Genomic DNA, 55,161 nt, shown 5'->3' with positions numbered 1-55,161 from the left:
TGGGGCAAGAGCCCTTTGGTTACTTTGGGGCTCTTTTCCAAAGTGACCCGCCGTAAGGGCGGAACCAATCCCAGCCATCACCCAAATAACGGATATACCCACAAAACCCCGCCTCAACCCGCCGCAGTAGAAGGCTCCAACTGCCGCTGAGCCAACCAGATCTCCTCCTGCAACCACCGCCCAAACACCTGCAACTGCGGCGAATCCGTCTGCTCCGGCCGGGTCACCAGCCAGTACGACTGATGCCCCTCCACATGCACATTCAACACCTGCGTCAACTGCCCACTCGCCAGTTCCGCCGCAACCATATGCCAATCCGCAATGCTAATCCCCAACCCATCCGTCGCCGCCCGAATCGCCAGATCCAGCAGGTCAAACTCATACCCGCCCTGAGTATCGACGCCATGAATCCGCGCCGCGTCCAGCCAGTGCTTCCACGTCAAATACCGCTGATCCTCACTGGCCAACACATGCAACAACGTCATGCGATTCAGGTCCACCCCGTCACTGCACTCACGGGCATACAACGACGGCGCACACACCGCAATGTGCCGCTCCTGAATCAACAGCGAACTGTCCAGCCCATCCCACTCCCCATTGCCGAACCGAATCGCGCAGTCCAGCGTACTGGTCTGCGCCAGGCTGTCCTGCAAACAGGTGGTGATGCTCAACTCCAGCTCCGGATGGGCTTCGCGCAAGCGCCCCAAACGCGGCATCAACCAGCGGCTGGTAAAGGTCGGCGGCGCATTCACGTGCAACCGGTTGGAATGGGTCTTCTGCTGAATGCTGCGCACCGTCAGCTCGATCTTGTCGAAAGACTGATGCAACGCCCGCAGCAACACACGCCCGGCACTGGTCAGTTCAAGGTGATGGTGGCGCCGCTCCAGCAGGTTCTCCCCCAGCTGCTCTTCCAACTGCCGCACCTGGCGACTGACCGCGCTTTGGGTCACGTTCAACAGCTCCGCAGCCCGGGTAAAGCTGCCGGTACTGCCGGCGACTTCGAAGGCTTTGAGAGCATTGAGACCGGGCATTTTGCGTTTCATGGGGGACACTCGACAGCGGTTGGCAGGGACGCGGCATCCCACAACAAAGCAGGATATTTCACACACAACATACCTTTTTGTATCGCGCCAGCGGTAGCGTCCTCTGCGAAGGGATAAAAACACCGCGCTGAATCGAAAGTGTCGTTTTCCATCAAATGACGTCGCTCACGAACAAATAGCACGCGTATTACGCATGCACACTAAGACAATTAAGCATTGGTCGATAAAACCTCACAAAAGTTAGTCTCCTCACCAACTAACCCACCCAAGTCATTCGGAACGTCGCCATGTCGAACACAGCTGTTTCATCGCGGCGAAGTATTGGTGTGCTCGCACTTGTATTTACCGCGTGTAATGCAACCACCCACGGTTTCAGTGTTTTTCTGTATTCCGCTTTACTACCGCAGATTCGTGAGGCATTTGGGCTGAGCTATAGCCAAGCGGCACTGATTGCGGCGCTGTTGCAGCTGTTCTATATGGGTGCCTCGATTGCCAGCGGCGTCGCGGCGGCGTGGGTCAGCCCGCGTAACATGGTGCGTCTGACGATGGTGTTGAGCCCGGTTTTGCTGGCGCTTGCCGTCGCCACGCCGTGGGCGCTGCCGTTTGCACTGTGCCTGGCGCTGGTGTCAGCCTGTGCGGTATCGAACTGGAACGCCATTGCGGCGTTGGCGCGAGACGTCATCCCGGCCACTCACCGCAGCCGGGTGTTGGGGCTTGCGTCTTCCGGGGCGGCCTTTGCGATTTGCCTGAATGGACTGCTGATTGCGCTATTGCAGGGTCTGTCGTTGCGCCAGTTCTGGCTGATCTGCGCAGGGCTGACGCTGCTGGTCACGGTGTTGACCCTGTGGGCACTCGCCCCGAAAACCGAGCAGGCGCCCCGCTCCTCCCAGCCACCTGCGCTCAATCAGGTCGTGAGGCAGTGGCTGCGCCTGTGCGTGGAGCAACCCGTGGCGCTGCAGATCGTGCTGCTCAGCGGTTTTATCGGCGCAATCAGCGGGCCGTTTCTGAATTTTCTGTCGGCCTTTGTCAGCGACCGCCTGCACGCCAGCGCGACGGTAACCGGCTCAATGTGGACGCTGATCGGCATTGGCGGCGCCATCGGCGGCCTGCTGTTGGGCACGTTGGCGGATCGCTGGGGCGCGCTGCGGGTCTTGGCGTTAAGCATCGGCGCGTTCGGTCTCGCCATGCTGGGGTTGCTCGGGCATCCCAGCCTGTTGCTGAGTTGGTGGGCTGCCGGGCTGTTCGCGCTGTTCTATTTTCCGTCGTGGGGCTTGATGGCGGCCTACCTGAGCGCGCGCCTGAACCCGGTGCAAAGCCTGCAAGTGGTGAGCTTGAGCATGGTCAGTTATGGCTTGGCCAGCGCCACCGCCAATGGCCTGTGCGGCTGGCTGCTGCAAGCGAGCGGCGAGTTTGCCGTGGTCCACGCCTGGATCGCCATCTGGGTGTTCGCCTGCCTGTTACTGCTCAAACGCATGGCTCAGCGGACGACTGACGCGGCGCTGCCCGTGCAGATACCCTGAAGGCCCCAGCTGACGCTGCAAAATTTCCACTAACGCCTCCACCTCCGGCACTTGGCACCCGGCTGAGCGCCAGAACATCAGGCGTGCCGGGGCAATCGGAGGAAAACCCTGGCGCTCATCCAGCACTTGCCAGCCTTCAGGCACCAGACGACGCGCCATCACCCCCACCGACAAGCCTTGCTCAATGGCAATCGCAATACCCCGCGGGCTCTGGCTGGTGTACACCACCTGCCACGAGCGCCCAGCCTGGGCGAGCGCCTGCACGGCATTTGCGCGAAAGGCACAGCCCTCGGCGTACACCGCCAGCGGTACGGATTGGCGCCCCACACAGCTCCAGCTCGGCGCCGCGACCCACACCAGAGGCTCCTCGCAAAGAAACTCTCCCGCCTGCAAACCGGCATGCTCGACGCCCAAGACCAAATCCAGCTCGCCACGGTTCAAACGGCCTACGAGCGCAGTGGACATTTCGCAACAGACATCCGGCCGAACCTGAGCGAACTGCGCCTGGAAGTCCTTGAGCATGCCGCCCAACAGGTACTCGGCGTAGTCCTCAGGCATGCCCAGGTGAATGCACACCTGATCATTGGGCAATTGCGCCGAACTGACCGCCTCATGGTGCAATTTGAGGATCTGCCGGGCGTAGATCAGAAAGGTTTCGCCGCTGGCGGTCAGCCCGACGGAACGGCTGGTACGGTGAATCAACGGCGTGCCGACTATCTCTTCCAGGCGCTGCAAACTCTGGCTGACCGTGGACTGGGTTTTGTGCAAGCGCTCGGCCGCCGCCGAAAAACCCTGACACTCGATAATCGCCACAAACACTTTAAGTAAGCCGCCATCCAGTTCGCCTGACATAACTATCGCCTCTGCCGATGGATTCGATCACAACGTGTAATTTCCACTTTAAAGCGCTTTACGCAACTATCGACTCAACACAACAACTGACTTCAGGAGCCGTGTATGAGTCTCAAACTTGCCGATGCCGAAACCGGTGATATCAGCGATATCATTAATACCGAGTTGTACCCCATACATGATTCGGGCCATGTTCAATTACGCGCACTGATCGAACATGCCCGTGCGGAACTGGCCGAAGACGGTTGCTGCCTGCTGAAGAACTTCCTGCGCCCCGCCGCGCTGGAACAGGCACGCCTGGAAGGTTTGGCGCTGTCGGGCAAGACGTTTTTCTCGGTGCGCAAGGTCAACGCCTACTTCACCGAAGACGACACCTCCCTGCCCCAGGATGACCCGCGCCGCACATTCATGGAGCGTACCAGCGGCTTTGTGACCCGCGACATGATCGCCCCCGACGCGATCATTCACCGCCTGTACGTCTCGCCCATGATGAAACGCTTTATCGGCGCCTGCCTCGACGAACCGGAGATTTTCGAATACGCCGACCCCTTCGCCGGGCTGGTGATCAACGTGATGCCCGAGGGCACCGAGCAGCCCTGGCACTTCGATACCAACGAATTCATCGTCAGCATGATGACCCAGAAGCCCGAGGCTGGCGGCCTGTTCGAATACGCGCCGATGATCCGCTCACGCAGCCAGGAAAACCTCGGCGCCGTCGGCAAAGTGGTGCGCGGTGAAGACCGCTCGCGGGTGCAGGAACTGGAACTCAACCCCGGCGACCTGCAGATCTTCAAGGGCCGTTTCTCGGTGCACCGCGTCACCCGTGTAGAGGGTGCTACCGAGCGCAACACGGCGATCTTCGCCTACTCGGAAAAGCCCGGAATCATTGGCCGCGCCCAACGCACCAAGCAGCTTTACGGACGCCTTTCCGAAGCCCATCTGCAAGCCGAACGCAACCTGGTGCGCAGCGACCAGTTGCTCGACTGACTCTCCCCCTAAAAAACCAAAAAACCGTTTATGCCCTGTGAGGAACATCCCATGAGCCTGTCCGGCCCGAACCGCAACCCCGCCGACTGTGAACCTACCCATGACGAGATCCAGCAAATCCAGCTGGACCGCCTGCAACGGGTGCGCAACGAACTGAAAAAACGTGACTACGCCGCCTGCGTGCTGTTCGACCCCACCCATATGCGCTACGCCACCGGCTCGCGCAACATGCAGGTGTACTCGGCGCGCAACCCGGCGCGGTATGCCTTTATTCCGGCGGAAGGCCCGGTGGTGATCTTCGAATTCGGCGGCTGCCTGCACCTGGCTGAAACCCTGAACACCGTGGACGAAGTGCGCCCGGCCAAGGCCATCTCTTATTACTTCTGTGAAAGTTTCCTCGGCAACGTGACCGCCGACTGGGCTGCGGAAATCGACGAACTGGTGCGCAAATGCGGCGGTGGCAAACGCATCGCGATCGAGAGCGCCACCTCGGCGGCCGCTTTCGAACTGCAACGCCTCGGCTACCAGGTGTTTGACGCCCAGGAACCGCTGGAGCGCGCGCGTTGCATCAAGGTGCCCAACGAACTGAAGATGATCCGCGCCAGCCTGCGTGCCACCGAAGCCGGGGTGCGTCTGATGGAAAGCAAGCTCACCCCGGGCATCACCGAAAACCAACTGTGGTCACACCTGCACCAGCATGTGATCGCCACCGACGGCGACTACGTGGAAACCCGCCTGCTCTCCTCCGGCCCGCGCACCAACCCGTGGTTTCAGGAATGCAGCACACGCCCCATCGAAGCCGGTGACCTGGTGGCGCTCGACACTGACGTGGTCGGCCGTTTCGGCTACTACGCGGACTTCTCGCGCACCTTTTTGTGTGGCGATCAGGCCGCCACCGCCAAGCAGCAGGAACTCTACAAACTGGCCTACGAACAAGTGCAAACCAACGTCGAAATGCTCAAGGCCGGGCGCAGTTTCAAGGAATACGCGGAGATGGCCTGGAAAATTCCCGAGCATTACAAAAACAACCGCTACTTCGCCCTGGTGCACGGGGTTGGCATGACCGGTGAATACCCTTACGTGGTGCACCGCGAAGACATCGACGCGCTGGGCTACGACGGGGTTTTCGAAGCGGGCATGACCATCTGCGTGGAGAGCTACATCGGCCACGACGACGGCGGCGAAGGGGTCAAGCTCGAAGAACAGATCTATATCCACGAACACGGCATTGAGTTGCTGTCCGACTACCCGTTCGATCCGCGCCTGTTGCCGCGCTGAACCCGTCTAGCACCACAGGCGGCCCTGGGACGGACAGGTAACATGCATTTATAGAAGGTTACTGTGCAGAATTTGTCGTTTGTCCATCGTTGCGCAAATGACAAAACTGCGGGCATCTCTAATAAAAACAACATGAGAGCTGCCCTATGTCCTATCCCATTGCCCGCCTCCTGACTTCGTTTTGCCTTGTTCTTCTGCCGGTTTCACAGCGGTCTCGGCGGCGCGCGCATCGCGCCAGCCACTGACCCTTGCGGTTCAACAAAAACGCATATTCGCAAGTACCGGAGAGGCTTATGAAAGACTTGACGACCCTGGACGGCAGCCTGCCACATCCAGCCGTAAACGACCTGTGTGCCCAAGTGCAACGTGGCGAGATCAACCGCCGCCAATTCCTGCGTACCGCCGCCCTGCTGGGCATCACCGTGGCCAGCGCCTCCACCTTTATCGGCTCGGCCCTGCTCGGCAACGACGCTCAGGCCGCCGATGGCACACCGGCCCGCCAGGGTGGCAGCCTGCGCTTTGCCTGTGCAATCCAGGAAATCCAGGACCCGATGCTGATCACCTGGATCGAAGCGTCGAACCTGTTGCGCAACTCCCTGGAATACCTGACCTGGGTCGACGCCGACAACATCACCCACCCCTACCTCGCCGAAAGCTGGAGCCCGTCCGAAGACCTCACCACCTGGACCTTCAACCTGCGCCAGGACGTGAAGTGGAGCAACGGCGACAGCTTCAACGTCGACGACGTGCAACACAACATCGAACGCTGGATTGCCGCCGACTCCAAGTCGGTCAACCGCACTGCGTTCCAGGACATCAAGGCCTTCGAAAAAGTCAGCGACTACCAGTTCCGCCTGCAACTCAAGCGTCCGATCCTGGCAATCCCCGAAATGCTCAACGCCTTCACCTGTGCCCTCGTGCACCGCAGCTTCAAGGCCGGTGATGACTGGGCGAAAAACCCGTTGGCCACCGGGCCGTTCAAGCTGGTGTCGTTTGCGGTCAACAAGCAGGCGACGTTCGCCAAGCGCGCCGATTACTGGGGCAAACCCGCCAACCTGGATGAGCTGCGCTACATCGACATGGGCACCGACGTGTCCACCCACCTGGCCGCGCTGCAAGCCGGGCAAGTCGACGTGCTGTACCGCGTCACCGTGGCCGAACTGGACCTGGCCAAGCGTCTGCCCGGAGCGCAGTTGCTGAGCTGCAAATCCGCGCAGACCGTGGTGATGCGCATGGCCTGCGATCAAAAACCCTTTACCGACCTGCGCATCCGCAAAGCCGTGGTGCTCTGCGCCGACAATGCGCAGATGCTCAAGGTCGCCTATCGCGGCATGGGCACCCTCGGCGAAGACCATCACGTGGCGCCGTCCCACCCTGAATATTTCCCGCTGCCCAAGCGCGAACGCGACGTGGCGGCGGCAAAAAAACTCCTGGTTGAAGCCGGCTTCCCCAAAGGTCTGGACATCGACCTGATCGTCGGCAACACCCAGGGCCGCTATGAGCAGGACTGCGCGCAAATCCTGCAACAGAACTGCCTGGAAGCCGGCATCCGCATCAACCTCAAAGTGGTGCCCGCCGCGCAGTACTGGCCAATCTGGGACAAGGCCGCGTTCAGCCTGACCTATTGGGCCCATCGCCCGCTCGGTGTGATGTCTCTGGAGCTGGCGTATCGCGGCGGCGGCGCCTGGAATGAAAGCCACTACAACGACCCGGCTTTCGACGCCGCGCTGGACAAGGCCATGGGCATCATCGATCCCAAGCAGCGCGCCGTGGCCATGCAAAGCGTCGAGCAAATCCTGCAGGACGCTTGCGTGATCGTGCAGCCGTTCTGGGGCGACAAATTCACCGCCGTGAGCAAAAAGGTCCAGGGCTTTCAGGTGCACCCGTCCGACTTCTACCCCATGGGTAGCGTCTGGCTGAGTGCCTGAGTCACGCCTGCCCGCGTGCGGGCAGGCCTCCCGAAACCTGTCGGAGCATGGTCCTGATGGCTCATTTTCTACTGCGCAAATTGCTGATGCTGCTGGCGACCCTGCTGTCGGTATCGCTGATTGTGTTCCTGGCGCTGGAACTCAATATCGAAGACGTGGCAATCAACGTCCTCGGCCCCTATTCCGCCGCCGACCAGCGCGCGGCGTGGCTGCTGGAACACGGCTACAACCAGCCATTCGTGTGGCGCTACCTGGTGTGGCTCAAGGACTTCGTGACCGGCGACTGGGGCACCTCGGTGTACTTTCGCGAGCCGGTGCTCAAGTTATTGCTGCCCAACCTGTGGCAAACCCTGACCCTGGCCGGGCTGGCCTTGCTGGTGATGGTGCCGGTGGCGCTGACCCTGGGCATCCTCGCCGGGGTACGCCAGGGCTCTTTGATCGACCGGCTGGTGTCGTTCCTGTCGATCGTCACCACCTCGATTCCAGACTTCGCCAGCGCAGTATTCGTCTCGGCGATCTTCGTGTTCTGGCTCAACTGGCTGCCGGGCGTGAGCAGCATGAGCGAGGGTTTCAGCCCGGTGGAGCTGGTACTGCCGCTGATGGTGCTGTGCCTGTTCGGCATCGGTTACCTGGCGCGGATTACCCGAGCGTCGATGGTCGAAGTGATGCAGGCGCCGTACATCCGCACCGCGCGGCTCAAGGGCGCCTCGACCACCCGCATTGTGTTGCGTCATGCCCTGCGCAACGTGCTCATCGCGCCGGTCACGGTGATCATGCTGTACATCCCGTGGCTGCTGTCGAACGTGATCGTGGTGGAGGTGTTTTTCGCCTACAAGGGCTTCGGCTCGATGCTCTACACCGCGTCCCTGAACCATGACGTCTACCTGATCGAAGCCTGCGCGATGATCAGTGGCGTGGTGGTGGGCATCAGCAAGATTTTCTCGGACCTGGCCTACACCTGGCTCAACCCGCGCATCACCCTGCGCAGTCTCGGCGGAGGCAGCCAATGAACCTGCTTAAAGCGTTCAAACATCCCCTGGCATTGCTCGGTTTACTGCTGGTGGGCGGCTGGGTGTTCGTCGCCCTGTTCGCACCGTGGCTGGCGCCGCACAACCCACTGGAAAGCTTCACGCCGCTGCTCTCGCCCATGACCGCCGGTGATGACGGTGCGAGCTTCCTGCTGGGCACCGACATGATTGGCCGCGACATTCTTTCGCGGCTGATCTGGGGCACGCGCACCGTGTTGTTCTGGTCGATTCTGGCCACCCTCACTGCGTTTGCCGTGGGCATCGCCATGGGTTTGTGCGCCGGCTACTTCAATGGCTGGGTGGATGCGGTGCTGTCTTACGTGGCCGACACCGTGCTGTCGTTCCCGGTGCTGGTGCTGTACATCGTGATCATCATCGCCCTCGGCGCCTCGGCGCTGAATATCCTGATTGCAGTGACCTTCACCAGCGCCCCGGCAATCTTCCGGATCATGCGTGCACTGACCATCGACATTCGCTCGCGCGACTACGTGCTCAGCGCCATCACCCAGGGCGAAGGTTCGCTGCGCATCATGCTGGTGGAGATCCTGCCCAACTGCGGCGGTCCGCTGATCGTCGATTTCTGCCTGCGCATCGGCTACACCGCGATCATGATCGGCGCCCTCGGGTTTCTCGGCCTCGGCCTGCCGCCGCCTACCCCGGACTGGGGCGGCATGATCAACGACGGCCGCGCCATGGCCATTACCTTCCCGCACCTGGTGATCTTCCCCTGCATCGCCATCTCCACCCTGATGCTCGGCCTGAGCTTGCTCGCCGACGGGCTGGATGAACACGCGCAGCAAGGCGCAAGGAGTTGAGCATGAACAGCCAGCAAACCGTATTGCGGGTCGACAACCTCAGCGTCGAACTGCCCAAGGGCGCCGACCGCAGCCACGCCGTACAAGGCATCAGCCTGGACGTGCGCAAGGGTGAAATTCTGTGTGTGATCGGCGAGTCAGGCTCGGGCAAATCCGTGCTGTCAGCAGCGATCATGGGCGATTACGCCAAGGGCTTGCGGCATGCCGGTGGGGTGATCGACTTTCTCGGTGACGACATCTGCACCCTGGACGAACCCCGCCTGCGTGCCCTGCGCGGCAACCGTATCGCGATGATCTTCCAGGAGCCGATGGCGGCGCTGAACCCGGCGATCCGGATTGGCAAACAGGTCGAGGAAATCTTCGATATTCATGCGCCACAGATGCCTGCGGTGGAGCGCCGTGAACGCATGCTCGCGCTGCTGGAATCCACTCAACTGCCGGACCCGCCGCGCATCGCCAACAGCTTTCCCCATCAGCTCTCCGGCGGTCAGTGCCAGCGGGTGGTGATTGCGATGGCGCTGGCGATGAACCCGGATCTGTTGATCGCCGACGAGCCTACCACCGCGCTGGATGTCACCACGCAGGCCCAGGTCTTGAAACTGGTGCGTGACCTGCGCGGGCGCGGGCAGCACGGCATTCTGTTCATCACCCACGACTTTGGCGTGGTGGCGCAGATTGCCGACCGCATTGCGGTGATGGAAGGTGGCCGACTGGTGGAAATCGGCGAGCGTGATCAGGTGCTCAACGCACCGGCCCATGCCTACACGCGCAAGCTGATTGCAGCCGTGCCTGCCCTGCATCCAGAACTGCATGTGCCGAGTGCCGACGGCGAAATGGCCCTGCGCATCGAGCATCTGACCAAGACCTACACCGTCGGCGGCAGTTCGGTAGCAGCGCTGCGGAACGTGTCGCTGAATTTGCCACGGGGCAAGACGCTGGCGATTGTCGGCGAGTCGGGCTCGGGCAAAAGCACGCTGGTGAAGGCGGCGATTCGTTTGGTGGACAGCGACAGCGGGCACGTGTGGGTCGGCGACACCGACTTTCTGGCCCTGCACGGCTCGGCGTTGGCCGCCAACCGCCGGCGCATCCAGATGATTTTCCAGGACCCCTACGGCTCGCTCAATCCACGCCACCGCGTCGGCGACATCCTCGCCCGCGCCGCGCAATTGCGCGGGTTGTCGGCCAAGGACGCCTGGGCCGAGGCCGGCGATTTGCTCGAACAGGTCGGCCTCAAGCGCGACGCCTTGCAACGCAAGCCCCGGCAGTTCTCCGGCGGCCAGCGCCAGCGCATCGGCATTGCTCGCGCGCTGGCCATGCGTCCGGAGGTGCTGATTGCCGATGAAAGCGTGTCGGCGCTGGATGTGTCGGTGCAAAAGCAGGTGCTGGAATTGCTCGCGGACCTTCAGAAGAAACTCAACCTGAGCATCCTGTTCATCACCCACGACCTGCGCGTGGCGGCGCAGATCAGCGACCACATCGCGGTAATGCGCCAAGGCGAAGTCGTCGAATACGGCACCGCCGAGCAGGTGCTGCTCAGGCCGCAGAACAGCTACACCCAGGCGCTGCTCGCGGCCGCGCCGGGGGCCACGCAATTACCGGCTGCCGGGCCGCCGCTGAGGCTGATCCGCCCCGCTGCTTCTTAAGTTCGACCCTTTTCCCCGCGTCGCAGCGTTCGCTGCGGCAACGGGCTGCTGTTGCCAAAAAATAACCAATAACGAGAGTAAAACCATGCGACCAACCTTACGCTACATCGCCCTGGTCCCCGTGCTCGGCGCCCTCGCGGCACCGGCCATGGCCTACCAGGTCACCGACAACCTCGACCTCGGCGGCGCCGTGCGGGCGCGCTGGGACTACGACCCGGACCGCGACATCCAAAAGTTCGGCCTCGACACCGCCTTTCTTAGCGCCAAGTACAACTCCGATACCTGGACCGGCGAGGCGCAATACCGCTTCTACGGGCGCTCCTACCCCTACCAGTACACCAAGAATTACGGTGATATTCAGTTCGCCAAGTTCGCGTGGGTCGGCTACAAATTCAACCCCGACCAGCAGATCCAGGTGGGCTTGAACACCGTGCCGTTCGGCCTGCAGCCGTACTTCGGCAGCACCTTCTACGAAACCCTCGGCAACGTGATCGGCCTGGAGGACGTGCAGCAAATCGGTACCAAGTACATCCAGCAAAGCGGCGACTGGAACATCCAGGCCGGTTACTACCTGCGCCCGGCGTGGCAAGGCCGCGGCACCAGCAAGGGCGTGACCTATTCCAGTGTGATCTCCGAGGCCGACAGCTACGTGGCCGACGGCAGCAACAACCAGGAGCGCAACACCGTGGTGGTGCGCGTGGCCAAGGCCATGCAGCTGGGCGACTGGAAATCCGAAGTCGGCCTCTCCGGCCTGACCTCGACCCTGGAAAACAAGGACACCGGCGACGACGGCCGCCGCAACGCCGTGGCCATTCACTACCTGGGCAAAAACGGCCCGTGGGGCGTGCAATTGCAGGCCGCGCGCCAACAAATGTCGCCGCGTAACGAAGGCACCGACGGTGTGGTGACGCTGGGCGGGTATGACGGCACATTCAACGTCGCCAGCCGTGGCAACCTGTATGTGGCCGACTTGAGCTACGACGTGGGTGGCAAGTACCTGTTCGACCAGATCAGCGGCGTGAAGCTGTATGCCAACTACAGTGCGTTCGACAAGTCCGATAATGAGTTCAAGACCTCGCAGCGGGTGATCCTCGGTACGTCGTTTTCGTTCAGCAAATTGTGGATTGCCACGGAGTGGTTGATCGGCAAGAACGATCCGTATATCGGTGGCAGCAGCTATACCCAAAGCCTGGGGGCTGGGGGGAGTAACCAGTGGGAGAATCAGCTGTACATGAACATCGGGTATTACTTCTGATAGGCCTTTGACGCCATCGCAGGCAAGCCAGCTCCCACATTTTTGACCGCGCCGCCAATCAAATGTGGGAGCTGGCTTGCCTGCGATAGCGTCAATTGCAACACCATGGAAGTGGCGAATCTTGTAAATGCAGGCCTCGAGTTGAAGATGTGCGGGAACCGATGGGCTCAGCTTCCCACCCACTCAGACACCCATCACTCGAGTTACGGAGTCGCCCATGTCGCTGCAAGGACTCAACAGCACCGCCAGCACTATTTTATCCAAGCTTTACGACCCGGCTCCCGACCCGTCTGCAGGCCCCGACGCCAACTCCGCTGGCTCGGCGCCTGGCTTTGGCGCAGGCGGCCAAGGGGTTTCGAAGTTTTACGATCCCTCGGTAACCAACGCCACGCCGGGTGGGCCGATCAATTACGGCGGCCCTGCCCAGGCCCCGGCCGGCGATCCATCCTCAGCCAACGCTCAAGCTGACGGACAAGGCTCGGACGGCACCGATATGGGCACGATGCTCAAGAAAATACTGCTTGAGATGATGCAACTGATTAGCCAGTTATTGCAGAGCCAGAACAGTGGATCATCCTCAGATGACGCCTCAGATGCCAGCGCACCGGTCTCGGGCGGCAGCGGTGGCGTCCCCACAGGCACGGCCACAGGGCAACCCGGTGCTTCGGACCCACTGGCCGGTGGCACCGTCGTCCCTCCAACTGACGTCAGCAAGGCGACCGGCCCAGCCGACTCGAAAGCAACCGACCCAGCGGCCGCTGCACAGTCCCCTGGCGGCGTCTCCAGCACAGCAGCGCCAACCGCCGCAGCGTCTGCGGTCGGCGACGGGCCAACGGCCGGCAGCGGCCCGCGCATGTTCAACGTGACCAACACCCAGGACAAGCCGATCAACATCGGGCAGTTCGACAAAGACAATAATCTGGTCGCGCAAATGACCCTGCAACCCGGCCAGACCGGCCATATGAAGTTCGAAAACGACACCACCGGCCTGCTCAAGCAAGCCGACGCAGACGGTAAATACCAGCCCAACGCCAGCCGCCTGGAGTTCTACAACGGTTTTATCAACACCAGCGACATCGACGGGCGCAATGCATCGATTGCGGCCACCGACCACAATGGCTTCAACATCGGCGACTCCCGCAGCATCGCCGGTAATGCCCCTTCAGACATCACCACCCAAGACTCCGCCGGCAATAAAACCATCGCCGGGTTCTACGATGGCTCCACCGCTACGATGAACAAAGGCGCCAACTACATGATCGACCAGCTCAGCCAAGGCGGCCAATCGGCGACTGGCCAGACCTACTTCCACCCCAACGACGACACCCTGGGCCAAGGCAACAACCCAATGCGCCACACCGACTCCATGAACGTCGACGTGACCTTCGGCAACGCCTGATACACCCGCCACTGAGAGGATCAGTGGCGGTTTCTCCCAAGCTCGAAAGACGTCGCCTGGCTCCAGGCAAGTGGGCATTGATCGTTCCCACGCTCTGCGTGGGAATGCCGCCCTGGACGCTCCGCGTCCCGAAGTCGGCGCGAGGTTAAGGTCTTGCGCCAGGTGACGCAGAGCGTCACAGGATGCATTCCCACGCAGAGCGTGGGAACGATCGGCATACCTATGGCTATCGCAGGCAAGCCAGCTCACACATTCTGATCGGTGGTTGTCTGTGAGGGCTCGGTCACTGGCAAACGCCGATCTACCCGGCAACACAGATCAACTGTGGGAGCTGTCGAGCTTTAGCGAGGCTGCGAAAGCGGTGGGTCAGGCGACATCTCTCTCGGCAATGCCACCGCCTTCGCAGGCAAGCCAGCTCCCACAGGGGCCGCACTGACCACGACCCTCAGCCGGCCACGCCTTGAATCGCCGCCCAATCCAGGCTGAACGCACCCGTGGCGGTCGTCAGGTACACCTGATCCCAGTCCAGCCCGTTGTCGGCTTGCACCGTCCACAATGCTTCACACGGCTGGCCGCGCAGCCAATCGGTGACCCTCTGCACTTGCTCGGGATGGCAATTGAGCTGCCCGTTGACCGGGCGCTGCTGGCTGCGCAGCAGGTGATCGAGCAGTACCGCCACGCGCCGAGGCTCGGGCACCTCGCCCAGCAACTGGACCAAGGCCTGCTGCAATACCTGATCCACTTGATCGGCCAGTGCCTGCAAGTCTTGCTCACGTTCCGTCTGCCAGGTTTGCAGAAACCCCTCGGCGCGCTGCCAGAACTCTGCCTGCGCCTGCTGCACATACTGCTCGGCTTGATGCTCGGCAGCGGCCAGGATGGCGTCCGCGCGGGCCTGGATTTCTTCCAGCCCTTGCACGCCACGGATGATTCCGCTCCGCACCTCGCGCCGCAGGATCGGCTCGTGAAGGACGGGTTGGGAGGTCTGCAGATCGATACGACGCGCTACAAACATCAGTGGGCCTCGCTGTCAGGCTGGGGGATGGAATGCACGCGCCACAACACCGCCTGCCAGAGCGTATCCAGCTTGCGGCGGGGCCACGGGCCCGGAATAAGGTTGAGGGCTTCGATCTCGGCGTGTGGCCAACTCAGCGCCAGGCGTGGCCAGCATGGCGGCGCGACCCAGGCCGCCAGCAGCACCCGTGCATCCGGTACCGCGCCGGGCGGTATCCAGACGCCAGGACGCAGCGCCTTGGCCAGGCTGCGGCTCCAGTCTTCATGCTCGCCCGCCACCGCTGCAATGTGCATGGGAAAGCTGATCCGCCCGACCAGGCGCAAGGCTTCTTGCTGTTGCGATGGCGCCAGCGCCAGCCATTGCAGGAGTGCCGGGCACGGTGTTATCGGCTGGCTGGCGTCGATGCCCAGCAACGTCAACCAGTGCTGATGCCGGGTGACCGCCAGCGACTCGGCGAGCACTTCGGACAAGCCCGCGTCGGCCCAGGCGTGCAGGCGTGACCGGTGGGCCCAGCGCCAGGTAAAACACCACCAGGTGAGGAACGTCTCGTTCACGCTTTCTTGCCCGGTACCAGCTCCGTTGAGGTGGACCGCCCCAGAAAGCCTGGCAGATAACGACGCAGGTCAGGCCGCAGCAAAAAGGTCAGGCCAATCATCAGCAACAGCACTGCACCCACGGCCAGCACCGACATCGCCTGCCAATACCCCACCGCCGCCGCGTCCAGCAGGAACGGGCCGAAACTCACCAGGCTTTGGTGGTCTTCGAACGGTGCCGCCGGCACGAACACGATGGCGAGCTTTTTCGAGTCTGCCGGCTCGTTGGCCATGCCGGGAATACTGCTGGCGACCATCTGCTGGATGCGCGCGCGTACGCTGTCGGTGTCCAGCGCCGGGGTGTACTTGATAAATACCGCCGCCGAGGCCGGCTCGACCGGTTCCCCTGGCGCGATACGTTCGGGCAGCACCACATGCACACGGGCTACCACCACCCCATCGATCTGAGCCAGCGTCGACTCCAGTTCCTGGGACAACGCATACACATAGCGGGCGCGCTCTTCGAGCGGCGTGGAAATGACCCCGTCCTTCTTGAAAATCTCGCCCAGGCTCGAACGCGTGCGCTTGGGCAGGCCGGCGGCGTCGAGCACGCGCACGGCGCGGTTGATTTGACCGCCGTCAGCCAACACCGCGACCCCTTCTTTGTCCTGACGCTTACCCGCCGAAATGTTGCGGTCGGCCAGGGCTGCAATCACTTCATTGGCGTCCTGTTCGGTCAAGCCGTGCAGCAACTCGACGCGATCGCCGCAGCCATTGAGGACCAGGCACGTCAGGGCGACGGCCACGGCCCGGCGCCATTGCGCAGAGGTCTTCATGCTGATCACTGCATGTTGGTCAATTTGTCGAGGGCCTGCCCGCCCTTGCTGACCACCTTGGCGGTCAGGGCACTCTGCAGGTAATAGGCCGACAGTGAGCGGTTCATCTGCAGCATATCCATCGGGTTGAGCGAACCCGCGGCAGACTTCACCGCGCGGTTGGCCTTTTCGGAAAGATCGTTGATCTTCTCCAGTTGATGCACCAGCGGCCCCGCTACGGCGTCAGCCAAGCGGGCGGGTGGCGTACCGGCATGCTGACGCATCGCCGCATTGAATAGGTCGACGTCCGCCTGCTCGGGCTCACTGGTCAGCCCGCGCGACGCGTCACCCAGGTGGGCGGCACGGGCGTGATCGACTGCATTGATACTCATGATAGAACCTCCGCAAGCGGGTCGAATGGCTGTTGGGATCAGCCGAACAGGTTGTTCAGGATTTTGCTCGACGTGTCCTGCGCGCTGGCTTGCAGCGGGGACGAATGGTGCGAGCCGTGGGTAGAGTTGCCACCCTGATTCAACAGGCTCATCAGTTGGTCGAACGAGCTGGTTCCGCCACTGTTGGAGCTGCCCTGACTCGCACCGGCCCCCTGCGCAGCCTGCTCGAATTGCTCGAACGCCTGCTCCATTTGCTGCATGGCCTGCATTTCCTGCATTTGTTGCCCCAGCGCGCTCTGACTGCCCTGGCTGCCCTGACTGGCCTGATTGCCCTGATTGCCCTGATTGCCAAAGACAGGGAAGTAGGACGCGCCCCCTTCCTGTCCGCCAGCGGAACTCGACGATACATTGCCGGTGGGCAAAGAATTCTGCCCCGATGATGATGCTTCAGGTGAGGCCAGGCCCTGCTGCATGATCTGACCCAACATGCCGAGCGCCTTGGTCACGGCGGCGTTTTCGTCGTGGTTCAGGAAATTATCACCGGCTACGTTGGCATTCAGTTCGCCGGTCCAACCGCCCACCTGCCCTTCGCTCGCGCCTTGGTCAGGCGGCGCAAACTCGTCGGGGTTATCGTCCATGAACTTTCCGACCTGGGCGAGTATCTGTGGATCAACGCCCGACGTGGAAAAGTTGCTGCCATCACGGCCCGGGTTCGGCGTCAGCAGGCTATCGAGCTTGGATTTGCCCAGCGCCCCCAGGATCAGCGACTTGAGGTCACCCTGGCCACTGTCACTGGAATTGGAGTTGGAACCCCCGCCGAGCACATCCTGAATCATGCTGGTCAGCGCTTGTGATACACCCTTTTTGGTCATGCTCTGAGCGGGGTCGCCCTGGCTGGCCAAGCCGTCCGGCAGGTTGTTCTTGACGAAATCGTCGAGCATTTTTCCCAGCGGCGTGCCGGTGTCGAGCTTTCCATCGGGCCCGGTAATGTCGCCCGTCAGCTCACCGACCAACTGGCTCAATTCATTGTCGCTGGTGCTGGACGTTTCACTCGAGTTCGTAGCGACAGTACCCATTGTGAGTTGCAAACCATTGGCGGCAGAACTTCCCGCAGTCGCACCCGAAACGCTCATAGCCTTAACCTCCGCTCAATGTGAGGCCCCTACCCGTGAAGGGGCCCTGGGCCTATTAGTACTGAATCGCCTTACCGGCAGTAATCTCAGCGTTCTGAGCCTTGGTAGCCGTGTCCATCACGCCGGCGTTCTCCGCGTTCTTGGTGTCAGTGCCCATTTTCTGGATCTCGAAGGCGCTTTGTTCCTGAGTGTATTGTGCCGACGCGTTAGCCAACGCTTGGGTCGAGTCGTTTGTGCCATCCAAACCATTGGTGGAAGACTGGGGAACGCCGCCGTTGGACACGTTGCCCAACGTGGAAAGCAAATTGGAGCCCCCACTGACCAAGCCGCCCAGATTGCTGGCGGTCTGAGTGGCACTGTTGAGCAAACCGCTACCGCTAGGGAGTTTAAAAGTCATCTGCGTCACCTCTGATAATTGGGCCTGCACCATGCAAGCCATCAGTGAGTGGGAAGCTCTGCCATCAGGTTCCCGTTATTTTTAACGAAAGATGGATCGCCCCATCGCCAGGCGCGCTAGAGATCCAGCAGCTTCATGCGGTGGTAAAGCGTGCGGCGCGGAATTTCCAACTCCTGGCTCACCGCCTCGACACTCTGGTTATGTCGCTTGAGTGACTGCTGAATCAGGGTCTTTTCGATCACCAGCAATTGCGTCTTCAGCCCGCTCGAGGCGCCGTTGGCCCGGGCTGTCAGTTGATCGGCAAATATCGGCACACCGAGCACGAAACGCTTGGCGGCGGACTTCAACTCGCGCAGGTTGCCCGGCCATGAGTGGCTCAACAATAAGCGCAGCAAGTGGCTATCAAGGTGCGGTACCGGGCGCTGAAACTGCTCGGCGGCGGCCCTGGCGAACTCGTCGAACATCGGCACGATCTGTTCGCGCCGATCGCGTAAGGCGGGAAGTTGGACAGTGAGCACATTCAGGCGGAAATACAGGTCACGGCGAAACAGGCCCTGCTCGACCAGATCGTCGAGGTTTTTCTGCGCCGAGGCGATCACACGAAAGTTCACTGGAATGAACTGCGTGGACCCCAGCCGTTCAACCCCCCGCGTTTCCAGCAAACGCAGAAACTTGGCCTGCAGGGTCAACGGCATGCTGCAGATTTCATCCAGGTACAGGGTGCCGCCCTGCGCGGCTTCGATGTAGCCCATGCGCGAGCGACTGGCGCCGGTGTACGCACCATTGACCACGCCAAACAGCTCGCTTTCAGCCAGCGCCTCAGGAATTGCCGCACAGTTGGTACCGATAAAGGCGCCGGTGCGCCGGGACAAGTCGTGGATTTTGCTCGCCAACGTGTCCTTGCCGGTGCCTGTCTCACCACACAGCAGCAAGTCGATATTCAGCTGGGCGGTACTGAACGCGATGTGATCGACATCCAGTGCATTACCCAACGATGACATACAGCCCAAGTGCTCAGCTGACTCTTCCAAAGACGTTTACCCTAGAATGCGATCCGCAAAATAAACAGCGCTCCGGCGGCCATGGAAAGAAGACTTCCAAGTGACCACCTGCGAATGCAATCCCATATATTAAGACACGATGTATATTCAACGCGCACAAACGCTATAAACCAGGCGCGAAGTCGCCCGACGCCATAATTCAACGGCGCATAGTTATATAACCAATCCAAGTCTTATCGCTGATATAAGCCAGCGTTATGTCATCTGCGTCAGCGCCCCCAAGCATGTGCACTGAAGACTACACACACTCTCCAGCCCCCTGTGCTTGTGCACTTTGGTCAGAGGGCCATGATGTCAAGGCAATGCCAGTTCACACCGTTTAGTACAACGGCGTCAACCCGTAAGGCGCCCGTAGAAGCGACCTCTGGTAGACATCAGACATGTGACATCTAGATATTTGCACATTAAAAAACTGGATTTAATCATCAAAGTGCACGCCCCACGGGCCTGTCACTGATACGCCATGTAGTGTAACTAACTTTCAGGGGCAACATGAATATTAAGTCAGGATTATTGAACATGAATTTTTATTTAATATTCGCATCGTGCCTTTCATCGGCGCGAACCAATTACACACTTTTTCAAATCGGCGCTCTCATTTGACCACATGCTCTAATATAGAGTTTTCATACTAATCAAGTAGCACTTACAACACTAAGTGCATAGTTTGGGCCTCCCATAGCAATTAGACGCCGCGACGACTAAGCATCCGTCGTCGCGGCGGGCCCGACCCTTAAATAATCGGCGGCCCTGCACGGTTCGGATCGGTGCCGGTGGACGGGCCATCCGGTACAAAACCGCTGGTGCCCGGCTGCTCGACGCCTTCCTGGTGCCGGCCGGTCCTTGCGGCGCCAGGTCGACTGGTGGTCACCACGCGGCCACTCTCGCGCGCCATCAGGTCACGGCTGAGTTGGCTGCTGCCCGACTGCAACAAGCGCCCGCCTGTGCCGACCGCAATCGGGCGGCTCTCATCCTTCTTGCTGTACTCGAACGTGAAGGAGCTGAGCACCGGCCCGTCGGCAATACTGGCCGAGCTGCTCCAGGACAGGCCCACCGATGGGGTGGCAATCCCGGCGGTATGGTTGGCCGGCCGGAAGGTGGTCAGGCGCTTGATGCGCAGGTTGTCGGAATTACTCAGGGCCTTTTTCAGTTCGGCACTGAAGTCCATTTCATCGGTTTTCTTCGCGGTGCCGGCAGCGCCCGACGGACTCGCGCTGTCCGCCAGCGACTGACGCCAGCGCTGTTCGAGCTCCTCACGGACCGAGTCTTTGAGTTCGACGATGATCTGTACGTTGGTGGGTAACTCGCCTTCGGTCCGCCGTGCCAGGTCGCGCAGCTGCGGTTCAGTCTTGAACAGCCGGGCGATCTGCTCGGCATTCGCCGCGCTGGTGGTCTCGCGCCACGGTGCATCTTCAGCGGTCAAACCGTCCTTACGCTTGCCCAGCCCCGGCAGGCTGTGGCTGCGTTCGGCACTGGCGAACTGGCGCTCGCCATCCTTGGAAGCCTTGTCAGCGTTGACCAACGCGGTCATGCCGCGCCGCACGGCGACTTGCTGCTCGGTTTCCGGCGAACTGCTCCAGCCTTGCGCCAGGGTTGGCGCCGGCAGCTTGCGTTCGACCCATTCCTGCAGCGCGTTCAAGTGCGCACTGGGCTCCTTGAGGCCGCCGTCGGACTGGTCCGCACGGATGGCTTTGTTGAGCAGCTCCTGCATTTGCATCACATCGGGTGCTTGCTGTTTGAGTTCGGCCAGCAATTCACGAGCCTGCGGGCGGGAAAATTGTGCGAGGGCAATTTCCAGGGTAGCCACATTGGCATCGTCGGCGCGCAGGCGCTGCATCGGGCTCAGGATCTGCTGACGTGCACTGTAGATCTCGGCCTTCTGCGGTAATTGGCCGAACCACTGTTGCAGGTCTCGGGTGAGCGCCGCCGGTATGGGGGTGGCCTTGTCGACTTGTGTGAATAGCGCTTGCTGCTCAGGGAATGCGCGTTTGAGCGGCACCAGCAAGTCGCGCAGGCGCCCGGTGTCGAGCGTCCTTGCGGCGTCCGGGCCATTGTCGGTCGAGGCCATGAACAATAATTGCGCGAGCTTGTTGCGCTCTGTCTGCTGATCGCGGAACGCGAGGAGCTGCGGCAACTCGTCCCGCACCATATCGCTCAGTTGGCTGGCGAAATGGGCTTTGATGTTGCCTTCCAGGGTCTGCAGGTCTTTGGCCGTGACCACCGCACCCGGTTTGAAACTGAGGTTGAAGCGATTGGTTTTGGTACGGTCCAGCGACAGGCCGACGGCCACTTCAAACATATTGATCTGCGCCGGCGTGACGTCATTGTTCACCCCTTGCGCATTGGGCTGCGGGTCGGAAAACACGTTGCCGTTGACCGCATGCCCGAAAGGCCGCAGGTAGGCACCGACGCTGGCCGTGGAAAAGCCCTTGAGGTTATTGACCCGCACGTTTTTCGAGTCGCCATCGGTGGCGTAACTGTCGGTGCTCTTGGTCGCGGCGTGCAGCACGTTGACGTTGCCACGCAAGCCGGCGGTGATACGGAAAAACTCGTTGACCGCCGAGCGCGGCACGCCGGACCTCGGGTTGTGCGAACCGCCCACACCGAGCCGCAGAATATCGACCGTACCCGACAAGTCCACATCACCGGCCCATTCGGTGGAGACCTCCTGCGTCGCCGATTTGCCCAGACGGTACAGATCGGTCAGCGAAGCGTTGTAATCGTGCAGGTTTTGAAGGTAGGCCGCCATGTCGTGGCGGTCGATTTCAAGCAGGTTGCTGCTGGCCTTGGAGCGCGAAATCTGCAGCTGGGCATCCACCGAATACAGTTGCCCCACCGTGCCGTGGGTGAACTGCTTGATCACCTCGGAAGGCGCGTGGTAATAGCCGAAGCTCAGCGCGCCACTCTGGGTCTCGCTCTTGCCCAGGCCCATCCACGTACCGGTCTTGCCGCCGGCACCGGTGACGCCTATCTGCTGCTTGCTGGTGGCGCTCAACTGGCCCGACAAGCCACCGCCGTCCGGCGCAATACCGATAAACACCAAGGGCGAGCTAAACGTCGTCGCAGTGCTGCGCGAAATCGACATCTGGTCACGCTCTTCCATGCTGCCAAAGTGGCTGGTCAGCGCGGCGACCCGTTGGTCCTCGCTGCCAAAGGTCTGATTCAAATGCATCGCCAAGGCGTTCTTGCCGGTGGCTTGCTGGGCGAACGCGCGGCGCGTCTCTTCGGCGTTTTCAACGCTTTTGTGGTTGATGAAATTGCGGTCGCTCATCAGTTTGACCGGGCTGGCGTCCAGGGTCAGGCGCAGGCCGTGCAACTCTTTGCGGATGCCTTCGAGGGTGCGTGGGTTGTTGAACCGGTCGACCGGGTCGAGCAGCGCGTGCATGTCTTGCAGGACTTGGGCGTTGAGCAATAGCCGATCGACCACCAGGCCGCTGACCGACGAATCGCGGCCCTGGTCGCCCCGTGAGCGTTTGTCGCGCGGGTTGAGCTTGAGGCCCATTTGCGCCAGATCGTGCAGTTTCTCTTCGGCCTTGCTGCCAGGGTTGGGGGCGGTCCGCCCGGCGCGCATCGTCGCCGCCAACTTGGCCATATCGGTCTTGGTGTCATAGGCCGGGTTGAGGGTCTTGCCGGCGGCGTTGCGCCCGTGCTCGTCGAAATAGCCCTCCATCAACCCCAGTCGATGGGCAAACAGTTCACTGCTGCTCTCCAATTCCTTGCGCAGTTGGTTGAATTCCTCGTGCAAGGCCTTGGTTTGCGGCGTGGTCTGATCGATGCGGCGGTCGATGCGTGACTGCAAGTCACCGCCGGTCTGGGTGCGCCCCGCGGGGACCAGTGCCAGTTTGTCGAGGCTGGCATACAAGCGGCCCGACTCTTGATACAGCGGCCGCAGCCCTTCGCGCGCGCGCGACTCTCGGGTCAGCAGCGAGTCCAGCACGGCCTGCGCGCTGAGTTTGATATGGCTGCCGGCGCCGGCATGCGCGGTCGCCTGCTCGACCGCGCCCTTGGCCTCGGCGACCATTTTTTGCGGGCCGCGCAACGGGTGGAAGTGGTGGGTCAGGGTTTCCTTCAGTTGCTTGAAGGCGCTGGCCTTGACCTTGGCGTCGTCACCGCTGACGCCAAAGAAGTTGGTAGCGGTCACGGCATTGAAGCGGCCCAAGGCCTGGTTTTTGGTCTTGTGATTATCCCGCTCCGAGCGTTCGAACTGATTGTTCTGGTCGACCGGGCCGTCTTCGTCGGTGGCTTTGAACAGCATTTTATTAGTGCGGCTCTCCCGGTTCAGTTCCAGGTGATGCACACGCTCGTCATCCTGGCCACCGTGGGTTGAAAGCAGCAGCACGGGCCGGTTGTTCCGACCCTGGGTCAAGCCCCTGAGATCAACCGTGGCGCCCGCCGTGGTCTCCTGCAGCGCGCTCAGCAGCTTGTCTTGCAGCGCATCGACCTGCCTGGGCGGCCCGCCGGCGCTGTCTTCATGGAACTCAAGACCTGCCGCGCGCCACTCCAGGCGCGAGCCGGAAGGTTCGGTCCACTGGCTCTCGGGGACCATTTGCAGGTTATTCCCGCTGATCAGGTAGAGGTTGCGGTTGTGGTCCAGGGCCAGCCGAGGGGCATCCGCACCGGCAGCGTCGCCCGTCGCGGCCATCCCGGGCGGCAACGCCAGCGTGACGGGTTTGCCATCCAGATGGGCTGTCAGGGTCGTGCGGCCAGCCGGGGTGACTTGCAGCGTCACAAACTTTTTTTCGTCGAGTACCGCGAAGGCTTTAACGTGCTCTGCTGCAGTCAATGGCGCGCCGAGACTGACAGTGGTGCAACGGCCGAAATCCACGGCTTTCTGGCTGTCGAGGTCCAGCTTCTGATGTTCGTATTGCGCGTCCACGGGCTTGAGCCGGCCCTTTTGTAGCACGTAGGCCTTGTTGTCCAGGCCATGGCTCAGGTGCTCGACATTGCGCGTCCTCAATGGGCGCCAGTCCTGGTACATTTCCTGCCAGCCGCACAGCTCGCCGCGGTCTTTGTTCAGGGCCAGCGCGGCACCGCCGTGCAGCGTGACCTTTGGGTCGGCAGCGCTGACCGCCGAAGGCAGGCCGGTGCGCGTGCCCGCTTGCCACTGGCCGCTCAGGATCCAGCCAGGTTGCAAGCGCTGATTGTCCATCGGCAAGCCGTGGTAACGGCCATGCCGGTCCTCGACGATCGCCTTCAGGCCATGCTCGTGATAGAAGCCGTGAATGCGGCTGCCGGTGCCACTGTCGCCCAACGCGTGTTGACGATCATCAGCCGGCACCGGGGTCATGGTCAGTGTGGTCAGGTTCATCCCGGGCGCCGGAAGCCGGCTGGACTTGAACAGTTGGCCGTGTTCATCCGTGGCTACCACCCGCGGCGGGCTGCCCGGGCCGTCTTCCAGCAAGGCGATCTGGTCAGCCTTGAACGCCACGCCGGCGGCGGTTTGCATATGCAGCGGCTGATGATGGCCTTCGCTGAAGCGATCGACCGTGACTTCGGTGCCGCTGTGGGACAGGGTCGCGCTGTAATCAGCGGTGTAGAACTTGTCCCTGCCGGTGCTGCTGGCGCGCAATGGGTAAATCTCGCCGTGCTGATCGAGCATCAGGCGCTTGATATCGGCCTTCTCGGGTTGGTGCGCCAGCCAGCGGTTACGCGTGGCGTCGAAGCGGAACAGCTTCTGCCCGCGCACGCAGAATTGCGCACCGTGGCGGTCCGTGAACACGCCGGTGGTTTCGCCCAGGGTCGCACTGCCGGCGCGGCGTACATCCGTGGTGACATCGCCGCCCTGCTGTTGCGCCAGGGACGACTTGAGGACGCAGACCATGGCCGGGGTCTGCATGACCTGCCGGTAGTTGGCGTCCTTGTCTTTCATGGTGAAGCTCAGGTGCTCAGCCGTCTCGCCCTCGGGCGCCGCGAGGTCGGTGTGCATCGCGATATCGGTGTAGGTGCTTTCCTGGTTGAGGCGTTCGGCCAAGGCGTGGCCGGTGGTGGTGTTGTTCATGCGCAGCTTGCCGTCGGCGTCACGGCGCATCAGCGGTTGCTGCCAATCCTGGGGCGTTTTGTCATCGTGGGGGCGGCCCACCAGCTTGCCCCAGTCGATCCGGGTTTTGGTCTCGCCGGGACGCTGATAGACCGGCGGCTGGATCACGCTTTTCGCCGCCGAACCCAGCCGCGCCAGGCCGGACGGCATACGGAAAGCGGATTTTTTTGGCGTTTTTGATTGTTTGAGCTGCAGGGCCTGTTCATGGGCGAGCGGGCCACTTTCCTGGGGTGCTGGAGCGGGTGTCGCGCGTGGTGTTTTGAATGAATTAAAGATGCCTGACATGGGACGCTCTCCTTGAGACCATTAGCGTAAGTGGGAGCGGGCGCCATGTGGTTCCATGCGAGGTGGCCTTTTTTCCACCGCTGCGGTGCCCGCGTACCGGCCACTTAATCCATTTGCGCGCTACAGCGTGCTGACGACCGACCGTTTGAGGTGGTCGCGCGCACGGGACAAGCGCGACCGCACCGTGCCCACCGGCACGCCCAAACTCATGGCCGTCGCCAGGTAGTTGCCATCCAGTTCCAAATTGATGGTCATGATTTCGCGCATGCTGCAAGGCAAGTCATCAATCGCGCTGATCGCGCGCACCAGTTGACGGTGCTGATCGACATGTCGGTCGATCTCGACCTGCCCCCCCACGCTTTGGTGCTCGAAATCCTCAAGCGAACCTTGAAACGGCAGTTTGCCCAGGCTGCGAAAATGGCTGCGTACCAGGTTCAGTGCGATCCCGCATAACCAGGTTTGCGGCAGCGACTGTTGGTTGAATTTTTGCTCGCTGCGCAAGGCTTCGAGCAGGGTGCCCTGGAGCAGGTCCTCAGCATCTTCCTGATCGGAGACGCGCTTGCGGATGAACCCGCGAAGTTTCTGGATGTGAACGGCATCAAGGTCGCGAACACGCCAGGCGCGAGGCATAGAGGTGGGAGTAGCGGTTTGGCTGTACATGGTGAACCCCTCATCAAGCTGGAATTACGCTCGATACCTATAGCGAGGGGCGTGCCAGCTACCAAAGGCGAAAAATTCTCTTATAAATCAACAACCTGTAATTTTGTGTTTCAAGATATGTGCAAGTTGTTGCAAAACATGTCAGTCGGTGACGACTTAATTTTGCACTTTTCAGCGTGTTATCGACTGGCGCGCTTTTAAAGCGGAACCCTCGCGTGTTTTTCACCACTCACACCCCTTCACTGGCACGCGAACCGACAGATGCTCTTATGAAAATCGACATGCCGCCGCTCACCCCCATGCACCACCTGATGCCCACGCAGAAGCCCCAGGCCGTTGCCGAGACCGGCGCGCACCCGGCTGCCCAGCAGGTCGGCACCTCGTCCAGAGATGCGGCGCGATTCGGCGCGGCAATGGCCGAAGCCAGCAAAAGCCTGAATGCGCGTGAAGTGTTGGTCGGGGAAGTGACACAGTTCGCCAAGAGCATGAAGGCCCAGGAACTCTACGGCCTGCTGATGGGCCCGCAGAACGCCGGGATGAATGCAGCGGTCATGCGCATGCGCAAGCAACTGCGCCTGCAAGACGGCGTTGCAACGCTTGAGAGTGCCGGCGCCGAGACCGAAGAGCGCGGCATGGAAACCGTCATGCAGGTCGCCGGCGGCGACCCGGCCGTGGCACATGTGCTGTTGCACACCGCGCTGCACGACATCTCCAAGCACAAAAAAACTGCCGACGTCGGCGACCCGGAGACCTCCGAAGAAGCCACGGAAAAAGCCCGTCTCGAAGGTTACCTGCGCATCCTGGAAGTGCGACATGGCAAACAGGCCTTCGCCGGGATCAACACCGCCAAGGTGTTCTCGCGGGTTACAAAAGACCCCAAGGGCCGCAAAACCCTGCGCGACCATTACTACGCCACGGTGATCGGCGACCAGACCCTGGTGCGGATGATCACCGCCCTGCTCGAGCATGCCGACCCCCAGGGCAACCTTGACCGCGAGTCGTTCCTCGGCGCCCTCAATTACCTCAAGTCCGCCATCGCCGATGACCTCGCCGCCCTGCGTCCGTCGATCAAAAGCAGTCACTTGAAAACCCTGATGAAAGGCCTGGCCACCGCCGCCAAGCTGGGCGCGTTGTTCGAGCATTGCGCCACGTTGCTGCAACGCCTGCGCAAACTGAACCCGGCCTTGAGCGTCACCGCACCAGCGCTGCTGCGCGACCTGTTGGGTATCGGTGAACAACGCGCGCACGCCGTCGCTGCGCTGGTCACGCGCATGGGCGGCAATTCGCTCAAACACCAACTGGTGTTCCTCAACGGCCTGAGCCCGCTGATGAAGGAGCTGGAGTCGTGGTGGAAGGTCGATAAAAACAGCAAAAACCCGTTTGCCAGCCTGTTACTGCTCAGGAACCAACTGACGATCCAGGAGAAAAACCTCGTCAGCAGCGCCCCGCCCCCGGCCATCGGCGGCCCTGCCAAAACGCCAAGCCTGCAGGCCGCGTTGCCTGGCCCCGGCACTGAACGCGCGATAGGGGTGGGCTCATGAACAAGCTGATCAACCTGCTCAATGCGATCGCCATCAGCGCCATGAAACGCTCCGAGGTGGTCGGCGCGTTCGTGGTGATCGCCATCGTGTTCATGATGATCACCCCCATGCCGACACCGCTGGTGGACGTGCTGATCGCGATCAACATCTGCATTTCCTGCCTGCTGATCATGCTCGCCATGCACTTGCCCAGGCCGCTGGCGTTCTCGACGTTCCCAGCAGTGCTGCTGCTGACCACCATGTTCCGGCTGGCGCTGTCGATCTCGACCACGCGCCTGATTCTGCTGGAACAGGATGCCGGGCATATCGTTCAGGCCTTCGGCCAGTTTGTGGTGGGTGGCAACCTGGCGGTGGGCCTGGTGATCTTTTTGATCCTCACCGTGGTCAACTTTATGGTGATCACCAAGGGCTCGGAGCGCGTGGCCGAAGTCGGTGCGCGCTTCACCCTTGACGCCATGCCCGGCAAACAGATGTCGATCGACAGTGACTTGCGCTCCAACCTGATCAACGTCAATGAAGCGCGGCGTCGCCGTTCGGAACTGGGTCAGGAAAGCCAGTTGTTCGGCGCGATGGATGGCGCGATGAAGTTCGTCAACGGCGACGCTATCGCCAGTTTGATCATCGTGGCGATCAACCTGATCGGCGGCATTTCGATTGGCGTGATCCAGCACGGCATGTCGGCCGGTGATGCGATGCAGGTCTATTCGGTACTGACCATCGGTGACGGCCTGATCGCGCAGATTCCCGCGCTGCTGATTTCCGTCACCAGCGGCATGATCATCACCCGCGTCACCAACGACAACGTGGTCGCCGGCGCGAATATCGGCCGCGAGATCGCCGAACAACTGACCAGCCAACCCAAGGCCTGGATCATGGCGTCCCTGGCCATGTTGGGGTTTGCCGCCCTGCCCGGTATGCCGACCACCGTGTTTATCGTGATCGCGCTGATCACCGGGGTCTCGGGGGCGATGCAGTTGCGGCGTCAGCGTCCGGGGCCCAAAGCCGCGCCGGTCGCCGAATTGGCGCCCGAGCAGAACGGCCACGAAGACATCCGCAAGTTTTTCCCGTGCCGCGCCTTCCTGCTGCAATTTCACCCCGCTCAAGACCAGGCCCTCGCCCAGCAGGTGATCGTTGAGATCCGCCAGCAACGTAACCGCTTGGTCAGCCAATACGGCATCACCCTGCCCTCCTTCGATATCGAGTTGAGCAACCTGGTGGACCCGGATGAGTTCCGTTTCTCGGTGTATGAAGTGCCCAAGCTGCGGGCGACCTTGACCCGCAACCAGGTGGCGCTGGCCCAGGATGACGCGTTGCAAGCTGGCGTGGAGGTGGGCGTTGCCGGCAGCGCGGCCCGGGACGAAACCCAGTGGTTGTGGATACCCGCCCAGCACAACGTCGACCCGCAGTGGGAAACCGTCACGTCATCGACCCTGGTGGTCGAACGCATGGCCCGCGTGATGCAGGCCTGTGGTCCGCAATTTATCGGCCTGCAAGAGAGCAAGGCGATTCTCGGTTGGCTGGAAAGCGAGCAACCGGAACTGGCCCAGGAACTCCAGCGGGTCATCCCCTTGGCGCGCTTTGCCGGCGTCCTGCAACGCCTGGCCGCCGAATGCGTGCCGCTGCGGGCGATCCGCCTGATCGTCGAGACCCTGATCGAGCACGGCACCCACGAACGCGAAGTAAGCGCCCTGGCTGATTACGTGCGCATCTCGCTCAAATCCCTGATCTATCACCAGTACTGCGGTGAAGAAGGGTTGCTGGTGTGGCTGTTGACGCCGGAAAGCGAAAACCTGCTGCGTGACTGCCTGCGCCAGACCCAGGCCGAAACCTTCTTCGCCCTCACCAATGACGCCAGCCGCCAGTTGGTCGAGCAGTTACGCCAGGCTTTCCCGCAGCGCTCGAAGAAAACCCCGGTGCTGCTGGTGGCGCAAGACCTGCGCAGCCCGTTGCGCGGGCTGTTGCAAGATGAATTCCATCACATTCCCGTGTTGTCGTTCGCCGAGCTCAACGGCTCGGCCCAGGTCAAGGTGCTCGGGCGCCTGGACCTTGAAGATGACCTTCAACTGTTGGCCGGGGAGCATGCAGCATGAATCGTGAAAACCAGGCACAAGGCGCGGCCACCGACGCAGGTTCAATGGTGGAACTGCGCGTATTGAACGGCCTTCACCAGGGCGCGGCGTTACCTTTGATCGGCGGCCAATGGACCCTCGGCGCCAGTGACAGCCACGACCTGGCCTTGCACGACCCCGCGTTTGCGGGGGGCCAGTTTGCGCTCGAACGTAGCGACGAGGGCTGGCAACTGCAGGGCACTGACGGCCTGATCACCGACGCCGAAGGTCATCAAACCGCCACCGCCCAATTGCAGGTCAACCAGCCGTTTGCGTTGGGCCAGGTGTGGCTGTGCCTCACGCCCGTGGACAGCGGCTGGCAGTTGGCGCCGATCCCGCAAGCCAGCGTGCCGGTCGAGTCGCACGCGCCGCAGCCAGCAGCTGAAGCGGCGCCGCTGGAGACCCGCTCGCGCCCCTCCTACGGCAAGCGCCTGGCGGTCGCCGGCCTGATAGTGACCATCGCCAGCAGCGCCTGGGCATTCACCCGCCCCGCCAACGACGTCACCCAGCCCTTGGGCAAAAACCCGGCGCTGGCGGTGGACGCCGCCAGCGCCAGAGCCGCCGTGCGCAAGCGCCTGCAGCACATGCTCAGTGATCGCCTGCTCGACGCCGACGTCACCCTCAGCGACGACGGCAATAACCTGGTGTTCAACGGCACACTCAAAGGCGAGGCGTTCGCGCTTTACCAGCGCATGCTCGCCGGCGCCCGTGCGCAACTGCCCGAAGGGCTGACCCTGGCCGATAAGGTCAACGTGTTCCAGACGCACCTGCCGTTTGTGATTGTGCAGGTGCTCAAAGGTCCGCAGGCGCATATCGTCACCGCGGACGGCCGGCGCATGTTTGTCGGGGATGAGCGTGACGGCATCAAGTTGGTCAGCATCGACGACAAGACCATCGAGTTCGACGGCGCCCAACACTACCAGGTGGCCTGGTGAGCCAGTTCGCTCGCCAGGCCGCGCTGCACGCCTGGGGCGAGGCGCGTCGGCGGGCACTGGCGGACTTCTCGCCGGTGCAGGTCAGCGGCCGGGTCAGCACCGTGAAAGGCATCCTGCTTGAATGCCATATGCCCGGCGCCACCATCGGCGAGCTCTGCGAAGTGTTCAAGGCCGACGGCGAGCCGATGCTTGCGGAAATTGTCGGGTTTTCCGGCGATGAAACCCTGCTCAGCGCCTTGGGCACGCCCGACGGTATTCAGGTCGGGGCGCGCATCAAACCGCTGGGCTGCTCCCACCGCATCCAGGTCGGCACGCATTTGCTCGGTTCGGTGCTCGACGGTTTTGGCCGCGCGTTGACCCCGGGCAGCGCCGATGCACTGTGCATCGACCCGACGGCGCCGGGCAGCATGCCGGTGATCGCGCAAGCCCTGCCTGCCACCGAACGCCCGCGCATTGTCAGCCCGTTGCCGACCGGGGTACGCGCGATCGACGCAGCGATCCTGCTCGGCGAGGGCCAGCGCGTCGGTTTGTTTGCCGGGGCCGGCTGCGGCAAGACCACGCTGATGGCGGAACTGGCGCGCAACATGGACTGCGACGTCATCGTCTTCGGTTTGATCGGCGAACGCGGCCGTGAACTGCGCGAGTTTCTCGATCATGAACTCGATGACACCCTGCGCCAGCGCTCGGTGCTGATCTGCGCCACGTCCGACCGTTCCAGCATGGAGCGTGCGCGCGCCGCCTTCACGGCCACTGCGATTGCCGAAGCCTTTCGCGCCCGGGGCCTCAAAGTGCTGCTGTTGATTGACTCCCTGACCCGTTTCGCACGGGCCCAGCGCGAGATCGGCATTGCTTCGGGCGAACCCCTCGGCCGTGGCGGCCTGCCGCCGTCGGTCTACACCCTGTTGCCGCGCCTGGTCGAACGCGCCGGCATGAGCGAGCAAGGCTCGATCACCGCGATCTACACCGTACTGATCGAGCAGGACTCGATGAACGACCCGGTGGCGGACGAGGCCCGCTCGTTGCTCGACGGGCACATCGTGCTCTCACGCAAACTTGCCGAGCGCGGGCACTACCCGGCCATCGACGTGCAGGCCAGCATCAGTCGTGTGCTCTCCAACGTCACCCACCGCGAACACCTGCAGGCCAACAACCGCCTGCGCCGCTCGATGGCGGCCTACCAACAAGTAGAAATGCTGCTGCGCCTGGGCGAATACCAGCCCGGCGGCGACCCCGTGACCGACTGCGCCGTGTCGCTCAACGGGGCGATCAATCAGTTCCTGCGCCAGGACCTACGCGTGCCCGTCGCGCTCGAGCAAACGCTCGAAGACCTGGTCGCCTTGACCTCACAAATGCCGGAGTAGCCCATGGACGATGACGTTCAACCCGACAACGAGAGCGCGGACCTGAGCGAGGTGGTGAGCATCCTCACGCCCCTGCGCCAACACCGCCAGGCCAGCGCCGAGCGCCGTCAGCGCGACTTGCAGGCTCTGGTCGAGCGCACCGCCGACCAGTTGGAGGCCGGCCAGCGCGAATTGCAACGCGAGCGCGAACTCCAGGGGCAACAACGCGCAGCACTGACGCAGACCAACAGCCTGCGCACCGTGGACCTGACCACCATTGACGTGTGGCACGCCGAAGAGCGACGGCTGCTGCACCACCTGGACGATATGGAGGGGCGCGTGGCGCTGATGCGCGACAACCTGACTCAACTCAAGACGGCGCTGGATCAGGCGCGGCTGCACACCAAAAGCTGCCAACGCGCGGTTGAGAAACTCGGCTGCCTGATTGAACTGCTGGAGCACGCGTCATGAGCGAACCACTGAAACCAATGAGTCGCCACACCGCACCCGTGACGCAGCCCAACCCGGTGGCGCCGACGCGACGTGACACAGTGCCCGGCGCCACTGCCCGTGCGGCGCCCAACAGCAGTGCGGCTGCCAGGCGTACCCATGCGTCGCAGGCGAATCTGACGCAGGCCGCCAGCGATGGCCAAGCGAATGCCAGCGACGGTTTTTTCTTCGAGAACCTGATGGTGTTGGGCGTGGGTGAGCGCCAGTCGGACGATCAAACGCCTCATGACGGCAGCCCCGGCGCGGGCTTGTCGGCGCCGGCCATGGCGCAGTTGGTGGAAGAACTCAGTACCCATTGGCTGGCCCAGGCCGGCGAGCACATCAGCGTCACGTTGTTCATGCCCAAGTTGGGCAAAATCCTGCTCAAGGCGCAACAGCGCCCGGGCTATCTGGAACTGGAACTCGGGTTCGCCGAACCCGACGCCTTGCAGCGCGTGCAGAACACCCATGCCGATTGCGAGGACGCCATGAGCCAGGCCTGCGGGATTCCCGTCGAGCTGGTGTTGCGCAGCCTATGACGAGCGCCCGCCCGCTGTGCCTGCGCCGCCTGAGTGCGGTCGACGCCGGCGCCGCGCGCCTCTTGGGCCGTGGCCTGGAACTGAGCTATCGAGTCGGCGAACAGGCCGGGCATCTGCAACTCACGCCCCTGCGCCCCGACGCCGCGCCGGTCGATGGCACAGCGCTGCAGACCCGCAGTGGCTGGCTCTGGCTGACTGATGCCAGCGCCGCCTTGAGCCTGTTCGGCAGTGTTCCGGCGATGCTCGGCGGCGAGTTCCAGGCCTGGTATTGGCAGCATTTCAACCAAGGCCTGGCGCCTGAACTGCAGGCGGTGCTGGGCCACGTCGAACCGCTGGTGCAACCCGTGCTCGCCCCGCCCGGCGCAGTGGCCTGCGCGCTGCACATCACCCTGGGTGAACAGGCGCTCACGGTGCACCTGTACGCCAGCGCCGCGACGTGGCTGGGGTTGCTCGAAGGTGGCGACTGGCAACCCCTGTTGGCGCCGTTTCCCGAGCAACTGCGCCTGTGCGCGCCCATCGTGCTCGGCCGTTCGGGCTTGACCCTGAGCGCGCTGCGCAGTGTGCGCCCGGCCGACGTAGTGCTGATCGAGCAAGCGTTTTTTGATACCGACGGCCACGGCCAGGTCCGCCTCGGGCCGTGGCGCTTTTATGGACAGCTACAGGGCCAAGGCCTTGAGCTGTCTTTTACCCTGCATCAGCTGGAGCACGTGTTTGTGGAAGACGACGATTATTACAGCGACCCGGCAGCGGCCGACGACACGGAGGCAGCCTATGGCGATGAACCGCACGAGGCCTATGCCGCCCAAAGCTATGCCCAGCATGTCGAGGCGGACCCGCTGGATGACACCTCCCCAGGCGAGGAGCACGCGCCTTTCGATGGCTTGACCCTGAACCTCACTCTGCGCTGCGGCCACCTGATGCAGACGGTGCAGCAACTGCGCCAACTGGGCCCCGGCAGCGTATTACCGGTACCGGGCATGCGGCCGGGCCGTGCCAGCCTGTACTACGGCGAGCGCGCGGTGGCGCACGGCGAACTGGTGGACATCGATGGTCAACTGGGCCTGCAGATCACCCGTATGGAGCCCTTGTAATGGGCCTCGACGGCACCAACCCGATCACGCTGGCGTTGTTTCTGGGCGCCCTGTCACTGATCCCGCTGATGTTGATGGTGTGCACCGCGTTCCTGAAAATTTCCACGGTGCTGCTGATCACCCGCAACGCCATCGGCGTGCAGCAGGTGCCGCCGAACATGGCGCTGTACGGCATCGCCCTGGCGGCGACGCTGTTTGTGATGGCGCCGGTGGTTTACCAGATCAACCAACGCTTACAGACGCATCCGGTGGAGCTCTCGAGCACCTCTGCCATGCGCGCCAATATCGGCTATGCGTTCGAGCCGCTGCAGGCGTTCATGAGCCGCAATACCGCCCCCGATATCCAGACGCACCTGCTGGAAAACACCCAGCGCATGTGGCCCAGGGAAATGGCTGACGCCGCCACCAAACAAGACTTTTTGATCGCTGTGCCGGCCTTTGTGTTGTCGGAGCTGCAAAAGGGGTTCGAGATCGGTTTTTTGATCTACATCCCCTTTATCGTCATCGACCTGATCATTTCCAACCTGCTGCTGGCGCTGGGCATGCAAATGGTGTCGCCCATGACTATTTCGCTGCCGTTGAAGATGCTGCTGTTTGTGTTGGTCGAGGGTTGGAGCCGCTTGCTCGACAGCCTTTTCTACTCGTATTTGTGAGGTTGCCGTGGAAGCGTTGGCGTTGTTCAACCAGGGCATGTACCTGGTGGTAATCCTCACCGCCCCGGCGTTGGGCGTGGCGGTATTGGTCGGCGTCGTGACTTCGTTGCTGCAGGCCCTGATGCAGATCCAGGACCAGACCCTGCCCTTCGGGGTCAAGCTGGTCGCCGTCGGCCTGACCCTGGCCATGACCGGGCGCTGGATCGGCGTGGAAATGATTCAGCTAACCAACGCTGCGTTCACGCTGATCGCGAACTCGGGACAACATTGAACATGCCGTTTGATATCACTGGCGCTTACACCTTCATCCTGGGTATGGCGTTGGCGGCCGCGCGGCTGACGCCCGTCATGATTCTGGTGCCGGTGTTCTGCTTCCAGTACCTCAAGGGGCCGCTGCGCTTTGGGGTGGTCTGCGCCTTGGCGCTGATCCCGGGCCCGGCGATCGGCCAGGCGCTCGTGGCGCAAGGCGACCATTGGGCGAGCATCCTCGGGCTGGCCCTCAAGGAGTCGATGCTCGGCACTTTGCTCGGGCTGTTGATGTACGCGCCGTTCTGGATGTTCGCCTCCGTCGGCGCCTTGTTCGACAGCCAGCGCGGCGCCCTCAGTGGCGGCCAACTGAACCCGGCCCTGGGCCCGGACGTGACGGCCCTCGGGGCGTTGTTCCAGGAGGCGTTGATCATGCTGGTGGTGTTGGGCGGCGGGTTCTCGATCGTGACCCAAGTGATCTGGGACAGTTACGCGGTCTGGCCGCCCACGGCCTGGTTTCCCGTACTCGACGCCGAGGGTCTCGCGGTTCTGCTCGAACAACTGAACCAGACCCTGCAGCACGTGATGCTGTACTCAGCGCCCTTTATCGGCCTGTTGCTGCTGATCGAAGCAGCCTTGGCGATCATCGGCCTGTATGCCCAACAGTTGCAGGTCTCCAGCCTGGCCATGCCGGCCAAATGCATGGTCGGCATGGCGTTCTTCCTGATCTATTGGCCAACCCTCAAAGACCTGGGCAGCGGGCAGGTCCAGGGCCTGCTGGACCTCAAGCACCTGTTGGGGCTGCTGGCCAAGACCCCTGTCGTCCACCCTTGAGCGAGGCGCGGCCGTGAGCGAAAAAACCGAGAAAGCCACGCCCAAACAGGAGCGCGACAGTCGCGAGAAAGGCGACGTCGCGCAAAGCCCCGACCTGGTGAAATTGGCCATTCTGGAGGTGGTCAGCGAAACCGTGCTGGGCCTCTCGGACCAGAGCATGGAAAGCCTCAAGCGCCTGATGGGGTTGTCGCTGCAACGCATGAATCAACCCTTCATGCATACCGCCGCCGAGACCGCCAGCGACGCGTTGGCGCTGCTGGTGAGTTTCTCGATCATGTCCGTTGGCGTGGCCATGCTGATGCGCCTGGCGGGCAGCTGGGTGCAGTTTGGCTTTCTGTTCGCGCCCAAGGCGCTCAAGCCGAAACTGGACAAGCTCAACCCGATCAATCAGATCAAGCAGATGTTCTCCGGGCAAAACCTCAGCAACCTGCTGATGAGCGTGTTGAAAGCCGCGTTCATTTGCGTGGTGCTGTACCTGGTGGTCAAGCCGGCACTTGGCACCCTGATCCTGCTGGCCAATACCGACCTCGCGACTTACTGGCATGCACTGGTGGCGCTGTTCCGGCGCATCCTCAGAATCACCGCCGGGCTGCTGCTGATACTGGCGATCACCGACCTGGCGATACAGAAGTACTTCCACGCCAAGAAATTGCGCATGAGCAAGGACGACATCAAAAAGGAATACAAGGAATCGGAGGGCGACCCCCACATCAAAGGGCATCGCCGCCAACTCGCCCACGAACTGGCCCACTCCGCCCCCAGCGCCCCGGCAAAACCCGTTGAAGAAGCCGACATGGTCATCGTCAACCCAACCCACTTCGCCGTCGCCCTCTACTACCGGGCGGGCATAACGCCGCTGCCGCTGATCCACTGCAAAGGCCTCGACGATGAAGCCCTGGAACTGATCCAGCGCGCAAAAAAAGCCAAAGTCCCGGTGGTGCAATGCGTATGGCTCGCCCGCAACCTGGCCAAAACCCGCACCGGCCGCCACATCCCGCGAACGACACTGCAAGCGGTGGCGAAGATTTATCAGGTAATCAAACAGCTGGATGAAGTGACGGATGAGGTGATTCAGGTCAGGGATCTGGAGTTGTAGCGCGCTTGATGTGGCGAGCGGGCTTTTGTGGCGAGCGGGCTTGCCCGCGTTGGAGTGCGCAGCGCTCCCTTTTTTTTTGGGGCTGCTGCGCAACCCAACGCGAGCAAGCTCGCTCGCCACAACAGCTTTATCTCCCGTCGTTTAAGCGCTAGCCAGGGCTAGCGCATTACAGCAATCCTCTTCAACCATTAACGAATGGAGGCCAATACCCGGCGGGTATCGCCCACCTGCTGAATAAACCCCAACACCCAATTCACAAAACTCAAAGGCACCAGACCGGCCAGCGGCAGTTGCGTACACAGCCGCACGTCCCCCTGCCCATCCCGCGCCAGCCAGCAGCCATGCAACGCATCAATATCAAAATTCAACCGCAGCATCTGCTCCGCCAAGCCAGACCCGCTGGACACCGGGATCTGACAATGCAGCACCACCATATCCCCGGCCGGCGGGATTTCTATAATCGCCGACTCACGCTCGCCCGAGTACAACGCGCACACACCGTCATTCAACGCCAGCGTAGTGCCCAGACGTTGCCCCAAGTGTTCTATCAGTACTTCAGCGCTGTTCATGTGCAAACTCCTTTTTGGTGATCAATATTCGTCTGGTCAAGCCAGATCGGTCAGGTGTTCCAGCCCCACCAACGCCAATTGTTGCTGGCGAATCACATCCAGCGTGCGGCCATCATTGGCGAGTGATGGCGGTACCGCGTGCCAGACCACGAAATCACGCGAGGGGTCGAGGAACAGGTAGTACTCATCAAAGTCATGGGGCCGTTCGAAGCGCCGCACCAGGGATTTATCCAACTGCCCTGGACGCAATGCGCGGCGATCGATCTGCAGCGCAATCCCCCAGGTGCGGTACTCGCAACGACTGACAAACGTCACACCGGGGTTGACCTGCCAGTGCGCCGCCTGGCTGGCCGCCACGCTCGCATAAAAAGTCGATTTTCCTTTCACGTCATGCATCACAGTCAGTCCTTTATCGGGGTAACGGTAAAATCCACCTCATGATTGGCATCGTCCAGGCCCTGGCGCATATCCGGCGGCCACCAGATCACCAATTGTGCGGGGCCCGAGTCCGGGCGTTTACATGCCTCGGCGCGGCAACCCTTGTCGGCAAAGCTCGAGCAGCCTGTCAGTAACGCCAGCGTCGTCAGCGCAATCAGCAGCTTGGTTGTCATGGCTTGGGTCCTTTACCCAGGGGCTTGTTTGCGGGCGCGGCCAAGGGCTGGCTGGCTTGCGCATCGAGCAGCGAGTTGCGCAGTTGATTATTCGGATAAGCGCCGGCCGGCTGGCGCAAGGCGATGAACACTTCGGCCTTTTCGCCAGGGTTGAGCCAGGCATGGGGCCAGGCGCCAACACCGAGTACCCAGCGGCCACCGCAGAGGCTCTCGTCGAGACGCACGCGCTGGGGCGAGGTGTTGCGCGCAACGACCACGGCGATGCCCCAATCCTTGCGGCCGTACCATTGCGACCGCGTGGTATCCAGGGTCACACCGTCGGCGCGCGCATCGCACAGGGTGCCGGGCTCGAACGGCAAGCCGGCGGTCCCGTCGCCAAACCCCGACGGCACCACACCGCTCGCCAGGCTGACCATGGACCGCTGCACAGCGGCGCGGGTAACCACATCGTGCCCGGAGCGGCGGTCTTTGATCAGTTGCTCGGCATCGTCCAGGTCGTCGGCATTGCCATTGACCGCGTAGCGCGCCGGGTCGACCTGATCGCCGATGACCCGTGGAGTCAGGATGAACACCCGTTCGCGGCGATTGATCTCATGGTTGTGATAGCGAAACAGCAGGTTGCCGATGTAGGGAATATCGCCGAGCAAGGGCACCTTGCTCACGGTGTCTTTGTCTTCGTTGGTGTGAAAGCCGCCAATCACCAGCGAGCCTTTTTCGGCAATCACTGCCTGGGTACTGACGTTGGCTTTGCGCACGCTCGGTTGGGTCTCGTTAATCGACGAGGCGTCGATTTCGCCGTCCTCGATGTCCACCACCAGTTGAATGTCCTTCTTGTCGCCAGTCCTCTCGGTACGCGGGATCACTTGCAAGCTGGTGCCGGCAGTGATCGGCACGATATCGGCGACGTTTTCGCCGGTCGCGCTGAGGTACTCGGTCTGGCTGATGTCAATCACCGCCGGCTGGTTTTCCAGGGTCAATATCGACGGGTTACCGATAATTTTCGCCGCGCCATTGCTCTGCAACGCTTGCAGGGCGAGGGAGAATTTGCCGGGGTTGCTGATCGAAACCGTCGAAGTCGAGCCCGTCGGGTTCAAGCCACCACTGAGGGTCGATTTACCGGACGTGGTGCTCCAGTTGCTGGACAACTCGGCCAGGTCGTTGCGGTTGATATCGAGGATGATTGCGTCGATTTCCACCAGGTTGCGCGGTACGTCCAGCTGCGCCACCAGCTTTTGATACATGCCTTGGCGTTTGGGCAAGTCATAGATGAGCACGGCGTTGTTGCGCTCATCCGCCTCGACGCGAATTTTGCCGCTGCGCGTGCTGTCACTGGGGTTTTTAAGCGAATGCGAACCCGAGCTGGTGACGCTGGCGATCAGGCCGCGCGTGCCGTCCTGCAGCCCTTGGGAGGCGTCCAGCATGCCCGAGCCCGCAGCGCCGTAACCGCCAAACAGGCTGGGCGTGGGGCTGCCGCCCAAGAGGTTGGACGAGATGCCTGCCCCAATGGAGCCCTGGTTTTTGGGTTCGAGCAAGCCTTGCAGAATGCTGGCCACGCCCGAGACTTTCAGTTGCTGGTCGCGGTACTGAATAGTGCGGTCAGCCGCGTTGGCATAGCGCAACGGCAGCACGATGATTTCCTGTTTTTCATCCGGGCTCTCGACTTTTTCGCTGTAGTCGCGGATCAGGTCGACATAGCGCTTGGGGCCCCTGACCAGCACCACGCCCTCGTCGGGCAGGATGCCCCAGCCAAAGCGGCTGTCGAGCAGCCCGACATCGGTCAGGGCTTTTTGCAGGTCATCGACTGCGTCGGGCGATACCTCGATACGCACCGAGGTCTGGTCACTGCGCGGGCTGACATACAGGGTGTTGTTATAAACGAACCATTGAAAGTGATACTCCAACGCCAACCGTTCGAGGAAAGCCTGGGGGTTGTCGGCGTGCATCTTGCCGTCCACCGTGCCGCTGATTGTGGGGTCAAGGTCAAGCTTGACGCCAAACGCGGTGGTGAAATCGGTCAGCACGGTGGACAGCGGCGATTGATTGGCCTCATAGGCATACGCCGTCTGCTTCCAGTCGTCGGGCACCGCCGCGGCCGCGCCGAAGCTCAGGGCCATCAAGAGCGGCAGCGCATAGCCATAAGCCTTAAACATTAAAAACCCCCTGCTGCCAGCCACCCAATACCGTGCGACGCGCCGCGGGCAGGCTCTGCGCTGCGATGGCGTCGTTCACCAGGCTCAGCCAGGCGCCGCGCTGATCCATCAAGTCGCCAATCGCCGTCATCAGCGCATCGGCGGCCACCGGCTGGGGCATCCACACCAGCAGTTTCAGGCACTGCTCATGCGGATCCAGCGCAATAGCGCCACGGCATTCACAGGCCAGGCTTGCGCCGCCCTGGGCCAGTGCCAACTGTAAATGCGCGGTTGGGTGACTCTGGGTACTGTCGAGCAATTCGACGCTGCAACGCACGCCCCCACCCACCAGGTGCAGGCTGATGTTGACGCCGTCTACCCAACATTCCATTGGGCGCGGCGCATCGGCCTGGCACCACGACTGGATTGCGTGATGGAAGTCACCGAGCGCCACGCTCACTGGGCCCCGTCGATAATTGACTTGGTGAGGTTATGTTTCATCTGCATTTCCTCACTGGCCGCCGTGCTGGAGCTGGCAACTTTCATCATCGCTTCGTTGAACGCCATCATGTCCTGAGGCGACGAGTCTGGTTGGTCCATGCCGTCCAAAGCAGTGTCATCGAAACTGCGCATGTTGCGATTGAAACCACTGTCCAGGCGACGTTGCAGAGAATCGAGAATGGCCATGGCGAACGCTCTCACAAAAAATAGTGTTACTGAGTGTCACAGGACAGACTTGGGTTCCAACGCAACGGCGTCCGTTTGCAGAATTAAATGGGCCAGGATGGATTAGCGGATCAAAAGCAGGGTTTGGCGACGGTTTCAGCAGCGCAACGGATACAACGACGCAAGGCTCTTCAAAGAGGCATTGGTTTTTCTGACCACACAGGCACCTCTTTCGTACATAAATCGGGAACCCGGGCCAACAATCTCCCACATAGAACTCTCCAGCGCTGAATGCCAGTGCCTGGCCCTAGGCACGAACTAAAGCCGCCGCCAGCCGGGTGGCTGAACTGAGGAGTGATCTGTGTGAACAATATCTTGTCATTTTTACCGCGCCTGACCATCGGCACGGTCAAAGACCCCAACGCGCTGGGCAGCTCTCCACTCACGCCGGGCACACCCACCACCACCGGCAACACCGGGCCCGCCTGGGGCGGTTCCGCCACCACTGCTACGCTGCCCACTGCGCCCGCGTCTGCACAGACGGCGACGCCCGATGCATCCTCAAGCGACGATGCGCAGCTCAAAGCCACGCTTGCCGGCAAAAACACACAGCTCCCGACGCCCGATGAGCAAGCCCCTCCAGGAATGACCGCTGCCGATATCGGCAAGCTCAGCAAGGGATTGCTCGACAACCTGGGCGACCAGAACCTGCAGGGCAAGGGCAAACTCCCGGATTTGTTGGCCAAGGACCCGAACGTCAACGGCGACATCAAGAACGACCCGAACGCGGCGTGGCGGGCTTACAAAGTCCTGACCGCAGTGAAGAACGAAACCAACTCCGACGGCAGCCCCAAACCGGACAGCGTGATCACCAGCGGCAAGATCGGTGGTTGGACCAAACAAGGCTTCGGGCATGGTTCCGAAGGCGGCGACTTGCAGGACTACCTGCTGCACGGACGAGTACCGAGCCAACTGCCCAAAGGTGACCACACCGTAGGCCCCAACGGCCAAACCGCCAGCGGCATCCAGAACGTCGGTAACTCCATCAAGGAAGGTTTCGAGAAGTTTGGCAAGGCCATGAAAACCGGTTTTGAAAACTTCGGCCATGCCGTGGTCAACATTGGCAAAGACATTGGTAACGGCCTCAAAAACTTCGGCTCGATGGTCGTCAATGGCGTGGAAGGTATTGGTGATGCAATCACCGGCAACAAGTCCGGCGCCAGCAACAAGTTCCACAACGCCCACAGCGCCGCCTCAGGGCTTGGCCACGACATTACCGATGCCGGTAAAAACCTGGGCACCGTTGCAGAAACCCTTGCACCTCTGGCTGTAGCACTCATCCCTGGCGTCGGCGAAGTCGCCGCCCCGGCGCTGTTTGTGGGCGAAGCCGCAGCAGAAGTGGGCGCCACGGCAGCGATCGACGTCGGCGTAGAAGCCGGCGCAGAAGCCGGCTCCACGGCGGTAAGCCAGGCGGTAAGGACCGGAGCCCAGGCCATCGGTAAGGAGATCGGTAAAAACGCAGGGGAGAATTTGGCGCAGGACATTGCGGACCCGAATCAGTCGAATAACTCGTCTCAGGCATTGCTGTAACGACCGACATACCCATACCGAGGGAATTGATTTTTCGCATGCCCATTGGGGGTGGCTCATCCCACCCAAGGCATTTGCCAAACGCGACTGAATCAACGTCATTTTCAAACGGTTACCATGATAAATTGGAGCCCGCTGCCACAGGTGAAATGCATTCCCCTGTGGCAGTCGGCTCTCTCGCGAAGAGGCCCGTAAAAACACTATAAAAACAACACGTGTGGAAGCCTTTTGATGCGCCAGCTCCCTGCCCTCACCATGCTCCGCGTCTTCGAAGAAGTCGCCCGCCACCGCAGCTTCAACAAAGCCGCCGCAGACCTCAACGTCACCCAGGGCGCAGTCAGCCGCCAGATCAAACAACTGGAAGACTACCTCGGCGTCGCCTTGTTCATTCGCACGCCCCAAGGCTTGTCCCTGACCGAAGCCGGCTTCGCCCTCTCGCCGCACCTGAGCGACGCCTTCGACCATATCGAACGCGCCCTGCAGGCCGTGCGCGTGCCCAACTTGCGCCAGCGCCTGCGCATCGTTGCCCCGCCGACGTGGGCGACACGCTGGTTGTCGGCGCACTTGCGGCGCTTTTGCGAGCGCTACCCGGACATCAACCTCAGCGTCACCCACCAGAACAGCCACGCGAGCCTGGCGGAAATCGACTGCCAGATCCGCTTCGGCCTCGAACCCGCAACCCATTGCAGCAGTGAATTACTGGTGATGGAACGGCACATCGCCGTGGCCAGCCCGGAGCTGTTCGAAGGCGGCCAGCCACCGGACCTGCGCCGCTCACCGCTGCTGCATATCCTGCACGAAGGCAAGCGCTTGAAGGTCTGGGAAAACTGGCTGGCGGCCATGGGCCGGGACGATATCGATGCGGACCAGGGCCTGGAATTCAGCACCCTGGACCAAGTGATCCACACCGCCCTGGCAGGCGGCGGCTTGGCGGTGATCGACCGACAGATGATCGAACGCGAGCTGGCCAATGGCAGCCTGCTGCCGATCACGCCTGTAGAAGTGATCGGCCCGTACGGTTATTGGCTGGATGTAGCGACGGACAAGCAGGGTTTATCCAAGGTTCGGCTGTTTACGCAGTGGCTGGGCCAGGTCAGCAATCCCTGACACCGGTGGTGCCTCGGCTTTGCACGCCTCACTCAACGTCAACGCCTTGGTCTCCGGCGCCCAGGCCCAGGAGATAATCGCGCCGAACACCAGAATGGCCGCCAGAATGCCCATGGTCGGGCTCAACCCAATGCCCGCCACACTCACCGGCAACAGAAAGGTGCTGACCGCCGAACCCAAACGGCTCACCGCCGTCGCCAGGCCGATGCCGCTGGCGCGCACTTCGGTAGGGAAGCTTTCTGCCGGGAACACGCCCACCAGGTTGCTAACTGCCGACAACACCAGCGTGAACACGCCGAACGCCATCACCATCAACCACGCCAGGCTCCCCGGCAACACCGCCAGCAGGAACAACGCCGCCGCGAGAATGATGAACGAGTTGATCAAAAAGCCCCGACGCGAAAACTTCACCGTGCACCAGATACCGATCAGCGCGCCGACGATCAACAGCATATTCAGCAGCAGTTCAGTGCCGAAACCCTGGGACAAGCCCATCTTCTGCAGGATCGACGGCAAGAAGGTGTAGATGGCGAAGTACGGCATCACGATGCACACGAAGAACAGGCAGTTGAACGCGGTGCGTTTGCGGTACTCGCGGCTGAACAGCACGCCGTAGCCCGAACGGGTTTGCGTGGTCGGCTCTTCATCCAGCACCACGTGCTCGCCCAGATGCTTCTTGACGATGGCACGGGCCTCGGCGATGCGCCCACGATTGACCAGCCAGCGCGGGGATTCCGGGGTGCCGATGCGCGCGATCAGGATCAACCCGGCCGGAATCGCCGAAGACGCCAGCATCCAGCGCCAGGCGTCGTCACCGAGGCTGAGCATCGCGGTGCCGACAAAGGTCGCGGCCACGTAGCCGAAGGTCCAGATCACGCTGAACGAGCCGAGCAGCACGCCGCGATGCTTCTTCGGCGAGAACTCGGCGAGCATGGCGTGGCCGACGCTGAAGTCGCCACCCAGGCCAATGCCGATCAGGATGCGGCACAGCAGCAGGCCCATGGCGGTTTCGGCGTAAAACTGCATCACCGAGGCCACGGTGATCAGCACAAAGCTGACCAGGAAGATTTTCTGCCGGCCGAGGGTGTCGGAGATCCAGCCGAAAAACAGGCTGCCGAGGAACAGGCCGATCAGGGCCGAAGCGCCGATCAAGCCTTGCCAGAAGGCATCCAGGTGCATTTGCGGGCTGAGCAGGGTGAAGGCGATACCGATGAGGCCGAGGATATAGCCGTCGGTGAAATGCGCGCCAAAGGTGAGGCCGGCGATTTTCAGGTGGAAACGGCCGATGGGCAGGTCATCGATATTGACGGGTTGAGCGGTCATGGGTGTTCTCCATATTGTTTTTCTTGACGGAGTAACAGCGGGCTTGGGCCTTGTGGTGCTCTTTGTGGGAGCTGGCTTGCCTGCGATAGCGGTGGGTCAGGTAAAAATGGGTGGCTGGCAGGCCGCTATCGCAGGCAAGCCAGCTCCCACATTGGATCTTTGTCGTTTGAGAAAATGGGTTACAGACCGCCCATTAGCAGGTATTTGATCTCCAGGTAATCATCCAGCCCGTACTTGGAACCTTCACGGCCCAACCCCGATTCCTTGATCCCGCCAAACGGCGCGACTTCCGTGGAGATGATCCCTTCGTTGATCCCCACCATCCCCGCTTCCAGGCCTTCGGCCATGCGCCACACACGGCCGATATCGCGGCTGTAGAAGTAGGCGGACAACCCGAACGGCGTGTCATTGGCGCGCGCGAGCACCTCGGCCTCATCGTTGAAACGGAAGCACGCCGCCACCGGGCCGAAGGTTTCTTCCTGGGCGATCAACATCTCGCCGTGGGCTTCGGTCAGAATGGTCGGCTCGAAAAAGGTCCCGCCCAGCGCATGACGACGGCCGCCGCACAGCAGCTTGGCGCCCTTCTCCAGCGCGTCGCCGACATGGGCTTCGACCTTCGCCAAGGCCGCCGCGTTGATCAGGGGGCCTTGTTCGGTTTCGCCTTCCAGCGCACTGCCGACGCGCATGGCGCTGACCGCTTCGGCCAGCTTGCGGGTGAACGCGTCGTAAACGCCGTCCTGAATAAAGAAGCGGTTGACACACACACAGGTCTGCCCGGTGTTGCGGAACTTGGAGGCCATGGCGCCTTTGACGGCGGCGTCCAGGTCAGCGTCGTCGAACACAATGAACGGCGCGTTGCCGCCCAGTTCCAGCGAGACTTTTTTCAGGGTGTCGGCCGCCTGGCGCATCAGCAGTTTGCCGGTGCGCGTGGAGCCGGTGAACGACAGTTTGCGCACCACGCTGGAGGCTTGCAGCGCGCCGCCGATGGCCACGGCGTCGCCGGAGACGATGTTGAACACGCCGGCCGGAATACCCGCCTGTTCGGCCAGCACCGCCAGGGCGAAGGCCGACAACGGGGTTTCTTCCGACGGTTTGAGAATCATCGTGCAACCCGCCGCCAGCGCCGGGCCGACCTTGCGGGTGACCATGGCCAGCGGGAAGTTCCACGGGGTGATCGCTGCGACCACGCCGATGGCCTCTTTTACCACGATGATGCGCGCATCCGCCTTGTGGCTCGGGATCACGTCGCCATAGGCGCGTTTGGCTTCTTCGCCGAACCACTCCAGAAAGCTCGCGGCGTAGACCACTTCACCCATGGCTTCGGCGAGGGGTTTGCCCTGCTCCAGGCTGAGCAGGTGCGCCAGATCCTTCTGATTGCTGAGCATCAGCTCGCTCCAGCGCTTGAGGCGCTGGCTGCGCTCCTTGGCGGTGAGCTTGCGCCAGGCCGGCAAAGCACGGTTGGCGGCGTCGATGGCCAGGTCCGTCTCTTCGGCAGCGGCGCGTTGAACATCAACGATCAGTGCGCCATTGGCCGGGTTGGTGACGGGATAAGTCGGCCCACCGCTGGACCATTGGCCATCGATGTAGTTGCCAGTACGGATCAGCGGGTTCATGCCACGGCCTCGATCAGGTTGAAACGGTCCAGGCCCGGGCGGGCCGCACGCAGGATGCGCTTGCCGGCGGTGTAATCGTTGATCACGTCGCACGGGGTGTAGTTGCGTTCCAGCTCATGGAGCTCTTCGGCGTCCAGTTGGGTGTCCAAAGCGGCCAGTGCGCTATCGAACTGCGCCGTGGTGTCGGCCCCCACCAGCATCACGTCGACGCCAGGGTGGTTGGCGACCCAGGCCTGGGCGATTTGCGCGTTCGACACGCCACGGGCGCGGGCGACGCGTTGCACCGAGTGGGCGATGTCGAATGACGCCTGATCGCTGTACATCTGCTGGGTAAAGAAGTCGGTCTGGTTGCGCGTTGATTGCACTTCCCCCGTGAGCAGGCCACGGGCCAACGGGCTGAACACCGAGACACCGAGGCCCTGATCACGGCAGAACGGGATCATCTCGCGCTCTTCTTCACGGTAGGCGCAGTTCAGTTGCAGCTGCATATTGATCGGCTTGACCCAGCCATTGCGCTCGCAGGCCATGAGGATCTTGGCGAGCTGACCGGTGAGCATCGTCGACACACCGATGTAGCGGGCCTTGCCGGAGCGCACGATGTCGTTCATCGCGCTCATGGTTTCCTCGACCGGCGTGTTCACGTCAAAGTAATGCAGCATGAACACATCGACATAATCCATGCCCAAGCGGCTCAGGGACGCGTCGATGCTGTCCATGATGTGCTTGCGCGAATGGCCGCTGGCGTTGATGCCGCTGCGGGTGCCATAGCCGACCTTGGTGGTGACCACAATGTCTTCACGCCGCGCCACGCGCTTGAGGATGCGCCCCACCACTTCTTCGCCGACGCCTGCCGAGTAGAAGTCGGCCAGGTCGATAAAGTTGACGCCATTGTCCAAGGCGTGGGCGACGATCGGCTCACTTTGCTTTTCGTCGAAGATCCACGGTTTCCAGTCCGGGGTGCCCATGTTCATGGTGCCCAGGCACAGACGCGAGACTTGCAGGCCGGAGTTGCCCAAACGTGTGTATTGCATGGGATTCTCCTCAGGCCTTGGGCGTGTAGAAAGGGTTGCTGATGTGGTTGACCACGTCCGCCAGTTGCGCGGTGTACGGCGTGCCGGTCAGGGCGGCGCGGATCGCGGTGCGGCAGGCGTTGTAGTTGTTCAGGTAAACGGTGTCGAGGTCATCGCAGCCCGGGTTGACCCAGTTGGCGGTGACGATGGCCCACTCGTCTTCGGCTTCCGGTGGCAGGGTGCCGTCGAGCAAGGCTTCCAGTACCGCCTTGGCGATACCGGCCTGGGACGCGCCCCACGTGGCATTGCCGTGCAGGTCGCTGCTGATTTCGGCCTTGTTGACGTAAAGGGTCATGGGTTTGACCGGGATATTCGGCTGGGCAATCACCATGAAAGGGCAGTGGCCCTGGCTTGGCGACGCGAGGCTGTTGGCGAACGCCTGGCCAGCCGGGCCGTTGCGTGGGCCGATGAGGATATTGATGTGGGCAGCATTGACGCCTGGGCCTTCAAAGCCTTCGCCGATGTACAGATCAAGTGCTTTCATTTCGCAAACGCTCTTTGTTGTTATGGGGAGCTTGTTTGCGATTTTTTAGCACTGGCCTTTGAAGCGGCCGTAACCATTAAAAGTCATGGGGCTGTGAGTTTTTCTCATACCCCCTGCGACGACCGGGTCGGTCTTGTGCGTTGACCAACTTTGTTACACCCCATATAGTGTGCCCACAAACAGAACAGACCACTACATAGTGTGCAGTATCGGTATTTACCGACCACATTATGCGCAGTATTTCAATGCCTTGAAGCCTGCAAATCACCTATTTTTCGAGTACCAGGAAGGAGAATTTCAATGCTGAGTTGGGATGAAGTCGACAACGAAGACACCGGTGCAGCGGTGATCAAAGGCGCCAACGCCGGCCACGCCACCGAAGCCAACATGGACCGCCTCGACGGTGCCGGCGCCGCCGCCGCCATCGAAGCCCGCGCCGTCACCGCCAGTGACTCCGCCGCCATCGTGCGCGCCAAAGCCGCCCTCGACAGCCTCGACGTCGCCGAAGGCCTCGCCGAACTCGAAGGCGCCTCCGCCCGCGTCGCCGTTGACGAAAAGCGCATGATCAACTGCCGCGCCGACCTCAACCAACTCGTGCCCTTCAAGTACGACTGGGCCTGGCAAAAATACCTCGACGGCTGCGCCAACCACTGGATGCCGCAAGAGGTCAACATGACCGCCGACATCGCCCTGTGGAAAAACCCCGAAGGCCTGACCGACGACGAACGCCGCATCGTCATGCGCAACCTCGGCTTCTTCTCCACCGCCGACTCCCTGGTCGCCAACAACCTCGTGCTGGCCGTGTACCGCCTGATTACCAACCCGGAATGCCGCCAGTACATCCTGCGCCAGGCCTTCGAAGAAGCGATCCACACCCACGCGTACCAGTACTGCATCGAATCGCTGGCCATGGATGAAGGCGAAATCTTCAACATGTACCACGAGATTCCGTCGGTCGCTAAAAAGGCCGCTTGGGGCTTGAAGTACACCCGTTCGATCTCCGATCCCAAGTTTGAAACCGGTACCGTCGACACCGACAAGGAACTGCTGCGCAACCTGGTCGCCTACTACTGCGTACTGGAAGGCATCTTCTTCTACTGCGGTTTTACTCAGATCCTGTCGATGGGCCGTCGCAACAAAATGACCGGCGTGGCGGAGCAGTTTCAGTACATCCTGCGCGATGAGTCGATGCACCTGAACTTCGGTATCGATGTGATCAACCAGATCAAAATCGAAAACCCGCATTTGTGGGATGCCGAGATGAAGGAAGAAGCGACACAGATGATTTTGCAGGGGACGCAGCTGGAGATCGAGTACGCTCGCGATACTATGCCTCGCGGCGTGTTAGGCATGAATGCGGCGATGATGGAGGATTACCTCAAGTTCATCGCGAACCGTCGTTTGTCGCAGATTGGTCTTAAAGAAGAGTATCCAGGGACGACTAACCCGTTCCCGTGGATGAGCGAGATCATGGACTTGAAGAAAGAGAAAAACTTCTTCGAAACCCGTGTGATCGAATACCAGACCGGCGGCGCGCTGAGCTGGGACTGATTCAAATCAATGTGAGGCTTATGTGGGAGCTGGCTTGCCTGCGATGCGGGCATCTCGGTATGCCAGTCATGCAGAGGTGATGCTATCGCAGGCAAGCCAGCTCCCACATTAATCCGGCAAAAATTGACTTATGCCTAACCAAATCAAAACACCCTGCGTCGGCCTGTGTTCCACCGTCTACGGGGACCTCGTGTGCCGCGGCTGCAAGCGCTATCACCACGAAGTCATCCAGTGGAACGGCTACAACGCCGAGGAAAAACAGGCGGTGTGGCTGCGCCTGGAGCAATTGCTGGTGCAGGTGATGGCCAGCAAGCTCGAAGTGTTTGACCCGCACCTGCTGCGTCAGCAACTGGAAAGCCGCAAGATCCGTTTTGTGCCGCACCAATCGCCGTATTGCTGGGCCTACCAGTTGATTGCCCGGGGCGCGCGGGTGATCTCCAGGCTAGATGCCTATGGCTTGGTGTTACAGCCGGAGTTTCGCGAGCGCCATCTGGCGGACTTGCGCGATGCGATTGACCGCGAGTTTTTTCTGCTTTCCGAAGCACATTACGAGCGGTACATCGCACCGGGCTTTCTGAAGGAAGCGTTTGGGCCAGCCCTGATTGCCACCTTGTAAGCCACACCACAAAACAGTGTGGGAGCTGGCTTGCCTGCGATAGCGGAGTGTCAGTCAGCCAGTGTTTGGCTGATACACCGCTATCGCAGGCAAGCCAGCTCCCACAGTTGATCTCCATCGGTCAGGAGATCCAGGATGGCTCTCGCTCCGGTTGCAGGCTATAACGCTCAATCGCCTGCTGGCACACCTCCCGCGCCAAACTCCCCTGCTCCACCAACGCCGTCAGCGCCGCCAGCACAAGGTGATGCCGGTCCACCTCAAAGAAATCCCTTAACGCCGCCCGCGTATCACTGCGCCCAAACCCGTCGGTGCCCAGTACCGTGTAGCTGGAATCCAGGTACGAGCCAATCATCTGCGGCACCGCCCGCACATAGTCAGACACGGCAACGACAGGCGCGCCTTTGGGCAAGCAAGCATTCACATGGCTGACCCGCGCCGGCGCCTGCGGGTGCAGACGATTCCAGCGCTCCACCTCGCGCGCATCCCGTGCCAGTTCGCTGTAACTGGTGACACTGAAGACCTCGCTCGCCACTTGCCAATCCTCGGCCAACAATTGCGCTGCCGCCTGCGCCTCACGCAGCAGCGTGCCGGAACCGAGCAGGCGCACCTTGGCGTCGGCCGCGCCTTCCAGGCGATACATCCCCTTGATAATCGCCGCTTCCACGCCCTCGGGCAGGCTTGGCTGCGGGTAGTTTTCGTTCATCAGGGTCACGTAATAGAACTCGTCCACATCGTGTTCCAGCATCTGACGCATGCCGTGGTCGAGGATCACCGCGAATTCCCCCGCAAACGCTGGATCGTACGCCCGGCAATTCGGCACCGTGGCGGCTGTGAGGTGGCTGCTGCCGTCCTGGTGCTGCAGGCCTTCGCCGCCGAGGGTGGTGCGCCCCGCCGTGGCGCCGAGCAGGAAACCACGGGCGCGTTGGTCGGCGGCGGCCCAGATCAGGTCGCCGACACGCTGGAAGCCGAACATCGAGTAATAGATGTAGAACGGCAGCATGCGCAGGCCGTGCACCGAGTAACTGGTAGCGGCCGCGACCCAGGAGCTGATGGCGCTGGCCTCGCTGATGCCCTCTTCCAGAATCTGCCCGTCGGTGGCTTCGCGGTAGCTGAGGATCGAGCCGATGTCTTCCGGCTCGTAACGCTGGCCGACGCTGGAATAGATGCCGATCTGCTTGAACAGGTTGGCCATGCCGAAGGTACGCGCCTCGTCGGCGACGATGGGCACGATGCGCGGGCCGAGGGCCTTGTCCTTGAGGAGGTTGGTGAGCATGCGCACAAAGGCCATGGTCGTGGACATTTCCTTGCCCGCCGCCAAGGTGGCGAATCCGGCGTAACCCTCGACCGACGGCACGCTGACGGGCGCAGCGACTTGGCTTCGGCTCGGCACATAACCGCCCAGCGCGCTGCGCCGCTGGTGCAGGTAACGCAATTCAAGGCTGTCGTCCGCCGGTTTGAAGAAGCTCAGCGACTCGGTTTGCTCATCCGTCAGCGGCAATTGGAAACGGTTGCGGAAGGCGATCAACGCGTCGCGATCCAGCTTCTTCTGCTGGTGGGTGGTCATCTTGCCCTGCCCGGCCTCGCCCATGCCGAAGCCCTTCTTGGTCTGGGCCAGAATCACCGTGGGCTTGCCCTTGACCCGCCGCGCAGCGTGGTAGGCCGCGTGGATCTTGACCATGTCGTGGCCACCGCGCTTGAGACGGTCGATCTGCTCATCGCTCATGCCCTCGACCAATTTGGCCAGGGACGGGTTTTGGCCGAAAAAGTGTTCGCGGTTGTAGGCACCGTCCTTGGCGGCGAAGGTCTGGAATTGCCCGTCCACGGTATTCGACAAGGTCGTCACCAGCGAACCGTCGACGTCTTTGGCCAGCAAGGCATCCCAGTCCGAGCCCCACACCAGCTTGATCACGTTCCACCCCGCCCCGGCGAACAACGCTTCCAGTTCATCGATAATCCGCCCGTTGCCACGCACCGGGCCATCGAGGCGTTGCAGGTTGCAGTTGACCACCCAGGTCAGGTTGTCCAGGCCTTCGCGGGCGGCCAGGGTCAGGGCCGACATGCTTTCTGGCTCGTCCATTTCACCGTCGCCGAACACGCCCCAGACGTGGCGGTCGCTGGTGTCCTGCAAGTGGCGGTGTTGCAGGTAGCGCATAAAGCGCGCCTGGAAAATCGAGCTGATCGGGCCAATGCCCATGGAACCGGTGGGGAACTGCCAAAAGTCCGGCATCAGCCACGGGTGCGGGTAACTGGAGAGCCCACGCGCGCCAGCCTGAGGCCCGCCGATTTCCTGGCGATAGTGGGAGAGGTCTGTCTCGCTCAGGCGCCCTTCGAGAAACGCCCGTGCATAGATGCCCGGCGCCGAATGCGGCTGGTAGAACACCAGATCGCCGCCAAAACTGTCGTTGCGCGCACGGAAAAAATGGTTGAAACCGACTTCAAACAAATCCGCCGCACTGGCGTAGCTGGCGATATGCCCACCGAGTTCGCCATACGCCTGATTGGCGCGCACCACCATGGCCAGGGCGTTCCAGCGCACCAGCGAGGCCAGGCGCTCTTCGGTGGCGAGGTCGCCGGGAAAGCTCGGCTGCTGCTCGACGCTGATGCTATTGATATAGGGCGTGCCGTGGAGGGGTTTCCAGTCGATGTGCGGCGCGCTGCCTTCGCGGGCCAGCAGGTCGAGGATTTGCCGCGCCCGCGCCGGCCCCGCGTTGGCCACCAGCGAGGCCAGGGCGTCGCGCCACTCGTCGAGCTCTTCCTGATCCATTGCCGTCTGATTCACTGCACTCGCAAAACCGTTCATGGGCACCTCCGGGCTTTTTTTCCAGTTTATGGCGGCGCCAAAGGATTTTTTGCCTGATATCAGGCGCAGTTTTCATGAATTTGAGCATGAATCACTGCAAAACGTCTCCTCACCAGCACGTTGTGCTTCGACGCCCACAACACGCGCAACTGTGTTTAAAATGCCGCCCGCTTAATGACTGACGTTTAACGATGAACCCAGACGCACTTGCTACCTTGCACGCCCACTTGCTCAGCGCCCTGGCCAGCCCGCCGGTTGAAACCCGCCGCCTGTTCCATGGCCGTGGCCGCTGCTGGCCGGGCCTGGAGCAACTGACAGTGGACTGGCTGGAGGGCGTGATACTGGTCTCGCTGTTCAAAGAGCCCGAAGCCGCGCCGCTGGAAGCCCTGAAACAGTTGCTGCAAAGCCAATTCGGCGCGTACACCGTCGCCCTGCAGCATCGCTACCTGCCGCAAAGCACCACCGAATGGCTGGTGGGTGAAGTCATCGACGAGCGGACCATCACCGAAGGCGGCCTGCGGTATTTGATCGACCTGGGTAAAAAACAGAACAGCGGGCTGTTCCTCGACATGCGCTACGGCCGCAACTGGGTGCGCGAGCAGGCCAAGGGTCAGCGCGTACTCAACCTGTTTGCCTACACCTGCGGGTTTTCCGTGGCCGCCATCGAAGGTGGCGCCGACCACGTGGTGAACCTGGACATGGCCCGTGGCGCCCTCAGCCGGGGCCGTGACAACCATCGCCTGAACGGTCACGACCTGAGCAAAGTCAGCTTTCTCGGCCACGACCTGTTCAAGTCCTGGGCGAAGGTCACCAGCAGCGGCCCTTATGATTTAGTGATCATTGACCCGCCTTCCTTCCAGAAAGGCAGCTTCCTGCTGACCAAAGACTACCAGCGCGTGCTACGCCGTCTGCCGGACTTGCTCACGGAGCAAGGCACGGTGTTGGCGTGCATGAACGACCCGGCCTTCGGCGAAGACTTCCTGATCGACGGCGTAACCCGCGAAGCACCGGGCCTGCATTTTGTGGAAAGGTTGGAAAACCCGCCGGAATTTCCGGATATTGACCCCCAAAGCGGGTTGAAGGCGCTGGTGTTCCGTCAGGGCTGATGCCGAAACGTCCTACGCTTGCTACGCTAAGTGATACACCGGGGTGGTGAACCTTCTGACCCCCTTCCCGGTCGATACCTGCATTCCCCGGCCAGACTCGACGGCGTTACGCTGTCGGCTGCCCTGTTTCACTTTTTGGAGAGCCGCCCGTGATATCGACCCTGCATGTAGCCAGACTCAAAGCCTGGGGCGCCCACGGCTTTACCGCCACCGGCGTGGTGCTGGCCTTTCTGGCAACCCTGGCGCTGCTGGAAAACTCGCCCAAGGCCTGCCTGCTGTGGCTGGGCCTGGCGCTGGTGGTCGATGGCGTCGACGGCTCCCTGGCGCGACGGGTGAACGTCAGCACGGTATTGCCGAGTTTTGATGGCTCGGTGCTGGACCTGGTGATTGATTACCTGACGTACGTGTTTATTCCCGCGTTGTTTATCTACCGCTATATCGACCTGCCTGAATTTACCCACCTGTTTACCGTATCGGTGATTCTGGTGTCTTCGTTGTTCTGCTTCTGCAATGTGAACATGAAGAGCAAGGACAACTACTTCGTCGGCTTCCCGGCCGCCTGGAACGTGGTGGCGCTGTGCGTGTACATCATCCAGCCGGAAGCCTGGGTCACGTTGGCAACAGTGATCGGGCTGGCGCTGCTGACCGTGACGCCGATGAAGTTTTTGCATCCGTTTCGGGTGAAGCGGTTTATGCCGTTGAATATTGCGGTGACGACGATTTGGTTGCTGTGCAGCTTTTTGATGGTGGTGGATTATCCGAATACGAATCCCTGGACGTTTGGGTTGTGGTCGGTGATGTCGGCTTACTTTCTGGGGATTTGTGTTTGGCGTACGGGGCTGGAGTGGCTCGATAGTCGCCGCTGATTTTTTTGGGTATATCCGGTATTTGGGTGATGGCCGCTTAGGGTTCCGCCCTTACGGCGGGTCACTTTTGAAAAGAGCCCAAAAGTAACCAAAAGGCTCTTGCCCCACCACTCGG

The 55,161-nt window shown here is 61.6% G+C and carries 48 protein-coding genes; 26 read left to right on the top strand and 22 right to left on the bottom strand.

Annotated elements, in window-relative coordinates; all coding sequences use genetic code 11:
* Nucleotides 1-113: 113 nt before the first annotated feature.
* A complete protein-coding gene (locus BFW87_RS24165) occupies nt 114-1,043 on the bottom strand; it encodes a LysR substrate-binding domain-containing protein (RefSeq protein WP_176159816.1) in 930 nt (309 codons plus the stop codon).
* 287 nt (nt 1,044-1,330) lie between these two features.
* On the opposite strand from BFW87_RS24165, the gene BFW87_RS24160 reads away from it, so the two are divergent.
* Nucleotides 1,331-2,563 (top strand): MFS transporter, encoded by a 1,233-nt coding sequence (locus tag BFW87_RS24160; RefSeq protein WP_078742224.1) that lies wholly within the window; start codon nt 1,331-1,333, stop codon nt 2,561-2,563.
* Here the strand turns inward: BFW87_RS24160 and BFW87_RS24155 are convergent.
* A complete protein-coding gene (locus BFW87_RS24155) occupies nt 2,501-3,415 on the bottom strand; it encodes a LysR family transcriptional regulator (protein ID WP_078742223.1) in 915 nt (304 codons plus the stop codon). The genes BFW87_RS24160 and BFW87_RS24155 overlap by 63 nt on opposite strands.
* A gap of 105 nt (nt 3,416-3,520) precedes the next feature.
* Between BFW87_RS24155 and BFW87_RS24150 the strand changes: the two genes are divergently transcribed.
* From BFW87_RS24150 to BFW87_RS32050, 8 genes are all read left to right on the top strand, one after another.
* Nucleotides 3,521-4,402 carry a HalD/BesD family halogenase gene (locus BFW87_RS24150; RefSeq protein WP_078742222.1) on the top strand — a complete coding sequence of 294 codons (882 nt, stop codon included), beginning with the start codon at nt 3,521-3,523 and terminating at the stop codon, nt 4,400-4,402.
* 51 nt (nt 4,403-4,453) lie between these two features.
* On the top strand, nt 4,454-5,680 hold the full coding sequence (locus BFW87_RS24145) for a M24 family metallopeptidase (protein ID WP_078742221.1): 1,227 nt from the start codon (nt 4,454-4,456) through the stop codon (nt 5,678-5,680).
* A gap of 293 nt (nt 5,681-5,973) precedes the next feature.
* The gene (locus tag BFW87_RS24140; protein WP_078742220.1) at nt 5,974-7,608 is read left to right on the top strand and encodes an ABC transporter substrate-binding protein; all 1,635 of its coding nucleotides are present in this window, start codon (nt 5,974-5,976) and stop codon (nt 7,606-7,608) included.
* Between the two features lie 56 nt (nt 7,609-7,664).
* Nucleotides 7,665-8,618, top strand: a complete 954-nt coding sequence (locus BFW87_RS24135) for an ABC transporter permease (protein ID WP_078742228.1) — start codon at nt 7,665-7,667, stop codon at nt 8,616-8,618.
* Nucleotides 8,615-9,451 (top strand): ABC transporter permease, encoded by an 837-nt coding sequence (locus BFW87_RS24130; protein WP_078742219.1) that lies wholly within the window; start codon nt 8,615-8,617, stop codon nt 9,449-9,451. Before BFW87_RS24135 ends, BFW87_RS24130 begins: the two co-directional genes overlap by 4 nt.
* Nucleotides 9,452-9,453: 2 nt before the next feature.
* Nucleotides 9,454-11,094, top strand: coding sequence for a dipeptide ABC transporter ATP-binding protein (locus tag BFW87_RS24125; RefSeq protein ID WP_078742218.1), 1,641 nt, complete (start codon nt 9,454-9,456; stop codon nt 11,092-11,094).
* Nucleotides 11,095-11,179: 85 nt separating this feature from the next.
* Nucleotides 11,180-12,349: a hypothetical protein gene (locus BFW87_RS24120; RefSeq protein WP_078742217.1), complete on the top strand. Its 1,170-nt coding sequence runs from the start codon at nt 11,180-11,182 to the stop codon at nt 12,347-12,349.
* Between the two features lie 217 nt (nt 12,350-12,566).
* A complete protein-coding gene (locus BFW87_RS32050) occupies nt 12,567-13,748 on the top strand; it encodes a hypothetical protein (protein ID WP_176159815.1) in 1,182 nt (393 codons plus the stop codon).
* Nucleotides 13,749-14,193: 445 nt separating this feature from the next.
* Here the strand turns inward: BFW87_RS32050 and sctL are convergent, their stop codons facing one another.
* From sctL to BFW87_RS24070, 9 genes are all read right to left on the bottom strand, one after another.
* Nucleotides 14,194-14,760, bottom strand: a complete 567-nt coding sequence (sctL, locus tag BFW87_RS24110; RefSeq protein ID WP_078742215.1) for a type III secretion system stator protein SctL — start codon at nt 14,758-14,760, stop codon at nt 14,194-14,196.
* Nucleotides 14,760-15,314, bottom strand: coding sequence for a type III secretion protein (locus BFW87_RS24105; RefSeq protein ID WP_254865940.1), 555 nt, complete (start codon nt 15,312-15,314; stop codon nt 14,760-14,762). Before BFW87_RS24105 ends, sctL begins: the two co-directional genes overlap by 1 nt.
* Nucleotides 15,311-16,129, bottom strand: coding sequence for a type III secretion system inner membrane ring lipoprotein SctJ (sctJ, locus tag BFW87_RS24100; RefSeq protein WP_078742226.1), 819 nt, complete (start codon nt 16,127-16,129; stop codon nt 15,311-15,313). Before sctJ ends, BFW87_RS24105 begins: the two co-directional genes overlap by 4 nt.
* A gap of 5 nt (nt 16,130-16,134) precedes the next feature.
* Nucleotides 16,135-16,500: a type III secretion system inner rod subunit SctI gene (sctI, locus tag BFW87_RS24095; protein WP_078742214.1), complete on the bottom strand. Its 366-nt coding sequence runs from the start codon at nt 16,498-16,500 to the stop codon at nt 16,135-16,137.
* Nucleotides 16,501-16,538: 38 nt separating this feature from the next.
* Nucleotides 16,539-17,633 carry a hypothetical protein gene (locus BFW87_RS24090; RefSeq protein WP_078742213.1) on the bottom strand — a complete coding sequence of 365 codons (1,095 nt, stop codon included), beginning with the start codon at nt 17,631-17,633 and terminating at the stop codon, nt 16,539-16,541.
* A 55-nt stretch (nt 17,634-17,688) separates the two neighbouring features.
* A complete protein-coding gene (locus BFW87_RS24085; RefSeq protein ID WP_139372487.1) occupies nt 17,689-18,030 on the bottom strand; it encodes a hypothetical protein in 342 nt (113 codons plus the stop codon).
* A 116-nt stretch (nt 18,031-18,146) separates the two neighbouring features.
* Nucleotides 18,147-19,031 (bottom strand): sigma 54-interacting transcriptional regulator, encoded by an 885-nt coding sequence (locus BFW87_RS24080; protein ID WP_078742211.1) that lies wholly within the window; start codon nt 19,029-19,031, stop codon nt 18,147-18,149.
* Nucleotides 19,032-19,824: 793 nt separating this feature from the next.
* Complete coding sequence (locus BFW87_RS24075) at nt 19,825-25,413, bottom strand: AvrE-family type 3 secretion system effector (protein ID WP_078742210.1); 5,589 nt, start codon at nt 25,411-25,413, stop codon at nt 19,825-19,827.
* A gap of 120 nt (nt 25,414-25,533) precedes the next feature.
* Entirely contained in the window at nt 25,534-26,073 is a 540-nt protein-coding gene (locus BFW87_RS24070; RefSeq protein ID WP_078742209.1) for an RNA polymerase sigma factor, read from the bottom strand.
* Between the two features lie 269 nt (nt 26,074-26,342).
* On the opposite strand from BFW87_RS24070, the gene BFW87_RS24065 reads away from it, so the two are divergent.
* The 11 genes from BFW87_RS24065 to sctU are packed head-to-tail and all read left to right on the top strand — an operon-like array spanning nt 26,343 to nt 36,945.
* Nucleotides 26,343-27,614 (top strand): HrpJ domain-containing protein, encoded by a 1,272-nt coding sequence (locus BFW87_RS24065; protein WP_078742208.1) that lies wholly within the window; start codon nt 26,343-26,345, stop codon nt 27,612-27,614.
* Nucleotides 27,611-29,704: a type III secretion system export apparatus subunit SctV gene (sctV, locus tag BFW87_RS24060; protein WP_078742207.1), complete on the top strand. Its 2,094-nt coding sequence runs from the start codon at nt 27,611-27,613 to the stop codon at nt 29,702-29,704. The genes BFW87_RS24065 and sctV overlap by 4 nt, the downstream gene beginning before the upstream one ends.
* Nucleotides 29,701-30,657 (top strand): FHA domain-containing protein, encoded by a 957-nt coding sequence (locus tag BFW87_RS24055; protein WP_078742206.1) that lies wholly within the window; start codon nt 29,701-29,703, stop codon nt 30,655-30,657. Before sctV ends, BFW87_RS24055 begins: the two co-directional genes overlap by 4 nt.
* Nucleotides 30,654-32,018 carry a FliI/YscN family ATPase gene (locus BFW87_RS24050; RefSeq protein WP_078742205.1) on the top strand — a complete coding sequence of 455 codons (1,365 nt, stop codon included), beginning with the start codon at nt 30,654-30,656 and terminating at the stop codon, nt 32,016-32,018. Before BFW87_RS24055 ends, BFW87_RS24050 begins: the two co-directional genes overlap by 4 nt.
* A 3-nt stretch (nt 32,019-32,021) precedes the next feature.
* Entirely contained in the window at nt 32,022-32,468 is a 447-nt protein-coding gene (gene sctO, locus BFW87_RS24045) for a type III secretion system stalk subunit SctO (protein ID WP_078742204.1), read from the top strand.
* Nucleotides 32,465-33,025, top strand: a complete 561-nt coding sequence (locus BFW87_RS24040) for a type III secretion system HrpP C-terminal domain-containing protein (RefSeq protein WP_078742203.1) — start codon at nt 32,465-32,467, stop codon at nt 33,023-33,025. The genes sctO and BFW87_RS24040 overlap by 4 nt, the downstream gene beginning before the upstream one ends.
* On the top strand, nt 33,022-34,116 hold the full coding sequence (locus tag BFW87_RS24035; RefSeq protein WP_078742202.1) for a FliM/FliN family flagellar motor switch protein: 1,095 nt from the start codon (nt 33,022-33,024) through the stop codon (nt 34,114-34,116). The genes BFW87_RS24040 and BFW87_RS24035 overlap by 4 nt, the downstream gene beginning before the upstream one ends.
* Nucleotides 34,116-34,769 (top strand): type III secretion system export apparatus subunit SctR, encoded by a 654-nt coding sequence (gene sctR / locus BFW87_RS24030; protein WP_078742201.1) that lies wholly within the window; start codon nt 34,116-34,118, stop codon nt 34,767-34,769. Before BFW87_RS24035 ends, sctR begins: the two co-directional genes overlap by 1 nt.
* Nucleotides 34,770-34,776: 7 nt before the next feature.
* Nucleotides 34,777-35,040 carry a type III secretion system export apparatus subunit SctS gene (gene sctS, locus BFW87_RS24025; RefSeq protein ID WP_078742200.1) on the top strand — a complete coding sequence of 88 codons (264 nt, stop codon included), beginning with the start codon at nt 34,777-34,779 and terminating at the stop codon, nt 35,038-35,040.
* Nucleotides 35,041-35,042: 2 nt separating this feature from the next.
* A complete protein-coding gene (gene sctT / locus BFW87_RS24020; protein WP_078742199.1) occupies nt 35,043-35,849 on the top strand; it encodes a type III secretion system export apparatus subunit SctT in 807 nt (268 codons plus the stop codon).
* 13 nt (nt 35,850-35,862) lie between these two features.
* Entirely contained in the window at nt 35,863-36,945 is a 1,083-nt protein-coding gene (gene sctU / locus BFW87_RS24015) for a type III secretion system export apparatus subunit SctU (protein ID WP_078742198.1), read from the top strand.
* A 188-nt stretch (nt 36,946-37,133) separates the two neighbouring features.
* On the opposite strand, the gene BFW87_RS24010 is transcribed toward sctU, so the two are convergent.
* The 6 genes from BFW87_RS24010 to BFW87_RS23985 form a co-directional block, all read right to left on the bottom strand.
* A complete protein-coding gene (locus BFW87_RS24010; RefSeq protein WP_078742197.1) occupies nt 37,134-37,514 on the bottom strand; it encodes a type III secretion system chaperone in 381 nt (126 codons plus the stop codon).
* A 36-nt stretch (nt 37,515-37,550) separates the two neighbouring features.
* Nucleotides 37,551-37,910 (bottom strand): hypothetical protein, encoded by a 360-nt coding sequence (locus BFW87_RS24005; protein WP_078742196.1) that lies wholly within the window; start codon nt 37,908-37,910, stop codon nt 37,551-37,553.
* Between the two features lie 5 nt (nt 37,911-37,915).
* Nucleotides 37,916-38,125: an HrpT family type III secretion system protein gene (gene hrpT / locus BFW87_RS32460; protein WP_078742195.1), complete on the bottom strand. Its 210-nt coding sequence runs from the start codon at nt 38,123-38,125 to the stop codon at nt 37,916-37,918.
* Nucleotides 38,122-40,275 carry a type III secretion system outer membrane ring subunit SctC gene (gene sctC, locus BFW87_RS23995; protein WP_078742194.1) on the bottom strand — a complete coding sequence of 718 codons (2,154 nt, stop codon included), beginning with the start codon at nt 40,273-40,275 and terminating at the stop codon, nt 38,122-38,124. The genes hrpT and sctC overlap by 4 nt, the downstream gene beginning before the upstream one ends.
* Nucleotides 40,268-40,645 carry a hypothetical protein gene (locus tag BFW87_RS23990; protein WP_078742193.1) on the bottom strand — a complete coding sequence of 126 codons (378 nt, stop codon included), beginning with the start codon at nt 40,643-40,645 and terminating at the stop codon, nt 40,268-40,270. Before BFW87_RS23990 ends, sctC begins: the two co-directional genes overlap by 8 nt.
* A gap of 65 nt (nt 40,646-40,710) precedes the next feature.
* Nucleotides 40,711-40,941, bottom strand: coding sequence for a hypothetical protein (locus BFW87_RS23985; RefSeq protein ID WP_078742192.1), 231 nt, complete (start codon nt 40,939-40,941; stop codon nt 40,711-40,713).
* A gap of 342 nt (nt 40,942-41,283) precedes the next feature.
* Between BFW87_RS23985 and BFW87_RS23980 the strand changes: the two genes are divergently transcribed.
* A complete protein-coding gene (locus tag BFW87_RS23980; RefSeq protein WP_078742191.1) occupies nt 41,284-42,510 on the top strand; it encodes a hypothetical protein in 1,227 nt (408 codons plus the stop codon).
* Between the two features lie 231 nt (nt 42,511-42,741).
* Nucleotides 42,742-43,617, top strand: a complete 876-nt coding sequence (locus BFW87_RS23975) for a LysR substrate-binding domain-containing protein (protein ID WP_078742190.1) — start codon at nt 42,742-42,744, stop codon at nt 43,615-43,617.
* Here BFW87_RS23975 and BFW87_RS23970 read toward each other — a convergent pair.
* The 4 genes from BFW87_RS23970 to fae all read right to left on the bottom strand — a co-directional run bounded on the left by BFW87_RS23970 (nt 43,564) and on the right by fae (nt 48,107).
* The gene (locus BFW87_RS23970) at nt 43,564-44,940 is read right to left on the bottom strand and encodes an MFS transporter (RefSeq protein WP_078742189.1); all 1,377 of its coding nucleotides are present in this window, start codon (nt 44,938-44,940) and stop codon (nt 43,564-43,566) included. The two genes, BFW87_RS23975 and BFW87_RS23970, sit on opposite strands and share 54 nt — an antisense overlap.
* A 179-nt stretch (nt 44,941-45,119) precedes the next feature.
* Nucleotides 45,120-46,553 carry an NAD-dependent succinate-semialdehyde dehydrogenase gene (locus tag BFW87_RS23965; protein WP_078742188.1) on the bottom strand — a complete coding sequence of 478 codons (1,434 nt, stop codon included), beginning with the start codon at nt 46,551-46,553 and terminating at the stop codon, nt 45,120-45,122.
* Nucleotides 46,550-47,584: an aldo/keto reductase gene (locus tag BFW87_RS23960; protein WP_078742187.1), complete on the bottom strand. Its 1,035-nt coding sequence runs from the start codon at nt 47,582-47,584 to the stop codon at nt 46,550-46,552. The genes BFW87_RS23965 and BFW87_RS23960 overlap by 4 nt, the downstream gene beginning before the upstream one ends.
* 10 nt (nt 47,585-47,594) lie before the next feature.
* The gene (gene fae, locus BFW87_RS23955; protein WP_078742186.1) at nt 47,595-48,107 is read right to left on the bottom strand and encodes a formaldehyde-activating enzyme; all 513 of its coding nucleotides are present in this window, start codon (nt 48,105-48,107) and stop codon (nt 47,595-47,597) included.
* A gap of 300 nt (nt 48,108-48,407) precedes the next feature.
* Between fae and BFW87_RS23950 the strand changes: the two genes are divergently transcribed.
* On the top strand, nt 48,408-49,658 hold the full coding sequence (locus tag BFW87_RS23950; protein ID WP_078742185.1) for a ribonucleotide-diphosphate reductase subunit beta: 1,251 nt from the start codon (nt 48,408-48,410) through the stop codon (nt 49,656-49,658).
* 130 nt (nt 49,659-49,788) lie between these two features.
* Nucleotides 49,789-50,274, top strand: coding sequence for a DUF1289 domain-containing protein (locus tag BFW87_RS23945; RefSeq protein WP_078742184.1), 486 nt, complete (start codon nt 49,789-49,791; stop codon nt 50,272-50,274).
* Nucleotides 50,275-50,395: 121 nt separating this feature from the next.
* Here BFW87_RS23945 and mdeB read toward each other — a convergent pair whose 3' ends face one another.
* Nucleotides 50,396-53,074 (bottom strand): alpha-ketoglutarate dehydrogenase, encoded by a 2,679-nt coding sequence (gene mdeB / locus BFW87_RS23940; protein WP_078742183.1) that lies wholly within the window; start codon nt 53,072-53,074, stop codon nt 50,396-50,398.
* 191 nt (nt 53,075-53,265) lie between these two features.
* Here mdeB and BFW87_RS23935 point away from each other — a divergent pair, with 191 nt between their 5' ends.
* Nucleotides 53,266-54,180 carry a class I SAM-dependent methyltransferase gene (locus tag BFW87_RS23935; protein WP_078742182.1) on the top strand — a complete coding sequence of 305 codons (915 nt, stop codon included), beginning with the start codon at nt 53,266-53,268 and terminating at the stop codon, nt 54,178-54,180.
* A gap of 149 nt (nt 54,181-54,329) precedes the next feature.
* The gene (pcsA, locus tag BFW87_RS23930) at nt 54,330-55,046 is read left to right on the top strand and encodes a phosphatidylcholine synthase (protein ID WP_078742181.1); all 717 of its coding nucleotides are present in this window, start codon (nt 54,330-54,332) and stop codon (nt 55,044-55,046) included.
* Nucleotides 55,047-55,161: the final 115 nt, after the last annotated feature.

Origin of the sequence: Pseudomonas fluorescens, assembly GCF_002022275.1 — a bacterium.
Taxonomy (GTDB): Bacteria; Pseudomonadota; Gammaproteobacteria; order Pseudomonadales; family Pseudomonadaceae; genus Aquipseudomonas; species Aquipseudomonas fluorescens_AJ.
This window is presented reverse-complemented; position numbering and strand designations above follow the sequence as displayed.

What these genes read in the sequence shown, in the direction of transcription:
- BFW87_RS24165 (WP_176159816.1), bottom strand. Translation starts at nt 1,043, where the DNA reads ATGAAACGCAAAATGCCCGGTCTCAATGCTCTCAAAGCCTTCGAAGTC.
- BFW87_RS24160 (WP_078742224.1), top strand. Translation starts at nt 1,331, where the DNA reads ATGTCGAACACAGCTGTTTCATCGCGGCGAAGTATTGGTGTGCTCGCA.
- BFW87_RS24155 (WP_078742223.1), bottom strand. Translation starts at nt 3,415, where the DNA reads ATGTCAGGCGAACTGGATGGCGGCTTACTTAAAGTGTTTGTGGCGATT.
- BFW87_RS24150 (WP_078742222.1), top strand. Translation starts at nt 3,521, where the DNA reads ATGAGTCTCAAACTTGCCGATGCCGAAACCGGTGATATCAGCGATATC.
- BFW87_RS24145 (WP_078742221.1), top strand. Translation starts at nt 4,454, where the DNA reads ATGAGCCTGTCCGGCCCGAACCGCAACCCCGCCGACTGTGAACCTACC.
- BFW87_RS24140 (WP_078742220.1), top strand. Translation starts at nt 5,974, where the DNA reads ATGAAAGACTTGACGACCCTGGACGGCAGCCTGCCACATCCAGCCGTA.
- BFW87_RS24135 (WP_078742228.1), top strand. Translation starts at nt 7,665, where the DNA reads ATGGCTCATTTTCTACTGCGCAAATTGCTGATGCTGCTGGCGACCCTG.
- BFW87_RS24130 (WP_078742219.1), top strand. Translation starts at nt 8,615, where the DNA reads ATGAACCTGCTTAAAGCGTTCAAACATCCCCTGGCATTGCTCGGTTTA.
- BFW87_RS24125 (WP_078742218.1), top strand. Translation starts at nt 9,454, where the DNA reads ATGAACAGCCAGCAAACCGTATTGCGGGTCGACAACCTCAGCGTCGAA.
- BFW87_RS24120 (WP_078742217.1), top strand. Translation starts at nt 11,180, where the DNA reads ATGCGACCAACCTTACGCTACATCGCCCTGGTCCCCGTGCTCGGCGCC.
- BFW87_RS32050 (WP_176159815.1), top strand. Translation starts at nt 12,567, where the DNA reads ATGTCGCTGCAAGGACTCAACAGCACCGCCAGCACTATTTTATCCAAG.
- sctL (WP_078742215.1), bottom strand. Translation starts at nt 14,760, where the DNA reads ATGTTTGTAGCGCGTCGTATCGATCTGCAGACCTCCCAACCCGTCCTT.
- sctJ (WP_078742226.1), bottom strand. Translation starts at nt 16,129, where the DNA reads ATGAAGACCTCTGCGCAATGGCGCCGGGCCGTGGCCGTCGCCCTGACG.
- sctI (WP_078742214.1), bottom strand. Translation starts at nt 16,500, where the DNA reads ATGAGTATCAATGCAGTCGATCACGCCCGTGCCGCCCACCTGGGTGAC.
- BFW87_RS24090 (WP_078742213.1), bottom strand. Translation starts at nt 17,633, where the DNA reads ATGAGCGTTTCGGGTGCGACTGCGGGAAGTTCTGCCGCCAATGGTTTG.
- BFW87_RS24085 (WP_139372487.1), bottom strand. Translation starts at nt 18,030, where the DNA reads ATGACTTTTAAACTCCCTAGCGGTAGCGGTTTGCTCAACAGTGCCACT.
- BFW87_RS24080 (WP_078742211.1), bottom strand. Translation starts at nt 19,031, where the DNA reads ATGTCATCGTTGGGTAATGCACTGGATGTCGATCACATCGCGTTCAGT.
- BFW87_RS24075 (WP_078742210.1), bottom strand. Translation starts at nt 25,413, where the DNA reads ATGTCAGGCATCTTTAATTCATTCAAAACACCACGCGCGACACCCGCT.
- BFW87_RS24070 (WP_078742209.1), bottom strand. Translation starts at nt 26,073, where the DNA reads ATGTACAGCCAAACCGCTACTCCCACCTCTATGCCTCGCGCCTGGCGT.
- BFW87_RS24065 (WP_078742208.1), top strand. Translation starts at nt 26,343, where the DNA reads ATGAAAATCGACATGCCGCCGCTCACCCCCATGCACCACCTGATGCCC.
- sctV (WP_078742207.1), top strand. Translation starts at nt 27,611, where the DNA reads ATGAACAAGCTGATCAACCTGCTCAATGCGATCGCCATCAGCGCCATG.
- BFW87_RS24055 (WP_078742206.1), top strand. Translation starts at nt 29,701, where the DNA reads ATGAATCGTGAAAACCAGGCACAAGGCGCGGCCACCGACGCAGGTTCA.
- sctO (WP_078742204.1), top strand. Translation starts at nt 32,022, where the DNA reads ATGGACGATGACGTTCAACCCGACAACGAGAGCGCGGACCTGAGCGAG.
- BFW87_RS24040 (WP_078742203.1), top strand. Translation starts at nt 32,465, where the DNA reads ATGAGCGAACCACTGAAACCAATGAGTCGCCACACCGCACCCGTGACG.
- BFW87_RS24035 (WP_078742202.1), top strand. Translation starts at nt 33,022, where the DNA reads ATGACGAGCGCCCGCCCGCTGTGCCTGCGCCGCCTGAGTGCGGTCGAC.
- sctR (WP_078742201.1), top strand. Translation starts at nt 34,116, where the DNA reads ATGGGCCTCGACGGCACCAACCCGATCACGCTGGCGTTGTTTCTGGGC.
- sctT (WP_078742199.1), top strand. Translation starts at nt 35,043, where the DNA reads ATGCCGTTTGATATCACTGGCGCTTACACCTTCATCCTGGGTATGGCG.
- BFW87_RS24010 (WP_078742197.1), bottom strand. Translation starts at nt 37,514, where the DNA reads ATGAACAGCGCTGAAGTACTGATAGAACACTTGGGGCAACGTCTGGGC.
- BFW87_RS24005 (WP_078742196.1), bottom strand. Translation starts at nt 37,910, where the DNA reads ATGCATGACGTGAAAGGAAAATCGACTTTTTATGCGAGCGTGGCGGCC.
- hrpT (WP_078742195.1), bottom strand. Translation starts at nt 38,125, where the DNA reads ATGACAACCAAGCTGCTGATTGCGCTGACGACGCTGGCGTTACTGACA.
- sctC (WP_078742194.1), bottom strand. Translation starts at nt 40,275, where the DNA reads ATGTTTAAGGCTTATGGCTATGCGCTGCCGCTCTTGATGGCCCTGAGC.
- BFW87_RS23990 (WP_078742193.1), bottom strand. Translation starts at nt 40,645, where the DNA reads ATGGAATGTTGGGTAGACGGCGTCAACATCAGCCTGCACCTGGTGGGT.
- BFW87_RS23985 (WP_078742192.1), bottom strand. Translation starts at nt 40,941, where the DNA reads ATGGCCATTCTCGATTCTCTGCAACGTCGCCTGGACAGTGGTTTCAAT.
- BFW87_RS23975 (WP_078742190.1), top strand. Translation starts at nt 42,742, where the DNA reads ATGCGCCAGCTCCCTGCCCTCACCATGCTCCGCGTCTTCGAAGAAGTC.
- BFW87_RS23970 (WP_078742189.1), bottom strand. Translation starts at nt 44,940, where the DNA reads ATGACCGCTCAACCCGTCAATATCGATGACCTGCCCATCGGCCGTTTC.
- BFW87_RS23965 (WP_078742188.1), bottom strand. Translation starts at nt 46,553, where the DNA reads ATGAACCCGCTGATCCGTACTGGCAACTACATCGATGGCCAATGGTCC.
- BFW87_RS23960 (WP_078742187.1), bottom strand. Translation starts at nt 47,584, where the DNA reads ATGCAATACACACGTTTGGGCAACTCCGGCCTGCAAGTCTCGCGTCTG.
- fae (WP_078742186.1), bottom strand. Translation starts at nt 48,107, where the DNA reads ATGAAAGCACTTGATCTGTACATCGGCGAAGGCTTTGAAGGCCCAGGC.
- BFW87_RS23950 (WP_078742185.1), top strand. Translation starts at nt 48,408, where the DNA reads ATGCTGAGTTGGGATGAAGTCGACAACGAAGACACCGGTGCAGCGGTG.
- BFW87_RS23945 (WP_078742184.1), top strand. Translation starts at nt 49,789, where the DNA reads ATGCCTAACCAAATCAAAACACCCTGCGTCGGCCTGTGTTCCACCGTC.
- mdeB (WP_078742183.1), bottom strand. Translation starts at nt 53,074, where the DNA reads ATGAACGGTTTTGCGAGTGCAGTGAATCAGACGGCAATGGATCAGGAA.
- BFW87_RS23935 (WP_078742182.1), top strand. Translation starts at nt 53,266, where the DNA reads ATGAACCCAGACGCACTTGCTACCTTGCACGCCCACTTGCTCAGCGCC.